Annotated in this window: 50 protein-coding genes; 26 read left to right on the forward strand and 24 right to left on the reverse strand. The window is 61.3% G+C overall.

Translation table 11 applies throughout. The annotated features are described in order from the left end of the window. Positions 1 to 324 (reverse strand): murein L,D-transpeptidase catalytic domain-containing protein (locus tag WA145_RS02305; RefSeq protein WP_422580014.1); only part of this gene is annotated, 324 nt, incomplete at its 3' end. 160 nt (positions 325 to 484) lie between these two features. Between WA145_RS02305 and WA145_RS02310 the strand changes: the two genes are divergently transcribed. The 4 genes from WA145_RS02310 to WA145_RS02325 all read left to right on the forward strand — a co-directional run bounded on the left by WA145_RS02310 (position 485) and on the right by WA145_RS02325 (position 4181). Beyond that, complete coding sequence (locus WA145_RS02310; protein ID WP_422580015.1) at positions 485 to 2071, forward strand: L,D-transpeptidase family protein; 1587 nt, start codon at positions 485 to 487, stop codon at positions 2069 to 2071. A 124-nt stretch (positions 2072 to 2195) separates the two neighbouring features. Beyond that, the gene (locus WA145_RS02315; RefSeq protein ID WP_422580016.1) at positions 2196 to 3116 is read left to right on the forward strand and encodes an SPFH domain-containing protein; all 921 of its coding nucleotides are present in this window, start codon (positions 2196 to 2198) and stop codon (positions 3114 to 3116) included. Positions 3117 to 3120: 4 nt separating this feature from the next. Beyond that, a complete protein-coding gene (locus tag WA145_RS02320; protein WP_422580017.1) occupies positions 3121 to 3570 on the forward strand; it encodes an NfeD family protein in 450 nt (149 codons plus the stop codon). After that, positions 3567 to 4181, forward strand: a complete 615-nt coding sequence (locus WA145_RS02325) for a GNAT family N-acetyltransferase (RefSeq protein WP_422580018.1) — start codon at positions 3567 to 3569, stop codon at positions 4179 to 4181. The genes WA145_RS02320 and WA145_RS02325 overlap by 4 nt, the downstream gene beginning before the upstream one ends. Before the next feature lie 52 nt (positions 4182 to 4233). On the opposite strand, the gene gcvH is transcribed toward WA145_RS02325, so the two are convergent. The 5 genes from gcvH to WA145_RS02350 all read right to left on the reverse strand — a co-directional run bounded on the left by gcvH (position 4234) and on the right by WA145_RS02350 (position 10578). After that, complete coding sequence (gcvH, locus tag WA145_RS02330; protein WP_422580019.1) at positions 4234 to 4623, reverse strand: glycine cleavage system protein GcvH; 390 nt, start codon at positions 4621 to 4623, stop codon at positions 4234 to 4236. A gap of 141 nt (positions 4624 to 4764) precedes the next feature. After that, positions 4765 to 5862 (reverse strand): glycine cleavage system aminomethyltransferase GcvT, encoded by a 1098-nt coding sequence (gcvT, locus tag WA145_RS02335; RefSeq protein ID WP_422580020.1) that lies wholly within the window; start codon positions 5860 to 5862, stop codon positions 4765 to 4767. A 170-nt stretch (positions 5863 to 6032) separates the two neighbouring features. Continuing rightward, positions 6033 to 7649, reverse strand: coding sequence for an ABC transporter permease (locus WA145_RS02340; protein ID WP_422580021.1), 1617 nt, complete (start codon positions 7647 to 7649; stop codon positions 6033 to 6035). A gap of 166 nt (positions 7650 to 7815) precedes the next feature. Further along, on the reverse strand, positions 7816 to 8817 hold the full coding sequence (locus WA145_RS02345) for an extracellular solute-binding protein (RefSeq protein ID WP_422580022.1): 1002 nt from the start codon (positions 8815 to 8817) through the stop codon (positions 7816 to 7818). A gap of 111 nt (positions 8818 to 8928) precedes the next feature. Next, entirely contained in the window at positions 8929 to 10578 is a 1650-nt protein-coding gene (locus WA145_RS02350) for an acyl-CoA synthetase (protein WP_422580023.1), read from the reverse strand. Positions 10579 to 10821: 243 nt separating this feature from the next. On the opposite strand from WA145_RS02350, the gene WA145_RS02355 reads away from it, so the two are divergent. After that, on the forward strand, positions 10822 to 12732 hold the full coding sequence (locus WA145_RS02355) for a beta-ketoacyl synthase (protein WP_422580024.1): 1911 nt from the start codon (positions 10822 to 10824) through the stop codon (positions 12730 to 12732). Between the two features lie 210 nt (positions 12733 to 12942). Here WA145_RS02355 and cysQ read toward each other — a convergent pair whose 3' ends face one another. Next, the gene (gene cysQ, locus WA145_RS02360) at positions 12943 to 13776 is read right to left on the reverse strand and encodes a 3'(2'),5'-bisphosphate nucleotidase CysQ (RefSeq protein WP_422580025.1); all 834 of its coding nucleotides are present in this window, start codon (positions 13774 to 13776) and stop codon (positions 12943 to 12945) included. A gap of 8 nt (positions 13777 to 13784) precedes the next feature. Continuing rightward, a complete protein-coding gene (nudE, locus tag WA145_RS02365; protein WP_422580026.1) occupies positions 13785 to 14351 on the reverse strand; it encodes an ADP compounds hydrolase NudE in 567 nt (188 codons plus the stop codon). A gap of 133 nt (positions 14352 to 14484) precedes the next feature. On the opposite strand from nudE, the gene yrfG reads away from it, so the two are divergent. From yrfG to WA145_RS02390, 5 genes are all read left to right on the forward strand, one after another. Beyond that, on the forward strand, positions 14485 to 15147 hold the full coding sequence (yrfG, locus tag WA145_RS02370) for a GMP/IMP nucleotidase (RefSeq protein ID WP_422580027.1): 663 nt from the start codon (positions 14485 to 14487) through the stop codon (positions 15145 to 15147). Positions 15148 to 15188: 41 nt separating this feature from the next. Beyond that, a complete protein-coding gene (locus WA145_RS02375) occupies positions 15189 to 16082 on the forward strand; it encodes a LysR family transcriptional regulator (protein ID WP_422580028.1) in 894 nt (297 codons plus the stop codon). 114 nt (positions 16083 to 16196) lie between these two features. Beyond that, positions 16197 to 17039, forward strand: coding sequence for a formate dehydrogenase accessory sulfurtransferase FdhD (fdhD, locus tag WA145_RS02380; protein WP_422580062.1), 843 nt, complete (start codon positions 16197 to 16199; stop codon positions 17037 to 17039). 2 nt (positions 17040 to 17041) lie between these two features. Continuing rightward, positions 17042 to 19363, forward strand: a complete 2322-nt coding sequence (locus tag WA145_RS02385) for an FdhF/YdeP family oxidoreductase (RefSeq protein ID WP_422580029.1) — start codon at positions 17042 to 17044, stop codon at positions 19361 to 19363. A 146-nt stretch (positions 19364 to 19509) separates the two neighbouring features. Continuing rightward, positions 19510 to 19944, forward strand: a complete 435-nt coding sequence (locus WA145_RS02390) for a glycine zipper domain-containing protein (protein WP_422580030.1) — start codon at positions 19510 to 19512, stop codon at positions 19942 to 19944. Between the two features lie 372 nt (positions 19945 to 20316). Here the strand turns inward: WA145_RS02390 and sutA are convergent, their stop codons facing one another. The 4 genes from sutA to glnK all read right to left on the reverse strand — a co-directional run bounded on the left by sutA (position 20317) and on the right by glnK (position 23867). Then, the gene (gene sutA / locus WA145_RS02395) at positions 20317 to 20646 is read right to left on the reverse strand and encodes a transcriptional regulator SutA (protein WP_090254597.1); all 330 of its coding nucleotides are present in this window, start codon (positions 20644 to 20646) and stop codon (positions 20317 to 20319) included. A gap of 202 nt (positions 20647 to 20848) precedes the next feature. Continuing rightward, positions 20849 to 22099, reverse strand: coding sequence for an ammonium transporter (locus WA145_RS02400; RefSeq protein ID WP_422580031.1), 1251 nt, complete (start codon positions 22097 to 22099; stop codon positions 20849 to 20851). A gap of 79 nt (positions 22100 to 22178) precedes the next feature. Then, entirely contained in the window at positions 22179 to 23492 is a 1314-nt protein-coding gene (locus WA145_RS02405) for an ammonium transporter (RefSeq protein ID WP_422580032.1), read from the reverse strand. Between the two features lie 36 nt (positions 23493 to 23528). After that, positions 23529 to 23867, reverse strand: coding sequence for a P-II family nitrogen regulator (gene glnK, locus WA145_RS02410; RefSeq protein ID WP_021700071.1), 339 nt, complete (start codon positions 23865 to 23867; stop codon positions 23529 to 23531). Positions 23868 to 24294: 427 nt separating this feature from the next. Between glnK and WA145_RS02415 the strand changes: the two genes are divergently transcribed. Further along, positions 24295 to 24564, forward strand: a complete 270-nt coding sequence (locus tag WA145_RS02415; protein ID WP_422580033.1) for an accessory factor UbiK family protein — start codon at positions 24295 to 24297, stop codon at positions 24562 to 24564. 39 nt (positions 24565 to 24603) lie between these two features. Continuing rightward, complete coding sequence (locus tag WA145_RS02420; RefSeq protein WP_422580034.1) at positions 24604 to 26103, forward strand: YifB family Mg chelatase-like AAA ATPase; 1500 nt, start codon at positions 24604 to 24606, stop codon at positions 26101 to 26103. 57 nt (positions 26104 to 26160) lie between these two features. Here the strand turns inward: WA145_RS02420 and WA145_RS02425 are convergent, their stop codons facing one another. Continuing rightward, entirely contained in the window at positions 26161 to 26952 is a 792-nt protein-coding gene (locus tag WA145_RS02425) for a gamma-glutamyl-gamma-aminobutyrate hydrolase family protein (protein ID WP_422580035.1), read from the reverse strand. 339 nt (positions 26953 to 27291) lie between these two features. Then, a complete protein-coding gene (locus WA145_RS02430; protein WP_422580036.1) occupies positions 27292 to 28221 on the reverse strand; it encodes a LysR substrate-binding domain-containing protein in 930 nt (309 codons plus the stop codon). Between the two features lie 137 nt (positions 28222 to 28358). Between WA145_RS02430 and WA145_RS02435 the strand changes: the two genes are divergently transcribed. After that, on the forward strand, positions 28359 to 29756 hold the full coding sequence (locus WA145_RS02435; RefSeq protein ID WP_422580037.1) for a NorM family multidrug efflux MATE transporter: 1398 nt from the start codon (positions 28359 to 28361) through the stop codon (positions 29754 to 29756). Here the strand turns inward: WA145_RS02435 and WA145_RS02440 are convergent. The 5 genes from WA145_RS02440 to WA145_RS02460 all read right to left on the reverse strand — a co-directional run bounded on the left by WA145_RS02440 (position 29737) and on the right by WA145_RS02460 (position 34574). After that, a complete protein-coding gene (locus tag WA145_RS02440; protein ID WP_422580038.1) occupies positions 29737 to 30657 on the reverse strand; it encodes an SdiA-regulated domain-containing protein in 921 nt (306 codons plus the stop codon). The genes WA145_RS02435 and WA145_RS02440 overlap by 20 nt on opposite strands. Before the next feature lie 88 nt (positions 30658 to 30745). Continuing rightward, positions 30746 to 31093, reverse strand: coding sequence for a YgiW/YdeI family stress tolerance OB fold protein (locus tag WA145_RS02445; protein WP_422580039.1), 348 nt, complete (start codon positions 31091 to 31093; stop codon positions 30746 to 30748). Positions 31094 to 31177: 84 nt separating this feature from the next. Beyond that, on the reverse strand, positions 31178 to 32113 hold the full coding sequence (locus WA145_RS02450; protein WP_422580040.1) for an SdiA-regulated domain-containing protein: 936 nt from the start codon (positions 32111 to 32113) through the stop codon (positions 31178 to 31180). A 123-nt stretch (positions 32114 to 32236) separates the two neighbouring features. Then, on the reverse strand, positions 32237 to 32902 hold the full coding sequence (locus WA145_RS02455; RefSeq protein ID WP_422580041.1) for a fumarylacetoacetate hydrolase family protein: 666 nt from the start codon (positions 32900 to 32902) through the stop codon (positions 32237 to 32239). Between the two features lie 277 nt (positions 32903 to 33179). Next, the gene (locus tag WA145_RS02460) at positions 33180 to 34574 is read right to left on the reverse strand and encodes an FAD-binding oxidoreductase (RefSeq protein ID WP_422580042.1); all 1395 of its coding nucleotides are present in this window, start codon (positions 34572 to 34574) and stop codon (positions 33180 to 33182) included. 185 nt (positions 34575 to 34759) lie between these two features. On the opposite strand from WA145_RS02460, the gene serA reads away from it, so the two are divergent. Further along, on the forward strand, positions 34760 to 35989 hold the full coding sequence (gene serA / locus WA145_RS02465) for a phosphoglycerate dehydrogenase (protein ID WP_422580043.1): 1230 nt from the start codon (positions 34760 to 34762) through the stop codon (positions 35987 to 35989). Between the two features lie 216 nt (positions 35990 to 36205). Here the strand turns inward: serA and WA145_RS02470 are convergent, their stop codons facing one another. Beyond that, positions 36206 to 36706, reverse strand: coding sequence for a DUF523 domain-containing protein (locus WA145_RS02470; RefSeq protein ID WP_422580044.1), 501 nt, complete (start codon positions 36704 to 36706; stop codon positions 36206 to 36208). A 404-nt stretch (positions 36707 to 37110) separates the two neighbouring features. On the opposite strand from WA145_RS02470, the gene WA145_RS02475 reads away from it, so the two are divergent. After that, positions 37111 to 37656 carry a DUF6160 family protein gene (locus tag WA145_RS02475; protein ID WP_422580045.1) on the forward strand — a complete coding sequence of 182 codons (546 nt, stop codon included), beginning with the start codon at positions 37111 to 37113 and terminating at the stop codon, positions 37654 to 37656. A 6-nt stretch (positions 37657 to 37662) separates the two neighbouring features. Here the strand turns inward: WA145_RS02475 and WA145_RS02480 are convergent, their stop codons facing one another. Further along, positions 37663 to 38286 (reverse strand): 2OG-Fe(II) oxygenase, encoded by a 624-nt coding sequence (locus WA145_RS02480; RefSeq protein WP_422580046.1) that lies wholly within the window; start codon positions 38284 to 38286, stop codon positions 37663 to 37665. Positions 38287 to 38390: 104 nt separating this feature from the next. Here WA145_RS02480 and WA145_RS02485 point away from each other — a divergent pair, with 104 nt between their 5' ends. Beyond that, positions 38391 to 39158, forward strand: a complete 768-nt coding sequence (locus tag WA145_RS02485; protein WP_422580047.1) for a hypothetical protein — start codon at positions 38391 to 38393, stop codon at positions 39156 to 39158. A 149-nt stretch (positions 39159 to 39307) separates the two neighbouring features. Here the strand turns inward: WA145_RS02485 and WA145_RS02490 are convergent, their stop codons facing one another. After that, the gene (locus WA145_RS02490; protein ID WP_422580048.1) at positions 39308 to 40240 is read right to left on the reverse strand and encodes an alpha/beta hydrolase; all 933 of its coding nucleotides are present in this window, start codon (positions 40238 to 40240) and stop codon (positions 39308 to 39310) included. 121 nt (positions 40241 to 40361) lie between these two features. On the opposite strand from WA145_RS02490, the gene WA145_RS02495 reads away from it, so the two are divergent. Both WA145_RS02495 and WA145_RS02500 read left to right on the forward strand, forming a co-directional pair. Next, positions 40362 to 40934 carry a DUF6436 domain-containing protein gene (locus tag WA145_RS02495; RefSeq protein WP_422580050.1) on the forward strand — a complete coding sequence of 191 codons (573 nt, stop codon included), beginning with the start codon at positions 40362 to 40364 and terminating at the stop codon, positions 40932 to 40934. A gap of 291 nt (positions 40935 to 41225) precedes the next feature. Beyond that, positions 41226 to 42725 (forward strand): methyl-accepting chemotaxis protein, encoded by a 1500-nt coding sequence (locus WA145_RS02500; RefSeq protein ID WP_422580051.1) that lies wholly within the window; start codon positions 41226 to 41228, stop codon positions 42723 to 42725. On the opposite strand, the gene WA145_RS02505 is transcribed toward WA145_RS02500, so the two are convergent. Then, entirely contained in the window at positions 42715 to 43746 is a 1032-nt protein-coding gene (locus tag WA145_RS02505; RefSeq protein ID WP_422580052.1) for an AraC family transcriptional regulator, read from the reverse strand. The two genes, WA145_RS02500 and WA145_RS02505, sit on opposite strands and share 11 nt — an antisense overlap. Positions 43747 to 44003: 257 nt before the next feature. Here WA145_RS02505 and WA145_RS02510 point away from each other — a divergent pair, with 257 nt between their 5' ends. Continuing rightward, entirely contained in the window at positions 44004 to 46388 is a 2385-nt protein-coding gene (locus WA145_RS02510; protein ID WP_422580053.1) for a penicillin acylase family protein, read from the forward strand. Between the two features lie 112 nt (positions 46389 to 46500). Here WA145_RS02510 and WA145_RS02515 read toward each other — a convergent pair whose 3' ends face one another. Then, on the reverse strand, positions 46501 to 47469 hold the full coding sequence (locus WA145_RS02515; protein WP_422580054.1) for an integron integrase: 969 nt from the start codon (positions 47467 to 47469) through the stop codon (positions 46501 to 46503). A 737-nt stretch (positions 47470 to 48206) separates the two neighbouring features. Here WA145_RS02515 and WA145_RS02520 point away from each other — a divergent pair. From WA145_RS02520 to WA145_RS02550, 7 genes are all read left to right on the forward strand, one after another. Then, positions 48207 to 48665 (forward strand): hypothetical protein, encoded by a 459-nt coding sequence (locus WA145_RS02520; protein ID WP_422580055.1) that lies wholly within the window; start codon positions 48207 to 48209, stop codon positions 48663 to 48665. Between the two features lie 536 nt (positions 48666 to 49201). After that, positions 49202 to 49525: a hypothetical protein gene (locus WA145_RS02525; RefSeq protein WP_422580056.1), complete on the forward strand. Its 324-nt coding sequence runs from the start codon at positions 49202 to 49204 to the stop codon at positions 49523 to 49525. 76 nt (positions 49526 to 49601) lie between these two features. After that, a complete protein-coding gene (locus tag WA145_RS02530) occupies positions 49602 to 50120 on the forward strand; it encodes a hypothetical protein (RefSeq protein ID WP_422580057.1) in 519 nt (172 codons plus the stop codon). Between the two features lie 100 nt (positions 50121 to 50220). Continuing rightward, positions 50221 to 50562, forward strand: coding sequence for a hypothetical protein (locus tag WA145_RS02535; RefSeq protein WP_422580058.1), 342 nt, complete (start codon positions 50221 to 50223; stop codon positions 50560 to 50562). A 361-nt stretch (positions 50563 to 50923) separates the two neighbouring features. Continuing rightward, entirely contained in the window at positions 50924 to 51352 is a 429-nt protein-coding gene (locus WA145_RS02540) for an LIC_13387 family protein (RefSeq protein WP_422580059.1), read from the forward strand. 1142 nt (positions 51353 to 52494) lie between these two features. Continuing rightward, a complete protein-coding gene (locus WA145_RS02545; RefSeq protein ID WP_422580060.1) occupies positions 52495 to 52908 on the forward strand; it encodes a hypothetical protein in 414 nt (137 codons plus the stop codon). A 73-nt stretch (positions 52909 to 52981) separates the two neighbouring features. After that, the gene (locus tag WA145_RS02550) at positions 52982 to 53455 is read left to right on the forward strand and encodes a hypothetical protein (protein ID WP_422580061.1); all 474 of its coding nucleotides are present in this window, start codon (positions 52982 to 52984) and stop codon (positions 53453 to 53455) included. Positions 53456 to 53458: the final 3 nt, after the last annotated feature.

Here is a 53458-nt window from a genome sequence, read left to right on the forward strand (position 1 = left end):
GAATAACCCCAGGCTAGTCTGATGGCTGCCCAGACGGTTGGAGAAGGCCTCGGCGAAGTTCTCCCCGGACTTGCGCCCATGGGCGACAAAATCGCGCAGCAGCAGACGCTTGCGCTGCAGATCGAAGATCCACAAACGCCGTTCGGTGGAAGGCCGCGAATAATCGATCACCGCCAGGCGCCGCGCCGGGTCGGCGCCATGATTGACCGCACACTGCATGGCCGCCAGGGCATGACGTAGCGCCTGTTGATTGAGCCCAGGCGCAATCCGCGCCAGATCCCTGAGCAGCCCATCCTGCTCCGCTGCGGCCACCGACAACGGCATCCACGAAAGCCATAAGCCAATCAGGCAGAACCTGCCAAGACGTCTAAACATTGCGCAAATACCTCTAGTATCGTCAGACGTCCTGTCACAAGATCCGAACATCGCCCGCCTATACTGGCTGCGGCTAATCCGCTGTTAGGCCAAGGACTGGAGCAGTAGGTTGTTCAAAAAACGCACACTCTACCTGAGCGCCGCCCTGCTCACCCTGCCATTGGTCGCCACTGCCGCCGATGCGTCCTTTGCCAGCCGCGCCGACCTGCGCCCATTGCTGACTCAACTGACGCAACACTGCAGCCCACTACCCATAAGCCTAGACGAGAATGCCCAGCGCCTGCTCCAGGCTTTCTACGCGCAACGCGACGGCCAACCCGCCTGGCAGAGCGCTGAACAACGTCTGCAATTGCGCGAGCAACTGGCGCTATTGGCCGATGACGGCCTGCAGCCCAGCGACTATCTGTTGCCCGGCCTGTTCGAGGGAGGCGTGGTCGCGCAGCCCGACTGCGCCGACCTGCTGACCAGCCATAGCTATCTGCAGGCGCTGCTGCACCTGCGCCGCGGCCGCGTGCTGCAACAGCGCCTGGAACCGCTGTGGCAGGCGCCCGGGCAGACCAACCCAGACCCGCAACTGGCGACCCTGTCGCTGGCCCTGCGGCATCTGCACACACCCGCCCTGGCCTTTGCCAGTGCACGGCCGACCATCGTGCAGTACCAGCGGCTGCGCAGCGCCTATGCGCAACAACGCCTGCTGCCGCTAGGGGAGTGGGCGACGCTGGCCAGCGGTTCACAACTCAAGCCCGGCGGCAAAGATGCGCGACTGCCAGAATTGCGCGCACGCCTGGTCGCCCAGGGCTACCTGGCTGCACCGTTGGAAGAACTGGGTAACACCTATGATCCAGCCACGCAAAGCGCCCTGGAGAATTTCCAGCGCGATCACGGCCTTAACCCCGACGGCATCCTCGGCCCCGCCAGCCTGAGCGAGCTGAACATCAGCGCCCCGCTGCGCCGCGAGCAGCTGCGCGCCAATCTCGAACGCCTGCGCTGGCTGGCCGACAACCTGGCCGAGGCCGAGGTGCTGATCAATGTCGCGGCCGCCGAAATCCAGGTGCGGCGCAACAACCAGCTGCTTTGGCGTACACGCATCCAGGTCGGCCGCGCCGAGCGGCAAACCCCGCTGCTCGCCTCACGCATCGTGCGCCTGACCCTCAATCCGACCTGGACCGTGCCGCCGACCATCCTGCGTGAAGACAAACTGCCGGCCATTCGCGACGACATCGGCTACCTGGAACGCAACCAGATGAGCGTGCTCGACCGTGACGGCAACCTGCTCGACCCGCACAGTATCGACTGGGACAACCCCGGCGCGATTCGCCTGCGCCAGTCGGCCGGCAGCCATAACCCGCTCGGCCGCGTCGCGCTGCGCTTCGATAATCCATTCGCGGTCTATCTGCACGACACCCCCAGCCAGCAGCTGTTCAGCAAGGCGCCACGCGCCTTCAGCTCCGGCTGCGTGCGGGTCGAGGCCGTCGACACCCTGCTCGCCTGGCTGCTCGGCCCGGATGAATTGAGCAACGTGCAAACACGCATCGCCAGCGGCGAGACCCAGCAATACCGCCTGCAACACCCGGCGCCTTTGCTGATTGCCTACTGGACGGTCGAGGCCAACAAGGACGGGGCCCTGCGCTACTACCCGGATATCTACGCGCGCGATGCCCGCCTGATCACAGCCCTGGGGCCAGGCGCGTACTGATCCGCAGGCGTGACCGTTGATCGGTGCACTCTGCAACGCCGTCGACAGCAGCACCGAGAGCAACTGTGCTTAGATACTTAAATCGCCAATCCGCAGACTTCAACTCGCCAAGGAGCTACACCACATGGAAATCGGCAGCGTCATTTTTCTGTTTGTCGGCCTCGCCGTCGCTATCGTCTTTATGGGCTTCAAAGTCGTGCCGCAGGGCTTCGAATGGACGGTGGAGCGCTTCGGCCGCTACACCAACACCCTCAAGCCGGGCCTGAACATCATCGTGCCAGTGATGGACAAGATCGGCCGCAAGCTCAATGTGATGGAAAACGTGCTGGACATTCCGCCGCAGGAAGTGATCACCGCCGATAACGCCACGGTACAGATCGACGCCATCTGCTTCTTCCAGATCATCAATTCGGCCCAGGCCGCCTACGAGGTCAATAACCTCGAACACGCCATCCGCAACCTGGTAATGACCAATATCCGCACCGTGCTCGGCTCCATGGAACTGGACGCCATGCTCGGCCAGCGCGATGCGATCAACGAGAAACTGCTGCGCACCGTCGATGAAGCCACCGCGCCCTGGGGCATCAAGATTACCCGTATCGAGATCAAGGACATCAGCCCGCCCGCCGACCTGATGGCCGCCATGTCCGGGCAGATGAAGGCCGAGCGCATCAAGCGCGCACAGATTCTCGAAGCCGAAGGCCTGCGCGCCGCCGCGATTCTGACTGCCGAAGGGCAGAAACAGGGCGACATCCTCAAGGCCGAAGGCCAGCGCCAGGCCGCCTTTCTCGAAGCCGAAGCGCGCGAGCGTGCCGCCCAGGCGGAAGCCGAAGCCACGCGCATGGTGTCCGAGGCTATCGCCCAGGGCAACGTGCAGGCGGTCAACTACTTCGTCGCGCAGAAATACATCGAAGCCCTCGGTCAGCTGGCCAGCGCCAACAACAGCAAGGTCATCCTTATGCCGTTGGAAGCCAGCCAGGTAATCGGCGCGGTCGGCGGCATCAGCGAAATTGTCAAAGCCACCTTCGGTGAGAACAAGGGTTAAACCAATGTGGGACTTTTTACAGCACCTGTCGTACTGGAACTGGCTGGCGTTCGGCACCCTGCTGCTGATTCTTGAAGTGTTCGGTGCCGGCGGCTACCTGCTATGGATCGGCCTGGCCGCCGCCAGCGTCGGCCTGCTGACCTTTATCTTCCCGGGCCTGCCATGGGCTGCGCAGTTTATCCTGTTCGGTGTGCTGTCGATCCTCACCGCAGTGCTCTGGTGGCAGCGCCAGCGCAGCGCGGCCAAACCGTCCGACCAACCGGGGCTAAACCAGCGCGGCAGCGAATTGCAAGGACGCCAGTTTGTCTTGCATGAGGCCATTCTCGATGGCCGCGGCAAGATCAAGGCCGGCGACTCGCTGTGGCTGGTCAGCGGCCCCGACTTGCCGGCAGGTAGTCAGGTGCGGGTGATCGGCCAGAGCGGCGTGGTTCTGCAGGTCGAAGCCTGCCAGTGACCCCACTCCGGATTGCGCCGCTGGCTGCGGCGCATGATGCGACAGCCCTGGAGCTGCTCGACCAGGCCTTCGCCACGGACCCGACACTCGCCTGGTACCTGTTCAGCGAACAGCCCGGCTACGCCCAGCGTCGGCGCGCCTACCTGCGGATTTACCAGGAGCTGCACCGCGCCAACCACCTGCCTATCCTGGCGGCCTGGCAGGCCGGACAATTGCTCGGAGTGAGCTATTACAACCTGGGCCAGCGGCCCATCAGCCCGGACAGCCTGCAGCAGGCCGGCCAGGCCATTCACGAGCAGTGCGGTGCGCCCAGCCTGCAACGCCTGGAACTGCTGATCGACAGTTTCGAACGGCATCTCGGCCCCGCAGACTTAGCCCTGATCGAATTTATTGGCGTAGCCCGCAGCCAGCAAGGCTGCGGCATAGGCGGCGCCTTGCTGGCACAGACCCTGGCCGACTGCCGGCAACAGGCTTGTCCCGGGGTGGCCCTGGAAACCGGCGAGGCGCGCAATCTTGCGCTGTATCGGCGCCACGGCTTTCAGCTAAGCGGCCAGCTGCAACTGCCCGGGCTGCAGCAGCACTACCTGCAACAGGGCTGGCCAAGCGCCTAAAAAACCAAGCCCCGACTAGGCGAGGCTTGGTTTACTGCTTAGGCGGCGGCTATCAGGCGTCGCTATCGGCCGTGGCCTTGTAAGCGGCCGCGTCGAGCAGCTTATCCAGCTCGCTAACATCGCTTGGCTTGAGCTTGAAGAACCAGCTGCCGTACGGATCGCTGTTGACGCTTTCCGGGCTATCGGCCAGGCCGTCGTTGATCGCGATCACTTCACCGGAAATCGGCGCATAGATGTCGGACGCGGCCTTGACCGATTCCACCACCCCGGCTTCCTGACCGGCACTCAGGGTCTTGCCGACGTCCGGCAACTCGATAAACACCACATCACCCAGGGCTTCCTGGGCGTGATCGGAGATGCCTACGGTCACGCTGCCATCGGCTTCCAGGCGCGCCCACTCGTGGCTGGCGGCGTAACGCAGATCGGCGGGGATAGTGCTCATGTGTCGTTCCTCATCTGGCATGACGGCGACCACGCCGTCATGGAAATTTAGCAGGCCTTGGCCATAGCGAAAGAAAGTCTTTGAAACCTAGTGAGCCGCTCCAATACGGGCGCGCTCGACCATCCATGGCCAACTCAACACTCAGATCAGGGCCTTGCCATTGCGTACAAACATCGGCTTGACCACCCGCACCGGGTACCACTTGCCGCGGATTTCCACCTCGGCACGTTCATGGGTGGCCGCCGGCACGCGGGCCAGGGCGATGGACTTACCCAGGGTCGGCGAGAAGCTGCCGCTGGTGATCTCGCCTTCGCCCACCCCTGCAACCCGCACCACCTGATGCGCACGCAGCACGCCACGCTCTTCCAGCACCAGGCCAACCAACTTGGATGCAACGCCTTCGGCCTTCTGCTTCTGCAGCGCGGCGCGGCCGACAAAGCCACGACTGGCTGGCTCCCAGGCGATGGTCCAGGCCATATTGGCGGCCAGCGGGGTAACGCTTTCGTCCATGTCCTGGCCGTACAGGTTCATCCCGGCTTCCAGGCGCAGGGTATCGCGCGCGCCCAGGCCAATCGGGGAGATACCGGCGCCGACCAGTTCATTGAGGAAGGCCACCACTTCGCTGGCCGGCAGCATGATTTCCAGGCCGTCTTCGCCGGTGTAACCGGTGCGGGCGATAAACCACTCGCCATCGGGCTGGCCTTCGAAGGGTTTGAGGCTCTGAATCAGGTTGGCGCGCGATTGGCTGACCAGTTCGGCGGTCTTGCTGCGCGCCTGCGGGCCTTGAATCGCCAACATCGCCAGCTCGCTGCGCTCATGCAGCTCGACGGCGAAGTCGACGCTTTGCAGGTGCATCCAGGCCAGGTCTTTGTCGCGGGTCGAGGCATTCACCACCATGCGGTAACCCTGCTCTTCATTAGTAGAGTAGGTGAGGTAGACGATCAAATCATCCACCACCCCGCCCTGCTCGTTGAGCATGCCGCTGTACAGGGCTTTGCCGACACTCTGCAAACGCTCGATGTCGTTGGCCAGCAGGTGTTGCAGATAGGCCTTGGCCTGGCTGCCGCGGACATCCACCACGCACATGTGCGACACATCGAACACCCCGCAGTCGCGACGCACCTGATGGTGCTCCTCGACCTGCGAGCCATAGTGCAACGGCATGTCCCAACCGCCGAAGTCGACCATCTTGGCACCCAAGGCGAGGTGCAGGTCATAGAGCGGTGTGCGCTGTCCCATAAGTGTCTCCTTGCGGGCTGGGCAGTGCAGCGGCAACCTGGCTGAGCCCACACAATCGGGCACTGGCACGGGCTATCGAGATGATCGGCCGCTGCGAATGGCGCGCATTGTAGCCGCAACACCGGGGGCGGTCATCCCAACGTGGCAGCCTGTCATGCAGGCCCGCTTGGCTATCCGTGACGGCGCGCCGAGCGGCGGATCAGCAGAATCACCGGCAGCAGGCCGACCAGCACCAGGGTCAGGGCTGGCAGTGCGGCGCGCGCCCACTCGCCTTCGCTGGTCATTTCAAACACCCGCACCGACAGCGTGTCCCAGCCGAAGGGACGCATCAGCAGGGTGGCGGGCATTTCCTTGAGCACATCGACAAACACCAGCAGCGCCGCCGACAGCGCGCCCGGCACCAGCAACGGCAGGTAGACCTTGAAGAACAAGCCGACACCGCCGACCCCCAGACTGCGCGAGGCTTCCGGCAAGGACGGACGAATGCGTGCCAGGCTGTTTTCCAGCGGCCCGTAGGCCACCGCCATAAAGCGGATCATATAGGCCAGCAGCAACGCCGAGAGGCTGCCGAGCAGCATCGGCTTGCCCGCGCCGCCCAGCCAGCTGGACAGCGGAATCACCAGTTCACGGTCCAGGTAACTGAACGCCAGCATGATCGCCACCGCCAGCATCGAACCCGGCAGGGCATAACCAAGGTTGGCCACGCCGACGGTCGAACGCATCAGCCGGGTCGGCGCCAGACGCCGGGCAAAGGCCAGCAGCAAGGCCACGCTGACGGTGATCAGCGCCGCCAGCGCACCCAGGTAGAGCGTGTGCAGAATCAGGGCGCTGTAGCGTTCATCCAGATCGAAACGGCCGCGCTGCCAGAACCAGACCATCAGCTGCAGCAGCGGAATCACAAAGCCGCAGGCGAACACCAGGCCGCACCAGGCGCTGGCCGCCAGGGCCTTGCCGCCCGTTAAGTGATACAGCGCCTTGCCCCGTGGTCGCTCGTTCACCGGGCGCACCGCACCGCGGGCGCGGCGTTCGCCGTAAAGCACCAGCATCACCGCCAGCAGCAGCAGGCTGGCCAGTTGGGCAGCGCTGGTCAGGCTGTAAAAGCTGTACCAGGTCTTGTAGATGGCGGTGGTGAAGGTGTCGAAGTTGAACACCGCCACCGCGCCGAAGTCCGCCAGGGTTTCCATGATCGCCAGCGCCAGGCCGGCGCCAATCGCCGGGCGCGCCATCGGCAAAGCGACGCGCCAGAACGCCCGCCAGGGGCTCAAACCAAGCACCCGCGCCGCCTCCATCAAGCCCTTGCCCTGGGCCAGGAAGGCGCCCCGCGCGAGCAGGTAGACATAGGGGTAGAACACCAGCACCAGCACGATGATCACCCCGCCGGTGGAGCGCACGCGGGGCAAGCGCACACCGCTGCCGAACCAGTCACGCAGCAGGGTCTGCAGCGGGCCGGAAAAATCCAGCAGGCCGACAAACACAAAGGCCAACACATAGGCGGGTATGGCAAACGGCAGCATCAGCGCCCAGTCCAGCCAGCGCCGGCCGGGAAATTCGCAGAGGCTGGTGAGCCAGGCCAGGCTGACGCCGAGCAGCGTCACACCCACACCGACGCCGAGAACCAACACCAGGGTATTGCCAATCAGCCGCGGCAGCTGGGTTTGCCACAGGTGCGCCCAGATCTGCTGATCGACCTCGTGCCAGCTGAACATCAGCACGCTCAGCGGCAGCAGCACCAGCAGGGCAACGGCAAAGGCGATGGGGTACCAGCGGCGCTGGGCAGGATGGGCCACGCAGAATCCTCAGGACAAAAACACAACGCCCCGGGCTAAGCCGGGGCGTCGAGTATAACGGCGTAGGATGGGTTGAGGCGCGTAGCGGCAATACCCATCGTGTTTGGATGCGATGGGTAGCGCTGCGCTCAACCCATCCTACGCACTAGCTGCTGACGATCTGCGCTTAGTTCCAGCCAGCGCGATCCATCAACATGGTGGCTTCAGCCTGACGCTTGCCGGCAACTTCCAGCGCAATAGCGTCGGCCTTGAAGCTGCCCCAGGCCGCTACTTCAGGGGAAGCTGGGACTTTCGGGTTGGCCGGGAACTCCTGATTGAGGCTGGCGAACAAACCCTGGGCTTCTTCGCTGGTCATCCACTCCAGTAGCTTCTGCGCGGCCTCGGCATGTGGCGCGTGCTTGGTCACACCGGCGCCGGACAGATTGACGTGCACACCACGATCACTCTGGTTCGGCCAGTACGGCTTCACTTTCAGGTCCGGCTGCTGCTTATGCAGGCGGCCATAGTAGTAGGTGTTAGTAATGCCGACGTCGCACTGACCGGCGTCGATGGCCTGCAGCAAGGCGGTGTCATCGGCAAACACGTCAGTGGCCAGGTTGTTGACCCAGCCCTTGATGATTTCTTCGGTCTTGGCCGCGCCATGAGTTTCGATCAGGGTAGCGGTCAGCGACTGGTTGTAGACCTTCTTGCTGGTGCGCAGGCACAGGCGACCTTCCCAGTTCTTGTCGGCCAGGGCCTCGTAGGTGCTCAACTCGCTCGGCGTCACCCGCTCGGTCGAGTAGAAGATGGTTCTCGCACGCAGTGACAGGCCGGTCCAGCTGCCGGTGCTGGAGCGATACTGGGCCGGAATGTTAGCGTCGATGACCTCGGACTTGAGTGGCTTGAGCACACCCTCCTGCTCGGCCTGCCAGAGATTGCCGGCATCCACGGTGATCAGCATGTCGGCGGGGGTGTTCTCGCCTTCGGCCTGCAGACGCGCCAGCAGTGGCGCTTCCTTGTCGGTGATGAACTTCACCTTGACCCCGGTCTTGGCGGTGTAGGCATCGAACACTGGTTTGATCAGCTCGTCGATACGCGCGGAGTAAACCACCACCTCATCGGCGGCCTGCACGGCACCAGCCAGCGCAGTGAGAGTGAGTGCGGCGAACAAACGCTTGCTTACCTGCATGGAGACAGCCTCTTGGTATAGACGAGTTAAGGTTTTAAATACTAGTAAATGCTATTTAGTTTCTCAACTCGTTATTAGGCCTAAAGCTGTAACAACTGCCTTCAGCCCGGGTTATGCCACCGCCTGCTGCGCCGCCAGCTGCTTGGCCTGCTCGCGCAGGACAAACTTCTGCACCTTGCCGGTACTGGTTTTCGGCAGGCTGGTAAACACCACGCAGCCCGGCACCTTGAAGCGCGCCATGCGCTGCTGACAGAAGGCGATCACCTCTTCAGCCGTTAGCTCGACACCCGGCTTGGGGGTGACAAAGGCGCAGGGCGTTTCACCCCACTTGGCGTGGGCCATGGCCACCACGGCGGCTTCGAGAATCTGCGGATGGCGATAGAGCACATCTTCCACCTCGATGGAGGAGATGTTCTCGCCGCCGGAAATGATGATGTCCTTGCTGCGATCCTTGATCTCCACATAACCGTCGGCGTGCCACACCGCCAGGTCGCCAGAGTGGAACCAGCCGCCGGCAAAGGCCTCGGCGGTGGCCGATGGGTTCTTCAGGTAGCCCTTCATCACCACGTTGCCGCGCATCATGATTTCGCCGATGGTCTGGCCGTCTTTTGGCACCGGTTGCAGGGTCTCCGGGTCGGCCACCATCAGGCCGTCGAGCAGCGGTGCACGCACGCCCTGGCGGGATTTCAGGCGGGCGCGCTGTTCCGGGCTCTCACTGTCCCACTCGCTTTTCCACTCGCAGGCCACGCTGGGGCCGTAGGTTTCGGTCAGGCCGTAAACGTGGGTCACGCGAAAATCCAGGGCTTCCATGGCCTCGATTACCGCAGCCGGTGGCGCGGCGCCGGCGGTGAGCACTTTTACCGGCTGAGTTTTCAGGGCTTTCAGCGCCTCATCGGCGTTGGCCAGCATATTCAGCACGATGGGCGCGCCGCAGAAATGGTCGACGCCATGCTCGGCGATGGCCGGGTAAATGGCCTCGGCGCGCACATGGCGCAGACACACGTTGACCCCGACATAGGCGGCCAGCGCCCAGGGGAAACACCAGCCGTTGCAGTGGAACATCGGCAGCGTCCACAGGTACACCGGGAAGCGGCTCATGTCCCAGCACATGGCGTTGGACAGCGCATTCAGGTGCGCGCCGCGATGGTGATAGACCACGCCCTTGGGGTTACCGGTGGTGCCGGAGGTGTAGTTGAGGGAGATCGCCTGCCACTCGTCCGCCGGCAACTGCCAGGCATAGTCCGGGTCGCCCTCGGCCAGCAGCGCCTCGTACTCCAGCTGACCGATCAGCTGGCCGTCCTGGTATTCCGGGTCGTCGATGCCAATCAGTAGCGGCGGCTGCGGCAAATGGCCAACCACACGCTGGGCCAGCTCGCCGAATTCCTTGTCCACCAGCAGCACCTTGGCCTCGCCGTGCTGCAGGATAAAAGCGATAGCCTCGGCATCCAGGCGAGTATTGATGGCATTCAGCACCGCGCCGCACATCGGCACGCCAAAGTGCGCCTCGAACATCGCCGGGCCGTTGGGCGCGATCACCGCCACCGTGTCACCCAGGCCGATGCCGCGCTGGGCCAGGGCCGAAGCCAGACGAATACTGCGGCTGTAGGTTTCGCCCCAGGTCTGGCGCAGGCGGCCATTGACCAGCGCCAGACGCTGTGGGTAGACGCTGGCGGCGCGCTCCAGAAAGCTCAGCGGGCTGAGCGCCTGAAAATTTGCCGCATCACGGGGCATGCCGTATTCGTAGGGATTGACGCTATGCATGGTGGTTCTCCAGCTGGGCCTTTATACGAAGAAACCATAACAGCCGTAGGGTTTTAGCGATGCACTACCTTGGTCGAAACCGTGACTTGCAAGTCAGCAATCACGTCAGCATAGGCATCCGAACAGCCATGCTGGGCGCTTGATCGCGGCGTAATAACCGCCGCAGAGCGCTTTAGCCTGCATGACAAGCTTCCATAGCCTTATCTCGGCTTGTCTGGCGTTATCTTTTCAAGGAGTTATCGAGTGACCTCACGCTTACCTGTGATCGTTGGTTTTGGTGGCTATAACGCGGCCGGGCGCAGCTCCTTCCACCATGGTTTCCGCCGTACCGTGCTCGAATCCCTGGACAGCGTCGCGCGCCAGCAGACCCTGGCGGGCCTGGCGGTGATGATGAAGCTGGTCAAGGTGGTCGATGGCCGCTATCAGGACAATGCAGGCAACGGCCTGAGCCTGGCCGAAATCGACAGCCGCTTCGCCGAGCAGATTCTCGCCTCGACCCTGGTACGGCGCATCGAGAAGCAGCACCTGGATGTCGACGCGGCGCACTGGCAGAAGACCATCGACATCAGCGCCACCGCCGGCCAGCCGCTGAGCTTTATCACCCTGCGCAAGCACCTGCCCGAGCCGCTGCCGAGCGATTGGACGGTGGACGAACTGAATGCCAGCGAAGTGCTGGTAACCCTGCACGACAACTGTGAATTCAAGGTCGACAGCTACCGTGCCCTGCCGGTGAAATCCGCCGGCCAGCTGCCCAGCGGCTTCGAACCGAGCGAGCTGTACAACGCACGCTTCCACCCACGCGGCCTGGCCATGACCATAGTCGGCGTCACCGACGCGCTGCGCGCCACCGGCATCGACTGGCAGACCATCATGCAGCACGTGGCCCCCGACGAAGTCGCGGTGTTTGCCGGCAGCATCATGAGCCAGCTGGATGAAAACGGCTTCGGCGGCCTGATGCAGTCACGCCTGAAAGGCGGCCGGGTCACCGCCAAACAGCTGGCCCTGGGCCTCAACACCATGCCGGCGGACTTTATCAACGCCTACGTGCTGGGCAGCGTCGGCACCACCGGCAGCGTCACCGGTGCCTGCGCCACCTTCCTCTATAACCTGCAGAAAGGCATCGAGCTGATCAGTTCGGGCAAGGCGCGGGTGGCCATCGTCGGTAACAGCGAGGCACCGATCACCCAGGAGTGCATCGAGGGCTACGGCGCCATGGGCGCCCTGGCCACCGAAGACGGCCTGCGCCAGATCGAAGGCAACGAGACCGTCGATTTCCGCCGCGCCAGCCGCCCGTTTGGCGAGAACTGCGGCTTTACCCTGGCCGAGGCCTGCCAGTTTGTGGTGCTGATGGACGACGCCCTGGCCCTGGAGCTGGGCGCCGATATCCACGGCGCGGTGCCGGATGTGTTTATCAACGCCGACGGCTTCAAGAAATCCATTTCCGCCCCCGGCCCCGGCAACTACCTGACCGTGGCCAAGGCCGTGGCCAGCGCCGTGCAACTGCTGGGCATCGACGCGGTGCGCGAACGCAGCTTTGTGCATGCACACGGCTCCAGCACCCCGGCCAACCGAGTGACCGAATCGGCAATCCTCGACCGTATCGCCAGCGCCTTCGCCATCGAGCAGTGGCCGGTCACGGCAGTCAAGGCCTTTGTCGGCCACTCCCTGGCTACCGCCAGCGGCGACCAAGTGATCTCGGCGCTGGGCAGTTTCAAGTACGGCATCATTCCGGGAATCAAGACCATCGATGCGGTGGCCGAAGACGTGCACCAGCAGCACCTCAGCTTCGCCACCCAGGATCGCACCCGCGCGCCCGAGCAGCTGGACCTGTGCGTAATCAACTCCAAGGGTTTTGGCGGCAACAACGCCAGCGCCCTGCTGCTGGCCCCGCATGTGGCCGAGCGCATGCTGCGCAAGCGCCACGGCGAAGCAGCCTTTGCCGCCTACCTGCAACGCCGCGAAACCACGCGCAACAAGGCCCAGGCCTACGACGCGCAGGCGCTGCTGGGCGATCTGGGAATTATCTACAACTTCGGCAATGACCTGATCGACGACCAGCAGATCGAGATCAGCGCCGAGCAGATCAAGGTGCCAGGCTTCACCCAGCCGCTGCGGTTCAAGAAGGACGAACGCTACGGCGATATGCTCGAGTAAGCCAAGCCGGAGCTGCATCCGTAGGATGGGTTGAGCAATGCGATACCCATCAACATGCTGCGATGGGTAACGCCGCTATGCGGCTAGCCCATCCTAAGGTTCTACACCCCTGGTTCAATCCAGCCCATCGCGGCCAAGGCCGCTCCTACAGACCGCAGAGTCACGTAGGATGGGTGGAGTGCAGCGATACCCATCATCCAAGCCGAGCGCTTAATCCAGCGCGCGGGCCAGTTCGATCAGCTCGGCGCGCCAGGCAGCGGCCGCCGGCAGGGCGAGAAAAGACGGATTAAGCAGCGACTCGCGCGCCTCATAGGTCAGCGCCACGCCCTTGAGCGTCAGCACTTCACCGCCCGCCCCTTCCAATACGCCCTGCGCCGCCGCCGTATCCCACTGCGAGGTTGGCGCCAGGCGTGGGTAGCAATCGGCATTGCCTTCGGCCAACTGACAGAACTTTAGCGAGCTGCCGACATTGGCCAGTTGCAGGTCACCAAAGCGCTCGCTCAAGCCAGCCAGCAAGGCTTCCTGCGCCGGGCTGGAGTGACGCTTGCTGGCCACCAGGGTAAAGGCCTCCTGCGGGGCCAGGCGCACGCTGATCGGCTCAGCATGGCCCGTCGCATCGGCGCGCCAGGCACCCAGACCGGCACCGCCGTAATAACACTGGCCGGTGGCCGGAATGCCAACCACGCCAAACACCACCCGGCCTTGCTCGATCAACGCGACATTGACGGTGAATTCTTCGCTGCCGGCAATAAATTCCTTGGTGCCGTCCAGCGGGTCGACCAGCCACCAGCGGCTCCATTGCGCGCGGGTGCTCAGGGCAATATCTGCGGCTTCCTCGGAGAGCACCGGAATATCAGCAGCCAAAGCCAGCAGGCCGTCATTAAGAATATGGTGCGCGGCCATATCCGCAGCGGTCACCGGCGACGCATCAGCTTTTTCATTCACTGTCACATCGGCGCGCCAATGCGGCAGCGTCGCCGCGCCGGCCTGGCGTACCAACTCAATCACAGCGGGGATCAGTGGATGGCTTATGGCTTGGTTCATGGCTTGGCTCATAGTTTGAAGACGCCACGCTGAGTCAGTACATCACGGGCCAGGTACAGCGCGGCCAGGGCGCGGCCTTCGGTGAACTGCGGATGCTGGATCAGGCTCGACAGCTCGCGCAGGCTGGTTTGGTCGACACGCATGGGTTCCGGCTCATCGCCCGGCAGGCGTTCTTCATACAGACCCGAAGCCAGCACCACCTGGATTTTCTGGCTCATATAGCCCGGCGACAGGCTCAGCTCGGCCAGCAGTTCCAGGTGCTGCGCGCCAAAGCCGGCTTCTTCCTTGAGTTCGCGGTTGGCCGCCTCCAGCACGTCCTCGCCCGGTTCGATCAGCCCCTTGGGCAGGGACAGCTGATAGTCATCGGTGCCGCCGCAATATTCCTCGACCAGCAGGGCGTGCTCGTCATCGACCATCGCCACCACCATCACCGCGCCATAGCCTGCGCCCTTGCCCACCAGTCGCTCATAGGTGCGCTCCACGCCGTTGCTGAAGCGCAGTTGCAGCTCCTCAACACGGAACAGGCGGCTGCTGGCGACGATCTCGCGAGCGAGTACGGTGGGTTTCTGACGCATGGGGCGGCTCCTGGGCAGGACATAGCGGGTTATCATAACGCGGCTTTTCCTATTATCTGCGTAGGAGATTGCGCGATCACGACGCCCACGGCGCAAATCGCGACGCCCTGCACATCAGCCCGAAGAACTGCGCATGCCCTTGTTGCCCTGGAACGCCATCGACACCGTCCTGCTGGATATGGACGGTACCCTGCTCGACCTGCACTTCGACAACCACTTCTGGTTGCAGCACCTGCCGCAGCGCTATGCCGAGCACCACGGCGTTAGCCGCGCGCTGGCCGAAGCCGAACTGCTGCCGCTGTTTCGCCAGCACGCCGGCACGCTCAACTGGTACTGCACGGATTTCTGGAGTCGCGAGCTGAAGCTGTCGATCCGCGAGCTCAAGCGCGAAGTGGCGCACCTGATCGCCCTGCGCCCGGACGCCGACACCTTTATTCAGGCCTTGCGCCACGCCGGCAAACAGGTGGTGCTGATCACCAATGCGCACCGCGACTCGCTGTCGCTGAAGCTGGAGCGTATCGAACTGGCACCTTACTTCGACCGGCTGATCAGCTCCCACGACTATGGTTTCCCCAAGGAAGACCAGCAGTTCTGGCACGCCCTGCAACAGGACTGCCCGTTTAACCCGGCGCGCAGCCTGTTTATCGATGACAGCCTGCCGATCCTGCGCAGCGCCGGGCGTTTTGGCGTCGCCCAGCTGCTCGCCGTGCGCCAGCCGGATAGCCAGGCGGGGCCGAAAGACACCGAAGAGTTTGCCGCCGTCGAAGACTACCGCGAGCTGTTGCAGGGGCTTTAATCTCCCATCAGTTGGCCGCCCCAGGACGTTGAGGACGCATCATGGATATCAAACAGCTGAAGTTCCTGATCGCCCTGGATGAAACTCGTCATTTCGGCCAGGCCGCCGCGCGTTGCCATATCACTCAGCCGACGCTGTCGATGCGCCTGCGTCAGCTGGAAGACGAGCTGGGCCTGGAGCTGGTGCATCGCGGCCAGCGTTTCGAGGGTTTCAGCGCCGAGGGCGAGCGCATTCTGGCCTGGGCGCGCAGCCTGATGGCCGCCCACGATGGCCTGTACGCCGAAGCGGCGGCCTGCCGTGGCCAGCTGGTCGGCACCTTGCGCCTGGGGGTGGTGCCGCTGGCCGGTTTCGATCCGATGCGCCTGGTGCAGTCTTTCGCCGAGCAACATGCCGGGCTGCGCTTTCAGCTGTTCGCCCTGAGCAGCGAGGAGATTCTCGAACGCCTGGGGCGCAATCAGCTCGACCTTGGCCTGTCCTACCTCGACCGCCTCAACCCTGAGCATTTCGACAGCCTGGAGTTGGCCGAAACGCGCATGGGCCTGCTGTATGACCGCCGGCATTACCCGTTCACCCGCCCGGCGCTGCGCTGGGAAAGCCTGATCGACCTGCCGCTGGGGCTGCTCTCGGCCGGCATGCATTTTCGCCAATCGATCGACCATAGCTTCCGCTCCCGTGGCCTGACGCCCAACCCACGGCTGGAAACCGATGCCGTGCATCAACTGCTGCAAGCGGTCAGCGCCGGGCTGTGCTGCGCGATCATGCCGCTCAACAGCGGCCTGGCCGAGTTCACCGAGCACCTGGCGCTGACGCCCATCGAGGACGCCCACACCCTCGCCCCGCTGGGCCTGATCCTGCGCCGTAGCGCGCCGCGTTCGGCCCTGGCCGAGGCCTGCTTTGCCGAAGCGCACAGGCTGTTAGCCGCAGCTGCGGGCTGAAAGGTGCGGACTTGAAGCTTTGATAGACAGCGTCGATCACAAGATCAGTAACAGCGATTAGACGCATCCGGCACGGCGGCCTAGGCTGACCAAATAACTCCGTCGCCGGGAAGCCTGCCCATGCCACGCCACGTCCCGTCTATCGCCCAAGATGCCGCTCCGGTGCTGTTGCCAGCCCCCACCTACAGCTATGTCGAACTGGCGGACGCGCAGCAGGATGGCACCGCCGCCCTGGCCTGCGAAACCGCCCTGGCGATCAGCTACAACGGCATCAGCCACAGCGTGATGATGGTCTCGCCCAGCGACCTTGAAGACTTTATCTACGGTTTCAGCCTGAGTGCCGGCCTGATCGATAGCTTCGATGATATCTACGATATCCGCCTTCAGCAGCATGCCAGCGCCATCAGCGCCGAGGTGCAGGTCAGTAACCGCGCGTTCTGGGCGCTGAAACAGCAGCGCCGCAGTTTGGCCGGCAATAGCGGCTGCGGCCTGTGCGGGGTCGAAGCGCTGGAACAAGCCCTGCCGCAGCTGCAAAGCCTCACGCCCAGCCCGCTGCCAGCGGCGGCTCATCTGCAGGGTTTACGTCAGCGGATTCAGACCGTCCAGACCCTGGCCCGGCATAGCGGCGCGGTGCATGCCGCGCTGTTTGTCGATGCGCACGGGGCCATCCAGCTCTGCCGCGAAGACATCGGCCGGCATAACGCCCTCGATAAGCTGCTCGGCGCCCTGCACCGCGAAGGTGCAGACCTGCGCCAGGGTTTTGCCGTGGTCACCAGTCGCTGCAGCCTGGAGCTGATTCACAAGGCCCTGCGCGCCGGCATCGGCACCCTGGTCAGCCTGTCCGCACCGACCACCCTGAGCGTGCAGTGGGCGCGCCAGCACAACCTCAACCTGATCCATATTCCCCAGCAGAGCGCACCACGGGTGTACAGCCCGGCCGCGCCCGGAGCGAACTAATCATGAGCCTGCAAGAGATCAAGCCACGCTATCAACCCTACAAAGGCGCCGCCGCCGGCTGGGGCGCGCTGCGCAGCGTCACCCACTTCTGGCTGGACAGTAAGCAACCGTTCAAGAACCTGCGCGCGCTGCTCAAGACCAACCAGCACGGCGGCTTCGACTGTCCGGGCTGCGCCTGGGGCGACTCGCCGGAAGACGGCCACATCAAGTTCTGTGAAAACGGCGCCAAGGCGGTCAACTGGGAAGCCACCAAGCGCCGTGTGGATGCCGCTTTCTTCGCCCGCTACAGCGTCAGCCAGCTGCGTGAACAGAGCGATTACTGGCTCGAATACCAGGGCCGCCTGACCGAACCGATGCGCTATGACGCCGCCAGCGATCACTACCGGCCGATCAGTTGGGATGCCGCCTTCGCCCTGATCGCCGATCACCTCAAGGGCCTCGAAAGCCCCAATCAGGCCGAGTTTTACACCTCCGGCCGCGCCAGCAACGAGGCGGCTTATCTGTATCAGCTGTTCGTCCGTGCCTTCGGCAGCAACAACTTCCCCGACTGCTCGAACATGTGCCACGAGGCCAGCGGCGTGGCCCTCGGCCAGAGCGTGGGCGTCGGCAAGGGTAGCGTGACCTTTGCCGACTTCGAGCACAGCGACGCGATCTTCGTGCTCGGACAGAACCCCGGCACCAACCACCCGCGCATGCTCGAACCGCTGCGCGAGGCGGTGAAACGCGGCGCGCAAGTGGTGTGCTTTAACCCGCTGAAGGAGCGTGGCCTGGAACGCTTCCAGCATCCGCAACATGCCCTGGAGATGCTGACTAACGGCTCCGAGCCGCTCAACACCGCGTTCTTCCGCCCGGCCCTGGGCGGCGATCTGGCCGCCCTGCGCGGCATCGCCAAGTTCCTCCTGCAGTGGCACCGCGAGGCGCTGGCCCAGGGCGAGCCGGCGGTCTTCGACCTGGCGTTTATTGCCGAGCACACCGCGGGCGTGGACGACTACCTGGCGCTGCTGGATGCCAGCAGTTGGGCATCCCTGATCGAGCAGTCCGGCCTGAGCCTGGACGAACTGCAGCACGCCGCCCTGCTCTACCGCCGCGCCGAGCGGGTGATCATCTGTTGGGCCATGGGCATCACCCAGCACCACAATTCGGTGGCGACCATTCAGGAAATCGTCAACCTGCAGCTGCTGCGCGGCAACCTCGGCCGCCCCGGTGCCGGCCTGTGCCCGGTGCGCGGCCACAGCAACGTGCAGGGCGACCGCACCATGGGCATCAATGAGCGTCCGACCGCGGCCTTTCTCGATGCCCTGGAGCAACGCTTTCAGTTCCAGGTGCCACGCGCCCAGGGCCACAACACCGTCGAGGCGATCAACGCCATGCTCGACGGTCAGGCCCAGGTGTTTATCGGCCTGGGCGGCAACTTTGCCCAAGCCACCCCGGACAGCCCGCGCAGCCACACCGCACTGAGCCGCTGCGCGCTGACCGTGCAGATCAGCACCAAGCTCAACCGCAGCCACCTGACCACCGGCACGGATGCGCTGATTCTGCCGTGTCTGGGCCGCACCGATATCGACCACCAGGCCGGCGGCCCGCAGGCGGTGACCGTGGAGGACTCGTTCAGCATGATCCACGCCTCCTACGGCCAGCTCGAACCGCTGTCGCCGCAGATGCGTTCGGAGCCGGCAATCGTCGCCGGTATCGCCAAGGCCACCCTGGGTAATCATCCGGTGGACTGGGATGCGCTGATTGCCGATTACCGGCGCATCCGCGAGCTGATTGCCGAGACCATTCCCGGTTTCAACGACTTCAACCAGCGCCTGCAACACCCTGGTGGCTTCTACCTGGGCAACGCCGCTGCCGAACGGCGCTGGCTCACCGCCAGCCACAAGGCCAACTTCAAGGCCAATCCGCTGCCCGCCGATCTGCTGCCGCCCCAGGTGCGCAGCACCGGGCAAACGCCGGATCTGATCCTGCAGACGCTGCGTTCTCACGATCAGTACAACACCACCATCTATGGTCTGGATGACCGCTACCGGGGGGTCAAGGGCCAGCGCCAGGTGCTGTTTGCCAATGAAGCCGACATCCTGCGCCTGGGCTTTCAGCCGGGGCAGCAGGTCGACATCCAGTCCATCTGGGATGACGGCATCGAGCGCAAGGTGACCGGCTTTACCCTGCTGGCCTTCGACATTCCCGCCGGCCAGGCCGCCGCCTATTACCCGGAAGCCAACCCCCTGGTGCCGCTGCAGAGCGTTGGCAAGGGCAGCTTTACCCCGACCTCGAAGTACGTGGCGATCCGCTTACTGGCCCACCAGGCCGCAGCGCGCATCCTGTAACCGCCTGTGGTGTGGCAGTGATCACATCCGCGACCAGTGGCAGGGAATTTTTCGGCAAACCGCCCTCTAAGACTGTGCGTGGATACTTAGCCTTTTAAACCAACGGCTTAAGTCCACCTGCCCATTTAGTCGAGAAGGTCTGCCCTATGCGTACATTATTTTCTGCGCTGCTGTTCAGCGCCCTGACTGCCCCCCTCGCCCTGGCGGGCGATACCGGCAAAGTCGCCATTGGTAGCGGCGTGGGCGGCGCCCTGGGCAATGTGATCGGCCAACAGGTTGGCGGCAGTAGCGGCGCGGCAATTGGCGCTGGCCTGGGCGGTGCAGCGGGCGGCGTGATTACCGCCCGCGACGGCAACAAGACCGAAGCAGCGCTGGGTGGCGGCCTGGGCGCAGCCGGCGGCTCGGTCCTGGGGAATCAGGTCGGCGGCAGCACCGGGTCGACCATCGGCGCTGGCCTGGGCGGCGCAGCCGGTGGCGCGTTGGCCAATGAATACGCTGGCGGCAACGCGCGTGATGGCGGCCATTATCACGGCAAGAAACACCACAAACACAAGAAGCATAAAAAGCACAAACATCACTGAGTGCCGATGTGCTGACAGCCTCACTGCCTACAAGCTGGCGGTGAACAGCTCAACAAGGTGATGCTTGCAACAAGGCGTGTGCCAAATACCTGCTGCCGTGCGCTGTTGTAGGCTGGGTTAGCGGCGCTAGGGTGGGCCTGCCTTGCCTGGCACCGAGTCGCGCCCCATGCAGCGGACCCGGCCGAACCCAGCTTGCACAGCAGTGCGCCCAGGCTGCGCCTAACCGTCGCGCACAACTCAACACCCACCTCCGCCAGCGCCAACAAAAATGCCTGTATCTCTCGATACAGGCATTTTCTGTCTGCAACAGCCCGATCGCGGGGCTTCCCCTCAGCCTGACCTACACGGCATATGCCTTAGGTAGGTGCTTAGTTAGATAGGGCGGCTGCCGTATTTGCTGTCCGGCTTCTTGGGCGGGTCGGAGACCACATTCGGCTCGACCTCCTGCACCTTGCCACCGCGCGAGAGAAACTCTTCCATGGCGCGGGCCAGGGCGTCGCGCTCTTTCTGCTTGGCTTCGATGCTCGGCAGTTCTTCTACGTCGACGGCGGCCTTGGCTTTTTTGCTTTTGCTGGCGGGTACGACTTCGTCGTCACCGTCGCCATCGTCACTGCTATCGCCATCATCGGCGGCAGCCAGCTCTTCGCCTTCGTCTTCGTCAGCGCCTTCTAATTCGTCGTGTTCCAGATCTTCGTCGCTCATGTTCCAACCTCATGACTTGCGAAAAGCAGTGTAGTTATAGCCCAGCTGCGTCAGCTTTCTAACGTCGCTGATGAAAATTCCAGTGGCCTTACCTTAGCTGAGCCCTGCGCATCGGCGAACGGTGCTCAACGGCGCGCATTCTAGCGTGCTGACAGAAAAAACAAAGGGCGCCATCAGGCGCCCTCGTCGAAACTCCGAAAAATCAGTTTTTGGTGAATTCCGGATAGGCTTCCATACCGCATTCGGCGATGTCCACGCCTTCGTATTCTTCTTCCTCGGATACCCGCAGGCCGATCACCAGCTTGAGGATGGACCAGACGATCAGGCTGGCGACAAACACCCAGGCGAAGATCGCCCCGATACCCAGCAACTGGGCGCCAAGAGTGGCGTCGCTGTTGGTCAGGCAGACCGCCAGCAGGCCCCAGATACCGACCACACCGTGCACGGAAATGGCACCGACCGGATCGTCGAGCTTGAGCTTGTCCAGACCGAGGATCGAGAACACCACCAGCACGCCTCCCACACCACCGATCAGGGTGGCTTGCAGGGCAGTTGGGGTCAGCGGCTCGGCGGTGATGGCCACCAGGCCAGCCAGGGCACCGTTGAGGGCCATGGTCAGGTCAGCCTTGCCAAACAGGATGCGTGCCACGATCAGCGCCGCGATCAGGCCACCGGCAGCCGCCATGTTGGTGTTCACAAACACGTTGGCCACGGCGTTGGCGTCTTCGATGGTGCTCATCTTCAGCTGCGAGCCACCGTTGAAGCCGAACCAGCCCATCCACAGGATAAAGGTACCCAGCGCGGCCATCGGCAGGTTGGCACCCGGAATGGCGTTGACCTGACCGTTAGCGCCGTACTTGCCTTTACGTGCGCCGAGCAGCAGTACGCCAGCCAGGGCAGCAGAAGCACCGGCCATGTGCACCACACCGGAACCGGCGAAGTCGAGGAAGCCAGCTTCGTTAAGGAAGCCCGAACCCCATTTCCAGAAGCCCTGTACCGGGTAGATAAAACCGGTCATGACCACGGCGAAGGCGAGGAAGGCCCACAGCTTCATGCGCTCAGCCACGGCACCGGAAACAATCGACATACAGGTCGCGGCGAACACCACCTGGAAGAAGAAGTCCGAACGGGCCGAGTAGTAAGGCGCGTCGTCACCGCCGGCCAGCACCGACTCAACGCTGTTCTCGTCACCCAGCAGGAAACCCAGGCTTGGCAGGATGCCGCCTTCCGGGCTGGAGTACATGATGTGGTAGCCGATCACCAGGTACATGATGCTCGCCACTGCATACAGGGCGATGTTCTTGGTGAGAATTTCAGTGGTGTTCTTGGCTCGCACCAGACCGGATTCGAGCATGGCAAAACCCGCTGCCATCCACATTACCAGGGCGCCGCAAACCAAAAAGTAGAAGGTATCAAAACCGTACTGCAGTGCAGTCAATGCTGTGTTGTCCATGGTTCACCTCTTGCCGTTGCGCTTTTTAGCGCTATTCGGTTAAGACGTCCGGGGTTGGCTCCGGACGCGCTCCGTGTGCTTACAGGTTGTAGCCGCGCTCGTTATGCAGGGCGAGATCGAGACCGATGGTCTCTTCCTCTTCGCTGACACGCAGGCCCATTACTAGGTCGATCACTTTCAGAATCACGAAGGTCACCACCGCGGTGTACACCACCGTGAAGGCCACCCCCTCGAACTGGATCCACAACTGCGCCGGAATATCTTCCACCGTGCCGAAGCCGCCCAACGCCGGTGCGGCGAACGCCCCGGTGAGAATGGCGCCGACAATGCCGCCCACGGCGTGCACGCCGAACACGTCGAGGGAATCGTCATAACCCAGCTTACGTTTCAGGCTGGTGGCGCAGAAGAAGCAGATCGCCCCACTGGCCAGACCAATCGCCAGAGCGCCCATCGGCCCCGCCGTACCGGACGCTGGCGTGATCGCCACCAGACCCGCCACAGCGCCCGAGGCAATGCCCAGAACGCTGGGTTTGCGGTGCGTGATCCACTCGGCGAACATCCAGCTCAGCGCCGCGGTAGCGGTGGCAATCTGGGTGACCAGCATGGCCATACCGGCGCTGCCGTTGGCTGCCAGCGCAGAACCTGCGTTGAAGCCGAACCAGCCGACCCAGAGCATGCTGGCGCCGATCAGGGTGTAGCCGAGGTTGTGCGGCGGCATGGCGGTGGTTGGAAAACCCTTGCGCTTGCCCAGCACCAGACAGGCCACCAGACCGGCGATACCGGCGTTGATGTGCACCACGGTGCCGCCCGCAAAGTCGAGCACGCCCCAGTCCCACATCAGTGCCCCGTTGCCGCCCCAGACCATGTGCGCGATAGGCGCATAGACCAGGGTGAACCACACCGCCATAAAGATCAGCATGGCCGAGAACTTCATGCGCTCGGCAAAGGCACCGACGATCAGCGCCGGGGTGATGATGGCGAAGGTCATCTGGAAGGTGATAAAGACCGTCTCCGGAATCCCAGCCACCAGGCTGTCCAGGGTCAAACCAGAAAGGAAGGCTTTGCCAAAACCGCCGACGAAGGAGTTGAGGTTGACCACACCCTGCTCCATGCCGGTGCTGTCAAAGGCCAGGCTGTAGCCGTAAACGACCCACAGAATGCTGATCAATCCGGTCACGGCAAAACACTGCATCAACACCGACAGCACGTTCTTCGAACGCACCATGCCGGCGTAGAACAGCGCCAGACCGGGGATGGTCATAAACAGCACCAGTACAGTGGCGACCAACATCCAAGCGGTGTCGCCGCTGTTCAGGCTTGCCTCTTCGGCCATGGCAACGCCAGGAACGAGAGACAAAAGGGCTCCTAGCCCTGCGATTTTTCGCAGAGTCATGGTTTAACTCCTGGGGCGTGGGGTTCGTTCGGAGGCTTAAACTGCGTCGGTGCCGGTTTCGCCGGTACGGATGCGGATCGCCTGTTCCAGGTTTACAACGAAAATCTTGCCGTCACCGATCTTGCCGGTGTTAGCAGCCTTGGTGATGGCCTCGATCACGCGATCGAGTTGATCGTCAGCGATGGCCACGTCGATTTTCACTTTTGGCAAGAAATCGACCACGTATTCAGCGCCGCGGTACAGCTCGGTATGGCCCTTCTGGCGACCGAAGCCTTTAACTTCAGTGACAGTGATGCCCTGCACGCCGATCTCCGACAGTGACTCACGGACGTCGTCCAGCTTGAACGGCTTGATGATGGCAGTGACTAGCTTCATGTAACTCTCTCCCGTGTATGGTGGACTTGCCCCAGGAATTACGAACCCGGTCCAAGTCTAAGCGCAGTGCCTGGCTTTTGTAATGCATCGCGGCCCTGACCGAGCGGCACCGATGCTCACCAACCGCTCCCGACGAAACACTTCCCCGCTTCGCCTGACGCACCGGAACTGCATCGGTGCATGCGTCGTAAGAGACAAAGCAGAAAGCTTGCCAGATCAGGCAAAACCGATTTATTTCATGCAGTTACCAGTTAAACAGGTGTTTTAGCCCGGTACTAGCCAACTGCCAACGCACAACAACGGTGCAGCGACCGACCCGGCAGCGCGCGAAAACTGTGCAGGCCGCGCCAATCCTGCGCTGAGCACACCCGGCAAGGCGGCTAAAGCTGCGTGCTACACTGCCGCCACCTGCCAACGGAACCTCACCATGCTGCCACCTAAAGCCCTGCTAGACGCCCTGACCTCCCACGCTTCGCGCCTGTTCAACGGTGACGCGCCCTTGCCGCGCAGTGAATTCGAAGCGCAGTTCAAGGTGCTGCTGCAAAGCGCCTTCAGCAAACTCGACCTGGTCAGCCGCGACGAGTTCGACAGCCAGATGGTTGTCCTGGCGCGCACCCGTGCCCGCCTGGAGGCCCTCGAAGCCAAAGTGGCGGAGATGGAAGCGCGCAGCGCAGTCGTCCCAGTCACCAGCGAGTAACGCCCACTGCGGATGCATCAGCCGATCAAGGAGTGATCGATGTCCCTGGCCATAGTCCACAGCCGCGCCCAGGTGGGGGTTGAAGCCCCCGCCGTCACCGTCGAAGCCCACCTGGCCAACGGCCTGCCCTCACTGGCGCTGGTCGGCCTGCCGGAAACTGCGGTCAAGGAAAGCAAGGACCGCGTGCGCAGCGCCATCCTCAACTGCGCCTTCGAGTTCCCGCCTAGGCGCATTACCTTGAACCTGGCACCGGCAGATTTACCCAAAGACGGCGGGCGCTTCGACCTGGCGATTGCCCTGGGTATTCTCGCCGCCAGCGGTCAGGTGCCGGCCAGTGCGCTGGAACACCTCGAATGCCTGGGTGAACTGGCACTGTCCGGGGCGATTCGCCCGGTACAGGGCGTATTGCCCGCCGCACTGGCCGCCCGCGCCGCCGGACGCACCTTAGTGGTGCCCAAGGCTAACGCCGAAGAAGCCAGCCTGGCGTCCGGGCTGACGGTGATTGCCGTCGAGCACCTATTGGAAGTCGCCGCCCACCTCAACGGCCAGACGCCGATTGCGCCCTATCAGGCTCTGGGCTTGCTGCGCCAGGTGTTGCCCTACCCGGATCTGGCCGAAGTGCAGGGACAGATCGCCGCCAAACGCGCGCTGCTGGTGGCGGCGGCCGGTTCGCATAATTTGCTGTTTACCGGGCCCCCCGGCACCGGCAAGACCCTGCTGGCCAGCCGCTTGCCGGGCCTGTTGCCACCACTGGATGAGGCGGAAGCACTGGAAGTGGCGGCGATTCATTCGGTGGCCAGCCACACACCGCTCAGTGCCTGGCCGCAACGGCCCTTTAGAACGCCTCATCACAGCGCATCCGGCCCGGCGCTGGTCGGCGGTGGCAGCCGCCCACAACCGGGCGAAATAACCTTGGCTCATCACGGCATTTTATTCCTCGATGAGCTCCCCGAGTTTGATCGCAAGGTTCTGGAAGTACTGCGCGAGCCCCTGGAAAGTGGGCAAATCGTGATAGCCCGTGCCCGCGACAAGGTGCGCTTTCCCGCGCGCTTTCAGCTGGTGGCGGCGATGAACCCCTGCCCCTGTGGGCACCTGGGCGACCCGTCCGGGCGCTGCCGCTGCTCCGCCGAGCAGATCCAGCGCTACCGCGGCAAACTCTCCGGCCCACTGCTCGACCGCATCGACCTGCACCTCAGCGTGCCACGGGAAACCACCCGGCTTGACGCCAGCGCCGAACCCGGCCCAAGCAGCGCCGAACTGGCCGCCCAGGTGGTGCGGGCACGCCAGCAGCAACTGGCGCGCCAGGGCTGCGCCAATGCCCATCTGGATCTCAACGGCGTGCAACAGCATTGCAGCCTGCCGGGCGAAGACCGCCAGTGGCTGGAAAATGCCTGCGAGCGCCTGGGGCTGAGCCTGCGTGCGGCACACCGGGTGTTGAAAGTGGCGCGCACCCTGGCCGACCTGGACAGTGCCGCACATATCAGCCGCAGCCACCTGGGTGAAGCCTTGCAGTACCGACCCAGCAACAGCGGCGCCTGAATCGCGCCCATAAAGAAGCCCCGCATGCGGGGCTTCTTTTACATGTAGGCGTAAGCGTTATTGCGAGTCGCGACGGGCGGCCTGCTCACGGCAGGCATCACCGAACGCCTGGAAGATTTTCACCGAATGCGGGTTCTGCGCCGCCTGCCACTCCGGGTGCCATTGCACCGCCAAGGTGAACTGCTCGGCGCCCGGCAGGTGAATCGCTTCGATCAGCCCGTCTTCGGCGTGAGCCAGGGCTTCGACACCATCGCCCAGTTGATCAACGGCCTGACCGTGCAGCGAGTTGACCGGAAAATCTGCATGCCCCATCAGTTCGGCAAACCAGCTGCCCGGCAGCGCACGCACGCTGTGGCTGTCGGCATATTGCACCGCCACCGGCGCGCTGGTGTCTTCGCGGTGGTCATGCATACCCGCTACTTCGTAGACCTTCTGGTGGATATTGCCGCCCAGGGCCACGTTGATTTCCTGCATGCCGCGGCAGATGCCGAACAGCGGCAGGCCACGGGCCAGGGCGCCGCGAATCAGCGAGATATCGAACAGATCGCGGTCCTGATCCTGGCCCTTGCTCGGGGTCAGGTTTTCCTGGCCGTAGAGCGCCGGATCGATATTGCTGCCCGCACCGGTCAGGTACACGCCGTCAACCATCGACAGGTACTGCTCGATGTCGTCGACGCCGCAGCAGCTGGGTGCCAGCAGCGGCACACAGCCCGACAGTTCGACCAGGGGAGTTATGTATTTGTGGGTCATGACTTGATAGGCATGCCCTTTGCGCTCTTGAGCGCCCATGGACATCAGGACAACCGGTTTACGCGCGCCTGGGCGCTGTTTCGTATTGTTGTTGGACATACATCACCTTGGGGCAGCCGGGATTGGCTGCCGTTGTTGTGCAGAAGGGCCGACGGTTGTCGCACACCTTCTGTTTACGGCTGATTGCGCCTGTCTAGATGCCTGCCGCAGCGGCATCAGATGCGCGAGAAACGCTCATCTGGCAGTCGCAATCCTGAAGCCAGTCTGCCAAAGCCGTAAAATATGTCAAACAAATACGCGCAGAATGTTAAGAAATCAGACCGTAAGCAGCGGGCAACTCAGCCACAGCAACGAAGCAAACCACTGTTTTAAAAGCATTAATCTGGAGAAGCCGCGAAATGATAGTCCAATATTTTTTACGCCTTAGGCGACACCCTGCTAACGTGCCCGATTGCCCACCCGCTCGACCACGGGCAGCTGCATCGCTGCCACATCGGCCACCAAATAATCGCGCAAACGGCGAAAACGCTCCTGACCTCGGCGCGCCCTGGGCCATACCAAGTAATAGCTGCAACCGCTGGGCACCGCGCTGGGCCAGGGCAGGCCAAGTCGGCCTTGGGCGACATCCTCGGCGACCATCAGCAGATCGCCGATCGACACGCCATAGCCACGCGCCGCCGCCACCATGCCCAGCTCCAGGGTATCGAAGACCTGGCCGCCCCTGAGCGGCACCTGATCGGCCAGGCCCATGGCCTGCAGCCACTGCCGCCAGTCGCGGCGATCCGGGGTCGGGTGCAGCAATTCGGCGGCCTGCAAACGCGACAGATCCCAGGGTTGCTCACTCAAGGCTTCAGGCGCGCACACCGGAATCAGCCACTCGGCGAACAGCTCGGTGCTCTCCCATTCCTCCGGGAAGTCGCCCTGGCTCAGCAGCACCGCGCAGTCGAAGGGCTCATGCAGAAAGTCCACCTTGTCCACGTCCATCCAGGCGCTGGTCAGTTGCACTTCACTGGCGCTGAGCAGGCGATAACGTGACAGGCGCGCCAGCAACCAGCGCATGGTCAGGGTCGACGGGGCTTTCAGGCGCAGCACCGTGTCGTCGACGCGCAGGGTGTTGCAGGCCCGCTCCAGCGCCTCGAAACCATCGCGCAACCCCGGCAGCAGCATGCGCGCGGTTTCGCTGAGTTGCAGGCTGCGGCCACGGCGCTCGAACAGGCGGCAGGCGAAGTGTTCCTCCAGAGTGCGCACATGCCGGCTGACCGCACTCTGGGTGATCGCCAGCTCTTCGGCCGCGCGGGTAAAGGAGCTGTGCCGCGCCGCCGCCTCGAAGGCGCGCAGGGCATAGAGCGGCGGCAGGCGCTGGCTCATGGCGGCAATGCATGAGTAATAGTCATGCCTGTCATCGCTATTATCCTTTTGTGCTATCGCAGTTGGCTTATGAGAATAGGCGCATTCTCTGCCTGCGCGGATCACCCGGCAAGCCTTCTGACTGAGTAGAACTCATCATGCTGCAACCCCTGCGCGACGAACTGCGCGCCATCCTGAAACTCGCCGGGCCGCTGATTGCCGCGCAACTGGCGCATGTGCTGATGGTGTTTACCGACACCGTGATGATGGGCCTGCTCGGCCCCGCGACCCTGGCGGCTGGCGGCCTGGGTGCGGCCAGCTACTCCTTTGTGTCGATCTTCTGCGTCGGGGTGATTGCCTCGGTCGGCAATCTGGTGGCCATCCGTCACGGCGCCCAGGACGCCGCCGGCGTCACCCGGCTGACGCAAAATGGCCTGTGGCTCGGCTGGGGCCTGGCGCTGCTGGCCGGCCTGGCCCTGTGGAACCTGGGCCCGGCGCTGCTGTATTTCGGCCAGCAGCCGGAGAACGTCAGCGGCGCCATGCAGTTTCTCTCCACCCTGGTGTTTGCCCTGCCCGGCTATATGAGTTTTATGGCGCTGCGCGGCTTTACCAGCGCCATCGGCCGCCCCGGCCCGGTGATGGCCATCAGCATTGGCGGGGCGCTGGCCAACTTCGTCCTCAACTATGCCTTGATCCAGGGCTGGTTCGGCCTGCCGCCACTGGGCCTGGCCGGGATCGGCCTGGTCACCGCCGTGGTGATGAATATCATGGCGCTGCTACTGGCCTGGCATGTGCTGCAGCACAGCGTCTACAGCCCTTATCCGCTGTGGCGCGGGCTGCTGCGACCGCTGTGGGCCGAGCTGAAAGAGCTGCTGCGCCTGGGCCTGCCGATTGGCGGTACCTATGCGGTGGAGTCCGGGCTGTTTGCCTTTGCCGCGCTGTGCATGGGTGCGCTGGGCAGCACCGAGCTGGCGGCGCACCAGATCGCGATCATGTCGGTGTACGTGGCCTTTATGGTGCCGGTGGGGATTTCCTACGCGGTGACCTTCCGTATCGGCCAGCACTTCGGTGCCGGCCGGCTATTGCAGGCACGGCAAGCCGGTCGTCTGGGCCTGGGGCTCGGTGCGCTGTGCATGCTGGGATTCGCCTGTTTGTTCTGGCTGGCGCCGCACTGGGTGGTGGGGTTGTTTCTCGATAACAGCGACAGCGCCTATAGCGAGGTGGTGAGCCTGGCCGTGGCGCTGCTGGCGATTGCCGCCTGGTTCGAGTTTTTCGACGGTATCCAGACCATCGCCATGGGCGCAATTCGTGGCCTCAAGGACGCCAAAACTACCTTCTGGGTCGGCCTTGGCTGCTATTGGGCAGTCGGCGCACCACTGGCCTGGGCGCTGGCCTTCCCCCTGGGCTGGGGCGCCGAAGGCGTGTGGTGGGGGCTGGCCGGCGGCCTGGCCTGTGCGGCCATCGGCCTGACCCTGGGTTTTGAATGGAAAACCGCGCGCCTGCTGCAACCGACGGCCGCAGCGTTTACGTCACGGGCTAAGCGTCTGGTTTCTTGAAGCGATAGAACAGATTGGGCTCGCTGACCAGATAGAGCACGCCCTGATTATCCATGGCGATGCCCTCGCCCTGGGGTACGCTGCGGGTCAGGCCATTACGCCCGCCCAGTAGCGACAGGCTGCTGATCGGCTTGCCCTCGACATTCAACTCCAGCACCAGGCGCGACTCATCGGACAGCGCCAGCAAGTGCCCGCTGCGCTCATCGAACTGCAGGCTGGACAGATCGCGCACAAACAACCCGGCATCACGCTGCTGATCATCCACCACGTGCACGGCGAAGGGCCGCTGCGGATCGCGCTGAGGAAAGCCGTGAATCTCGTAGATACGTATCGGGTCGCGCTCCTTGGCGACAAACAGGCGCTGGCCGACCGAGTCGTAGGCCAACCCTTCGAAGCCCTTATTGCCATTCAGGCCGATGCCCAGGGAGAACTGCTGCGCCTGATCGGCATGCAGTTCGCGGGTGGCCTCGTCGACCCGCACCTTGATCAGCCGCTGCTGGCGCTCATCGGTGATCACATACAGGCCCTGGCTGATGTACTCGACCGCCTCGGCATCGCCAAAACCGTGCAGGTCGATACGCCGCAGCAACTCGCCCTCCAGCGACAACTCAAGCAGCTGCGGCTTCTGGTTGGTCACGGTAAACAGGCTGTTGCGGTCCGGGTCGTAGGTCAGCGCCGAGACATCGTCATCCAACCCCTCGATCACCCTGGCCTCGATATCCACCTGGTAATCCGACAGCCGCAAGGAGTCCTGCGGTCCATCGCCGGCCTGCTGCCACTGCTGCACATTGAACCAGGCCCGCTCAAACAGGCGGTACTCCTGCGCGAACAGGCCCAGCAGCAGCAACGCCAGCACGGCCAGGCTGAGCAACAGGCGCTTCAGGGTGAAATGATCTCGCATGGTGCTTCACTCTCAACAGTCACGGGTGGCACAACGGCGTCAGCCCGAAGCAGGGCTTCGGGCTGACATGGGCACATGATGGGGCGAGTTACTTGACCAGCTCGAGGTACTCGACATCGATTTCACGGCTGGTCAGATCACGATCCACTTCACCGCTGATCTTCACCACGGCCGTTTCGGAGATGGCCTGGGCTGGCCAATGCTCATCGTCGATCTCGACATTGATGGTGCCGCTGGCATCCTTGAACTCATACAACTCACCCTGCAGACGCTTGACGATCTGCCCTTGCAGCACCACCGGGGTGTCATCGGCGGCGTCCAGCGCGGCGGCCACGCTGGTGACCTGAGTGGTGGCGCCTGGGCCGGTGTAACCGGTGGCCAGCGCGGCGGTGGAGAACAGTGGAACCAGCAGCAGAACCAAGGTGGAACGCTTCATGGGGTAAGCCTCTAATCAGTTAGGTGATGGGGCCAGAGTAGAGGGCCTAGCTGAAGCCAGGCTTAATCGGCGCTTAAGCCAAACTTAATCCGCCTCAGCCGCCGGCGCGGTCGCCGGCTCCTTGTGCAAGACGTAGAACAGATTGGGCTCACTGACGATATAGATAGTGCCGGCCGCATCCATGGTCACCCCTTCGGCCTGACCGATGCCCTGGCGCAGGCCATTCATGCCGCCCGCCAAACTGATAAAGCTGACCGGCTCACCCTGCTCGTCCACTTCCAGCAGCAGGCGCGACTCATCGGAGAGCACCAGGGCGTGGCCGGTACGCGCGTCGTAGGTCAGTGAGGAAATATCGCGCACAAACAGATGCCCGGAACTCAGCGGCTGGAGGGCGCCAGTGGCACCGTCTTCGCCCGGGAACGGCAGGCTGAACAGGCCCAGCGGACCACGTTCTTTGCCCAACAGCACACGCTCGTTGCGCGAGTCCCAGGCAATGCCCTCGAAGCCCTTGTTGCCGGCATCGATAAAGCCCAGATCGAAGGACGCCAGATCGGCAAACTCCAGGCTGCGGGTCAAGGCGCCCAGCTTGAAGGTGGTCAGGGTGCGCCTGCGTTCATCGATAATCGCCAGGCGACCGTCGGACAGCATCTCGACCCCTTCGGGATTGGCAAAGCCATGCAGATCGATACGCCGCAGCACCTGACCATCCAGGGTCAGCTCGATCAGCTGCGAGTGTTTACCGGTGACGGTGAATAGCGTGTCGCTCGCCGGGCTATAGGTCAGCCCGGACAGCTCGTCATCCTCAAGCCCCTGCAGTGGCTTGCCTTGCAGAACCGCACGGTAGCCCGGCAGCCAGATACTCTGCGCCTGCTCGGCAGCGCTTACCTGCTGCTCCTGCACCCAGAAAGACAGACGATCGTCCCAGTGACGGTAATGCGCCACCAGCAAGGCGATCAGCAGCAGGCACAACAGCACAAGTAGCCAGCGCAGACGCACCAGCCGAGCAATCCAGATCGACATCGCACACAACTCATCAGAACGATGGCTATCAGACTAGAGAGCAACCCTTAAGTTTCTGTTACGCCGCCAGGCCAGCGGGCACCTCCAGGTGCCTTTTACCGAGTGGCGACTCTGGGGTTGCGATTAGAGCGCGCAGCTCTCGAAGCGGCTATGGCCCACCAGCTCCAGCACCAGCTTATCGCCCTTGCGCAGCGGGCCGACACCGACTGGCGTACCGGTGAGGATCACATCGCCCGGCTGCAGGCTGAAGTGGCCGCAGATGTGCTGGATCATCGGCAGAATCGGGTTGAGCATGTCGCGGCTGTTGCCGTCCTGCCGCACGTCGCCGTTGATCGCCAGGCGAATACCGATATCGGTGAAGTCTTCGATTGCGTCACCCGGCACAAAGGGCGCCAGCACGCAGGCACCGTCGAAGGATTTGGCGGTTTCCCAGGGGTAACCCTTGGCCTTGAGCGTGGCCTGCAGATCACGCAGGGTCAGGTCCAACGCCGGGGCGAAGCCGGAAATCGCATCGCGCACTTCCTCGGCATTCGGCGTGCGCGACAGCGGCTTGCCGATCAGCACGGCGATTTCCGCCTCGTAATGCACATCACCCTTACCCTCAACCAGGGTAAAGCCGTCATCCAGCGGCACCACACAGCTGCCGGGCTTGATAAACAGCAGCGGCTCGCTCGGCACCGGGTTGTTCAGTTCCTTGGCATGCTCGGCGTAGTTGCGGCCGATACATACCACCTTGCCCATGGGGAAGTGGATATGGGTGCCATCGACATACTGATGCTGGTAGCTCATGGGCGACTCCTTATGGGAATGCGGGGCGCTGCTCTTTATGGGAGCGTGCTGTGTAGCCATACAAGGCGGATAAAACCCGCCGCTTTCAACCGGTTGATAGTGCCCGATTCAGCGGCCGGCCGTCGTTGCGACCAAAGACTTAATCAGCTCGCTGAGAGCGTTACGAACGAAGGTCAGGCCAGGCGGCGAAGCCGGAAAAAAGCGCAGTTGGCTGGTGCCAATGAGCATTTTTCCGGCTGCACCAACGCAGCATGGGGCGCGAAGCCCGCAGTAGCTATCAGAGCGGGAAAATTTTGCCTGGGTTCATAATCCCGTTGGGGTCAAACACCGCCTTGATCGCCTGCATATAGCCAATCTCGGCTTCCGAGCGGCTGTAGGTCAGGTAATCGCGCTTGGTCATGCCCACGCCGTGTTCGGCGCTGATCGAGCCGTTGTACTTCTGCACGGTCTCGAACACCCACTTGTTGACCGTGGCGCACTTGGCGAAGAACTCGTCCTTGGACAGGTTCTCGGGTTTCAAGATGTTCAGGTGCAGGTTGCCGTCGCCGATATGGCCGAACCAGACAATTTCGAAGTCCGGGTAGTGTTCGCCGACGATGGCGTCGATGTCATGCAGGAAGGCCGGCACGTTCGACACGGTGACCGAGATGTCGTTCTTGTACGGCGTCCAGTGGCTGATGGTCTCGGAGATGTATTCGCGCAGCTTCCACAGGTTCTGCAGCTGCTGCTCGCTCTGACTCATCACGCCATCCAGCACCCAGCCCTGCTCGACGCAATGCTCGAAGGTGGCCAGAGCCGCCTCGGCGACTTCCTCGGTGGTGGCTTCGAATTCCAGCAGGGCGTAGAACGGGCAGTCGGTCTCGAAGGCCGCCGGCACATCGCCACGGGCCATGATCTTGGCCAGGGCCTTGTCCGAGAAGAACTCAAACGCCGTCAGGTCCAGCTTGTTCTGGAAGGCGTGCAGCACCGGCATGATCGAGTCGAAGTCCGGGGTGCCGAGGACCATGGCGGTGAGGTTCTTCGGCGCACGGTCCAGGCGCATGGTGGCCTCGACGACAAAACCCAGGGTGCCTTCGGCGCCGATAAACAGCTGACGCATGTCATAGCCGGTGGCGTTCTTGATCAGGTCCTTGTTCAGCTCCAGCAGCTCGCCGGTACCGGTCACCACCTTCAAACCAGCCACCCAGTTACGGGTCATGCCGTAGCGAATCACCTTGATGCCGCCGGCATTGGTGCCGATATTGCCGCCGATCTGGCTGGAGCCGGCCGAGGCGAAGTCCACCGGGTAGTACAGGCCCTTGTCCTCGGCGAACATCTGCAGCTGCTTGGTTACCACGCCCGGCTGGCACACGGCGGTGCGGTCGAATTCGTTGAACTCAAGAATCTGGTTCATATAGTCGAAGGCCACCACCACTTCGCCATTGGCCGCCACGGCGCCGGCGGACAGGCCGGTACGGCCACCGGACGGCACCAGTGCGACCTTGTGCTGATTGGCCCAACGGACGATGGCCTGCACCTGCGGGATGCTCTTGGGGAAGGCAATCGCCAGCGGCGCTGGGGCGAAATGCTTGGTCCAGTCCTTGCCGTAGGTATTGAGGGAATCGGCATCGGTCAGCACCTTGCCGGGCTCAACCAGGGTCTTCAGCTCTTCGATCAGCGCAGGGTTGGTCATCTACGGAACTCTCAAACGATTCATGGTCACCCTGAGCACGCTTCATCTGCCAGGGTAGGTGTTTCGCGGGGCTCGTATGCTAGCATACGCCCCCCGTGAATCGTGCCCCCGCGCCGATCTGCGGGTGCGGTCAGCACCGTCGCTGACCCTTCCCTGACACTATTTGTGGGACAACAGGTACTCCGATGAGCAAGACCTCTCTCGACAAGAGCAAGATCAAGTTCCTTCTTCTTGAAGGCGTCCACCAGAATGCAGTGGACACCCTGAAGGCCGCTGGTTACACCAACATCGAGTACCTCAAGGGCGCACTCTCCGACGACGAGCTGAAAGAAAAGATCGCCGACGCGCACTTTATCGGTATCCGCTCGCGCACCCAGCTGACTGCCGAGGTGTTCGACTGCGCGAACAAGCTGGTGGCCGTCGGTTGCTTCTGCATCGGCACCAACCAGGTTGATCTGGACGCCGCCCGCGAGCGCGGTATCGCCGTGTTCAACGCCCCCTACTCGAACACCCGCTCGGTGGCCGAACTGGTGCTGGCTCAAGCCATCCTGCTGCTGCGCGGCATCCCCGAGAAGAACGCTTCCTGCCACCGTGGTGGCTGGATCAAGTCGGCGGCCAACTCCTTCGAAATCCGCGGCAAGAAGCTGGGTATCGTCGGTTACGGCTCCATCGGCACCCAGCTCTCGGTACTCGCCGAAGCCATGGGCATGCAGGTGTTCTTCTACGACACCGTGACCAAGCTGCCGCTGGGCAACGCCACCCAGATCGCCAAGCTGCACGACCTGCTGGGTCTGTGCGACATCGTCTCGCTGCACGTGCCCGAGCTGCCATCAACCCAGTGGATGATCGGCGAGAAGGAAATCCGCGCGATGAAGAAAGGCGGCATCCTGATCAACGCCGCCCGCGGCACCGTGGTCGAGCTGGAGCACCTGGCTCAGGCGATCAAGGACGAGCACCTGATCGGCGCGGCCATCGACGTGTTCCCGGTCGAGCCCAAATCCAACGACGAAGAGTTCGAAAGCCCGCTGCGTGGCCTGGATCGGGTGATCCTGACCCCGCATATCGGTGGTTCGACTGCCGAAGCCCAGGCCAATATCGGTCTGGAAGTGGCCGAGAAGCTGGTCAAGTACAGCGACAACGGCACCTCGGTGTCTTCGGTCAACTTCCCCGAAGTGGCCCTGCCGGCGCACCCGGGCAAGCACCGTCTGCTGCACATCCACGCCAACATCCCGGGCGTGATGAGCGAGATCAACAACGTGTTCGCCGAAAACGGCATCAACATCTCCGGCCAGTTCCTGCAGACCAACGACAAGGTCGGCTACGTGGTCATCGACGTCGACGCCGACTACTCCGACCTGGCGCTGGAGAAGCTGCAGCACGTTAAGGGCACCATCCGTAGCCGCGTACTGTTCTAAGCGCTGCCGCGATAGGCAAAAGGGAAGCTTCGGCTTCCCTTTTTTATGGCTCGCCATCCATGGCGGCCACCCTTCGGGCCGTCGCTATGCGACGTTAAAAATGACTCCCGGTCATTTTTTATGCTCGGATATCGGGCGCAATCGTAGGATGGGTTAGACGCGTAGCGGCGTAACCCATCGCATGGACAGCATGGGTATCGCTACGCTCAACCCATCCTACGCAAGCGGTCGCTTTTCCAGCTCCCGCAACGCCGCCTCCGCCGCCGGCAGTTCTTCCTCGCTAAATACCTGCACCCCGGCGCGGCGCAAAGCCGCGGCGGTCACGCCTTCGCCGGCGACCTTGCTGCCGCTAAAACTGCCGTCGTAATTTTCCCGGTTACCGCACGAAGGGCTGCGCGCCTTAAGCAGCGCCAGGCGGATACCATGCTGCGCCACCAGCGCCAGGGCCTGCTGTGCGCCATTAATAAAAGCCGCCGTGACATCCTCGCCATCCACGGTCAGCACCGGCAAATGCCCATCGAGTACCTGCGCGCCCTGACCTCCGGCAATTTCCGCTGGAGCACGCGGGGTTGGCAGACCGCCGGCAACTTCCGGGCACAACGGCACAATCCGCCCCTCCTGCTGCCAGCGCTCAAGCACCGTAAACGGGCCATGGGCGCCGCCGTCATAGCGTACGCGCTGGCCCAGCAGGCAACGGCTCACCAGAATCTTCTGCATCGCTCACTCTCATTAGTCACCCGCCGTAACACCGCCAGGTTACTGCGCATGCTGGCCGCCGATCAAAGGGACGGGCTGCCGGGCAGATTGCCAAGCGCCTCACCCAGACCACCCCATCCACAGGCAGCGCCGGCCTATCCTTTGGCGGGAAGCGCCCTGGCCGAATGGCGCCCACGCCAGGCCAGGCACAGACTCTCGGCACTCTAGCAGGCCGTCGAAAAACCTAGGCGAGGCAGGCAAGACAAGGCACTACGTAGTAACAGCCGAAGGCTGGTCAAAGCGCCGAGGAAGCGGAGTTTATAACTGTAAATAAGCCTTCCGAGACGCCGCGTCCCGGACCGGTTTTAACGCAGCATTGCCAACGCAGGTAGTTTTTCAACGGCCTGCTCGTCGAGGACACCCCCATGCATCGCATCATTCGCACCCTTGCCCTATCACTTGCGGCCTATGCCCTGCCAAGCCAGGCGGTCCTGCTACCGCTGGATAACCAGAGCCTCAGCGAGGTCAGTGGACAGGCGGGCATCAGCATCCGCGCCGATGTGCTGGCGACCATCGGCCAGGTGCGCTGGAGTGATGACGGCGGCCACGCCTCGCTGCGCAATGTGAAGATCGACAATGGCTGTACCACCCCGACCAGTTGCCCGAACGGCTCCGGTGGCAGTTTTGCCTTCGGCGCCGCGCAGCTGGGCCTGACCTTGCCGATATTCGGCGTCAACTTGCCCACCCTGAAGATCGATATCGTCAGCAACGCCAGCGGCCAGCAGCAGTTGCAACTGACCCTGCCGGATCTGACCACCATCAATGAGCAGCTGCTGGCCAGCGGCATCCCGGCGCAGCGCATTCGCGTGCGCGTCGCGGCCGATATGTACGTCGGCGAAAGCCGCCTGGGCAGCATCGAGATGCGCGACATCACTGATCTGCGCGGCACCTTCAAAGTCTGGGGCCACTAAGCACAGCTACAGCGGGCCATTGCCCCGCCGGCGAAACCAGCCGGTCAGTGACAGCCGATCACGGGTGGCCGGCAGCACCTCGTGGGGCATATCGGCGGAGAGAAACAGCAGCAGACTACCCGCCTGCGGCAATACATCGCGGGTCTCACCGTTCGGCAGGTACAAGCGCAGCGCACCGCCCTGCTCGGCCTGCCAATCTTCGTTGAGGTAGAACACCGCCGACACCGCGCGGCGGTCGTCATCACGAAAGCGATCCACATGCTTCTGGTAGAACGCCCCGGGTGGATACAGGGCGAAGTGCCCCTCGAAGTCCTCCAGCCCCAGGTACAAGCCCTGATTCAGCGCCATCCGCAGCTGATCAAACGCCTGCAAATATTGATCACAAGCCTCAGCCTGACCGGCTTCCAGCCACTGGATATGATCACCACGCAGCCCTTCGCGAATCTGCTGCTGCGCGCCACGGCCGACACCGGCGGGCGCCAATACACCTTGCGCGGCACGTTTACGGCACTCTTCGGCCAGTTCGAGGGTCAGAGCTTGTGGCATGAACTGCGGTTGCAGCGACCAGCCCTGTTCGGCCAGGTCGTCAACGGTGCGGGTCAGGCAGGCGGTGTGGGTATCAATCGTCATGCCGGCGATTCTACCAGCCTGTCGGCGTTTGATTCACAACCACGCCGAGCCTCGACAAGCATCAGCATGCCGCCGAAAATAGCGGCCCCCCCTATGGAGTCCCTATGCGCGCCCTTTCCGTTGTTTTGACCCTGCTACTCAGCCTGCCCGCCCTGGCCGACGATTATCTGCAGCTGTATCAGGCGGCCGGCTGGCCGCAGCAGCGCATGCATTTCAGCGATGCCCTGCAGGCCGCTCAGGAACGCTACCGCAGCAGCCTACCGCCGGCGGTGCACCAGGCGCTGGTGCACAACAGCAATCAGCGCTTTGCCGCCGCCGCGGTGGATCAACGCGCCCAGCAGGGCCTGCGCGACAACCTCGACGAGCCGGGTAGCGCACTGCACTTCTTTCAATCGCCATTGGGCCGCAAGATTGTCGACGCCGAACTGCTGGCTACCCGCAGCGATCAACTGGCGCGCTATGCCAACGGCCTGCCGCGCAGTGAAGCCAGCGCCACCCGTCGCCTGCTGATTCGCCACCTGGCCCAGGCCCTGCCCGCCAAGGAAGCCGGCGCCGAGGTCAGCCTGGCCCTGGCCGGGGTAGCCGCCGACAGCCTGAGTCAGATGCTCCCCGGCCTGCTCGGCGGCGACAGCGCCCAGGCCCTGCTCAATGGCCAGCGCCAGCGCCTGATGGAACAAATTGGCGCAGACCTCGACAACACCCTGCTGCACGTCTACCGCGAGCTGAGCGATCCGGAGCTGGAAGAATTTGTCAGCTTTGCCCAGTCAGAAAGTGGCAAGCGCTACTACCAGGCCGCGTTGGCCGCGATCCGCAGCGGCCTGGCGGTTGGCCAGAGCAGCGCCAGCCTGGCTCCGGCACCGCAAGGCATCTAAAAGTTCTCAGAACCTGTTTCGGAGCTCGCGAGCTAGAGCGATACAAGGCAAAAGCAGCCGAGGGAGCGGAGTTTACGGGCTGTAAATGAGCATCCCGAGGCTGTTTTTAACGCAGTATCGCCGACGCGCAGCAGATCCGAGACAGGTTCTTAGCTCAAGCGCTGACTGAGAAACTCTAGATAGCGCTGGCGCAAGGCCGGCGCTTCGTTGGCCAGATGATGCCGTGCCTCGGCCAGGCGCAGGATCTGCGGCGCGGCGAACTTGTCCTGCAACACCTCAAGGTTGTGCTGCCAGGCCACGGTCATATCCGCCTCGCCCTGAATGATCAACGGGCTGCGCGCACTGCGCGGCGCCGCCTCGATGCGCGGCACCCACTGGCTGAGCGCACCGACCCAGGCGGTCGGCAGGCTGCGTGGCTGCAACGGATCCTGGTGATGGACGAAGTCGATAAACGCCGCATCGCTGGAGTTGTCGCTGAAGCGCCGGGGAATCTCGTGAACAAAGCGCTTCATGATCCGGTAACTGAACTGCGACCAACCCCAGGCGCGTGGGCGCACCAGCGGCGCCAGCAGAATGGTTTCGCCAATCTGCGCCAGCGGCTCGCCGGTCAGCAGGTAGTCGATCAGGATCGCCCCGCCGGTACTCTGCCCGCACAGGTGCCAGGGCTGCGGCAGCTCTAGCGCCGCGGCTGCAGCCAGCACCGCCTGCAGCACCGTCTGGTACTCGGCAAAATCGCCAATGCTGGCGCGCGCGCCGCTGGACAGGCCATGCCCCGGCAGATCAAAACTCAGCACGGCAAAGCCCATGCCCAGCGCCCACTCGATCACATGGCGATACAGGCCAACGTGGTCGTAGTAACCATGCAACAGCACCAGGGTGGCGCGCGGCTGCTCAGGCCACCAGGCCTGCAGGGCGATCTGATAACCCGCTGCCTGAATCGTGCCCATACGGCTGTGCACCGAGCACGCTGCGCTGAAACCGTAGAACTGCCGATAGGCCTGCTCGGCCAGCGACAGCGGTTCAGCTGCGGCCAAGGGTCGCAGACCGGCAATCAGGTTCTCTGGCTGAAACGGCTCTGGCATAAGGCTTCCATCATTCAAGCGAGGTGGTCACAGACCATCCAGGCCCATGCAATCAGGTTGCGGATATTCAGCTGTCGCGCCAGTCGTGGCAAGCTGCGCGCCTGTTTGCCGAAGGCTGCCCATGACTCGACCCACGCGCAAGACCCTCCTCGCCAGCCTGCTGATTCTGCTCTGGGCCGCCGCCATGCTCGCCGCCTACTGGTGGTACGAGGCGCGCTACCTGCGCAGTTTCAGCGCGCAGACCGCGCTGTTCTACGGCGAGCAGCTGCGCCTGCCAGATGAGTTGGCCGGCCCGGGGCCGATCCGTCTGGTGCACTTCTGGGACCCCGCCTGCCCGTGCAATGTCGGCAATCAGCAGCACCTGGCCGAACTGATCGAACGCTCCGGCCCCCAGGGCGTGAGCTTTTATGCCGTGCAAAAGCCCGGCAGCAACGGCCAACTGCCCAGCACCCTGAGTGCCCTGCAACCGCTGACTGAACTGCCTGGCAGCAGACAGATTCCGGCCAGCCCGGCGGTGGCGATCTGGGACCGCAGCGGCCAATTGGCCTACTTCGGCCCCTACAGCGAAGGCGCCACCTGCACCTCGAGCAACAGCTTTATCGAGCCGATTCTCGATGCGCTGGTCGCCGAGCGCCCGGTGAATGCCAGCAACACCTTGGCGCTGGGCTGTTTCTGCGACTGGCCGAGCCACTAACCTGTCCAAGCCAGCCGCTCGCCGGCCCTGCAGTACCCGCACCGGCGCGGCCTCTGCATAGCGCCACACCCTGTCAACCCGACAACTACGCTGTATAGGCGGCTAAATCAGCCGGGCCAGCACTCCAGCCACCGACTGTCGGCGCGCCTGCGCAAGCGTTGTAATTTATTGAGATAAAATTGTACAAGAAGCATATCATGTACAACTTATCGACAAGAAAGTACCCTCTACATCCACGGATGACTGCCTTACCCAACAGGGATTACCACGTCATTACCCGGACCTGCCGCCATGCCTAGTCGTCTTTCGCCCCTTGAACAGCACTACCGCAACGCGGATCGGATCATGCTGGGTGTGCTCTGGCTGATGGTCCTCTACTCGCTCGGGCTTGCCGCCTGGCATGGCACCTGGGGGCAGGCGCTACTGGTAGGCGGCGGCACAGCCGTGGTGATGAGTGTGTTGCAGCAGCTGATCGCCGGCCGTCGCCTGCTGCGTTGTGCAATTGCTGCGGCTTTTATGGTGATGTCGGCGCTGCATATCAACCAGGCGGGCGGCATGCTGGAAATGCACTTCGGCATCTTCGTGCTGCTGGCGTTTCTGGTGTATTACCGTGACTGGCTGCCGATTGTGGTGGCGGCGGCGGTGATTGCGGCGCACCACCTGGGTTTCTATGCCCTGCAAACCCAAGGTTTCAGCGTCACGGTGGTGGCCCATGGCAGCTGGCCGATCATCTTTCTGCATGCCTTTTATGTGGTGCTGGAAAGCGCGATCCTGATCTACCTGGCCCTGCAGACCCATGCCGAAGCCGTTGAAGGCTCGGCGCTGATGCAAACCGCCGAACAGCTCACCGAGCACGAAGAGCGCATCGACCTGAGTTACCGCAGCAGCGCCGCAGGCAAGGTCAGCAAACGCCTCAACCGCTTCCTCGGCACCCTCGATGAGCTGGTCGGCGAGGTGATCAACGACACCCGGGGCCTGCAAAAGATGGGGGCAAACCTGGCCCAGGCCACCGGCCAACTGCGCAGCGGTGCCGACCGCCAGCAGGGCGAGATCGTCTATATGAGCACTGCCATGCAGCAGATGAGCAGCGCCATTGATGAAGTTGCCGGGCACGCCGACGGTGCCGCCAGTGCCGCGCAAACCGCCAACCAGCAGGCCGCTGCGGGCAGCCGCTCGGTCAATCATGTGCGCAGCGAGATCGGCAAACTGGCCACGCAGATCGATGTCACCGACAGCGAAGTGCAGGCCCTGGCCGACCAGTCCGAACAAATCGGCAAGGTGCTGGAAGTGATCCGCTCGATTGCCGAACAGACCAACCTGCTGGCGCTTAACGCGGCCATTGAAGCTGCCCGCGCAGGTGATCAGGGCCGCGGCTTTGCCGTGGTAGCTGATGAGGTGCGTAACCTGGCGCAGAAGACCGCCAAGTCCACCGCCGAGATTCAGCAAATCATCAGCCGTTTGCAGCAGGGCAGTCGCCAGGCGGCCGCGGCCATGCAGGAAAGCCGCAACAGCGTGCGCAGCTGCGTTGCGGACAGCCAGGCCACCGCCGACCTACTCGGCGCCGTGGCGCAGGACATCAGTGCCATCACCCAGATGAATGAGCTGATTGCCGCCGCTACCCACCAGCAGGCCGCGGTCAGCGCAGAAGTCAGCCAGCACCTCATCAGCGTGCAGCAAGTGGCCGAGCAAAACCTCAGCGACGCTCAGGAACTCAGTAGCGAAGGCCAACAACTCAGCCAGCTGGCCGAGCGCTTGAGCCGTCTGAGCCAGCGCTTCCGCGTCAGCAACTAGTGCGGTAACCCAGTGGCGTCGATCCCTGCCAGCGTTTGAAGGCACGGTAGAACGGCGACAACTCGGCAAAGCCGCAAGCACGGGCCACTTCGCGGATCGCCAGGCCGCTGTCGAGCAAGGCCTGGGCGCGCAGGCGGCGCACTTCATCGTGCAACTGGCGAAAGCTCTGCTGCTGTTCGGCCAACGCCCGCTGCAGTCCGTTTACGCTATAGCCGAGCGCCGTGGCGCAACGGGGCAAGTCGCACAGCTGCACCCCTAGGTTGACCTCCAGCCAGTAGCGCACGCGGTTGAGCAGCTGGTTCTCTTCCAGCTCCGCCAGCTCCACCTCCGCCTGTGCCCAGAGCACCGCGAACAGCCGGGGGTTGGCGCTGCGCGATGGCCGGCTAAGCCAGGCGCGCGGGAAGATCAGCGCGTCATGCGCCTGGGCAAAGCGCGGTAGCAGGCCGAATAGGCGGCGATGCTCACTCAGCCGGCGCGGCGCGGCATGACGAAAATCCAGCCCGGCCAGGCGGAAGCGGCCATCGTTGTTGATGCTTGCGAGCATCTTCGGCAGCAGCAGCGCCAAACACTCCATCTGCTGGCGCAACGAGCCGACGCCACGGTAATTGAGGTCGAAGATCAGCCGCGCCTGCTCGCCGTCCAGCTCCAGGCGCGCGGCAAAACCGCCGGAGAGGATGTGCTGAAAACGCAGAAAACCCTCCAGCGCCTGGCCCAGGTCGCGGCTGGCCAGCAGCAGGTAACCGACCACATCCAGCGGCCGGGGCTGCATGGTTTCACCCAGGTGCAGGCCGATATCCACATCGCCGCTGATGCCCGCCAGCGCCTGCCAGAAGCGCGGTGCGTTGTCGTGGTCCTCGCGGGCATTAAGCAGCGGCGGGGCCAGCACGGCGCCCTGATAGGCCTGACGATAGGTATCGGTCGGGTCTAGCCCTAGTTCAGCCAGTGCCTCGTAGAGCAGGCGGCGCAGGGTCGAGGAATGGGTCAGCGCACTGGCGATACTGTTATGCGGGTCGTGATTCATACACCTCCTGTAACAGGCCGTTGAAAAATGTAGGCGAGGCAGGCAAGACAAGGCAAAAACGGGCGAGGAAGCGGAGTTTACGAGCTGTAAATGAGCATTCAGAGGCCGTTTTTAACGCTGGATTGCCAACGTAGGTAGTTTTTCAACGGCCTGTTGATTGACCAGAGATTTTCACTCCAGCTGTATTTGGTCAATGCCTGCACGGTAACCAGCCCGCACAATGATGGTGCTGATACAACCTATAACAAGGAACACCCATGAAACGCAGCCTGACCGCCCTGGCCCTGATCGTCGCCGCCACTGCCGCCGGCGCTTACTGGTATATCGACAGCAAGCAGCCGCAACGCGCGGGCGAGCTGAGCCTGAGTTCTTTGCAGGCGCCGGTCACGGTGGATTACGACGAGCGCGGCGTGCCGCATATCCAGGCGCAGAACGAGGCCGATCTGTACCGCGCGCTGGGTTATGTGCACGCCCAGGACCGCCTGTTCCAGATGGAAATTCTGCGTCGCCTGGCCCGTGGCGAGCTGGCGCAAGTGCTCGGCAGCACGCTGGTCGACACCGACCGCCTGTTCCGCACCCTGGGCATCCGCGAGCACGCCGACCGCTACGCGGCGCAGATGGACATGACCACCCCGGCGAGCCAGGCGCTGCAGGCCTACCTCGACGGCATCAACCAGTACCAGGCCAACCACCCGGCGCCCATCGAATTCGACGTGCTGGGCATCGACAAATGCCCCTTTACCGCCGCCGACACCCTCAGCGTTGCCGGCTATATGGCTTACAGCTTCGCTGCCGCGTTTCGCACCGAACCGGTGCTGACGCATATCCGCGATCAACTGGGCGCGGACTATTTAAAGGCCTTTGACCTCGACTGGCACCCGCAGGGCGTGGTTGGGCAAAACCTCGCCGCCGGCGACTGGCAGGACCTTAACGCCATTGCCGAACTAAGCCACGCCGCGCTGCTGAATGCCGGCCTACCGCAGTTCGAGGGCAGTAACGCCTGGGCGGTGTCCGGCAGCCGCACCGCCAGCGGCAAACCGCTGCTGGCCGGCGACCCGCATATTCGCTTCGCGGTGCCGTCGGTATGGTACGAGGCCAACCTGAGTTACCCCGGCTTCAGCCTGTACGGTCATCACCAGGCGCTCAACCCGGTGGCATCGCTGGGCCATAACCCAGCGTTCGCCTGGAGCCTGACCATGTTGCAGAACGACGATCTGGACCTGATCGCCGAGAAAACCAACCCGGCCAACGCCAATCAGGTCTGGTATCGCGGCCAGTGGGTCGAGCTGCAAAGCCGCGTTGAACAAATCAGCGTCAAGAACGCCGCGCCGGTCAGCCTGACCATCCGCCGCTCGCCCCACGGCCCGCTGATCAACGGCGCCCTGGGCGAAACCGCCGGCAGCACGCCGATTGCCATGTGGTGGGCGTTCCTCGAAACCGAGAATCCGCTCCTCGACGGTTTCTACCAGCTCAACCGCGCCGCCAGCCTGGAGCAGGCCCGCGCCGCCGTCGAACATATCGAGGCACCCGGCCTGAATATCGTCTGGGCCAACGCCAGCGGCGATATCGGCTGGTGGGCGGCGGCGAAACTGCCGCGCCGCCCGGCCGGAGTCAACCCGAGCTTTATCCTCGACGGGGCCAGCGGCGAGGCGGAAAAAGACGGCTACTTCCCGTTCAGCGCCAACCCGCAGGAAGAAAACCCGGCGCGCGGCTATATCCTCTCCGCCAACTACCAACCCGTGTCGCCGACCGGCATGGCGATTCCCGGCTACTACAACCTGGCCGATCGCGGCCAGCGCCTGGATGATCGCCTGAGCGACAACCGCGTGAAATGGGATTTGCACAACAGCCAGGCGCTGCAACTCGACCCTGGCACCGACTACCCGCAACGCCTGCTCGCGCCGCTGGCCGCCGACCTGCGCAGCGCAACGGCTGGTGCCGAGGAGCAGGCGCTGGTCGAGCAACTGCTGAGCTGGGATGGCCAACACAGCCTCGACGCCACCGCCGCCACGCTGTTCAACCAGTTGGTTTATCAGCTGACATTTGCGGCCATGGCCGACGAGCTGGGCGACGCCTTCTTCAGCAACCTGCTGCAAACCCGTGTACTCGACAGCGCCCTACCGCGCCTGGCCGCCGATGCCGATTCGCCCTGGTGGGACAAGCGCGGCAGCGACGCCGTGGAAAGCCGCGCCGACACCGTTAAAAACGCCTGGCAAGCCAGCCTCGCCCACCTGCGTAGCACCTTGGGTGACGACGCCACTCAATGGACCTGGGGCAGCGCGCACACCCTCACCCACAGCCACCCACTGGGCCAGCGCAAGCCACTGGATAAACTGTTCAACGTCGGCCCCTTCGCCGCACCGGGCGGCCATGAAACGCCGAACAATCTCTCACACCGGGTCGGCCCGGCGCCCTGGTCAGTGGCCTACGGCCCCTCGACCCGCCGCCTGATCGACCTGGCCGACGCCAGTACCGCACTGGGCATCAACCCGGTCGGCCAGAGCGGCGTGCTGTTCGATAAGCATTACCAGGACCAGGCAGAGCGCTATATGCGCGGCGAGTATGTGCCGATGCACCTGGATGCCAAGGCGATCAAGGCCAATAGCCGCAGCCAGTTGCTCCTGCTGCCCAGCCCGAACTAAGCCCTGCCGAGACACGCGGCGCGAAACCACCAGGCTTCTCGCCGCCATTCAACTAGCGCGGATACACAGACCAGCGAACCGCCAGGGCATCGTGCACCGTCCTAGCCTGGCGCTAGGTGCGGTCCAGCGGGCTCAGCACAGCAAAGCCGCCGCGATTGAGCACATGGGTATAGATCATGGTGGTCTTTACATCCGAGTGGCCAAGCAACTCCTGCACTGTACGAATATCCTGACCGCTCTCCAGCAAATGCGTGGCAAAGGAATGGCGCAGCGTATGCGGCGTGGCGTGCTTGATCAGCCCTGCCCGCCGAGTCGCCTCGCGCACCGCTCGCTGGATGGTTTTCTCATGTAAATGATGGCGAAAAATGCCTTTTGAGCGCGGATCGACCGAACGATTAACTGACGGAAAGACAAACTGCCAACCCCACTCTGCCGCCGCATTGGAATACTTACGCGCCAACGCAAAAGGCAGATTAGCCAAGCCGAAACCTTCGGCTAAATCCTTTTGGTGCAACAACTTTGCATGACGCAAATGCTGCTGAAGCGGCAGCACCAAGCGTTGCGGCAGCATGGTGACCCGATCCTTCTGCCCTTTGCCATCACGTACCAGCACCTCGCCACGAGCAAAGTCCACATCCTTGACCCGCAAGCGCAAGGCTTCCAACAGCCGCAAACCAGAGCCATACAACAGGCTGGCCACAATCCAACGCACGCCATCCAACTGCCCGAGCACCGCACTCACCTCCTCGCGCGTCAGTACAACCGGCAAATGCTTGGGCTTCTTGGCCCGCACTATCCCCGCCAACCAAGGCAACTCCAGCTTCAGCACCTCCTTGTAGAGAAACAACAACGCCGCCAATGCCTGATTCTGCGTAGAAGCCGACACATTGCGCGCCGTCGCCAAATGGGTAAGAAACGCCTCGATTTCTGCCGCCCCCATCTCCGCCGGATGACGATAACGGTGGAAACGAATAAAGCGCTTTACCCACTCGGCGTAGACAGTTTCTGTACGGATAGAATAGTTTCTGACTCTAATTTGCTGACGTACCTGATCCAGCAGCTTGGGCTTGCCGTCATCCATGTCGCGTTTCTCCCTGAATGCAGTCGCGCTTGCCGCGACCACCTTCAAGCTAGACAAGGACTTGGCAGACGACAAGGAAGCTTATGCGACACACCCCGCGACCGACCGCGGCACGCGTGTCGTCTAATTAATAGTTAGGCATAGGTACATCCGGGAAAGGGTTTGAACATGGAAGTTCCGCACGAAAATCACATTGCGTTTGATCAACCCGCTAATTTTCGTCGCCTGAACAAATCCGGCCCGCAACATTTGCTTGGCTCTCGCTCCAACACCGCGTGCACCACATTCGCCAGAATAATCGGCACGCGCATGTTCCAAGCGTCAGGCTCCGCAGCTTTGGGTCATCAAGTATTTACGCCTGGCGTGCCATCGGTGGCGCGGCCTAACATGTGGTTCAAGATCGTTCGCTTCGCTCACTCTGGACGGGCTAAAGCCCGCCCCTTAACCAAACGTTAGGCAGCTCCGGGAACATTTCCTAGTTTGGTTTTTACCTGCAACATCGCGGCGCCAGTAAGTCGCATAGTCAGTGGCATTATTAAAAGGAATTGGTTTATGCCGGACACCGTAACAATTAACTTACCGCGTTCACCCTCCCGCTTGGCGGCGTCAGCCTTTTCTTTCTGCATTGCGGCGGCTACCGTGTCGGGCAGGCCAGGCCTAACAACTGCTTCAAATCGTTCGCTGCGCTCACTGGGACGGGCTAAAGCCCGCCCCTTAACCAAACGTTAGGTGCAGTCGTGGATGTCATTGGCTTCGTAGAAAATACGTATAAATTATTCGAGACCTTTGAAAAGCCTGAATTCGCCACGGACATTAATCATTGCGAAGAATGCAGAGATCACAACGACGAAATTAACAATTCAGACAGACAAGATTTGTCGCCTGAGCAAATTGGTACTGTATGCTGGGGTATTTCCTCTTTTCTTACACCTCAAGCTATGGGCTATTACATACCAAGATTCATCGAATTAGCAGTTACGGGGCAGAATGACAAAGACGGCAAGCCTTACATGTGCCTATTTATTAATCAAATAGGTTTACACTCGGAGTCTTTGCAATTTTCAAAGTTTTCTATTGAACAACGGCAGGCAGTATACAAAAGCTTAATTATTTTAAAAACCGAACACATAAACACACTAATTGAGCACTGCTGGGAACACGACATTGGTACGGCAATAAATCAGTGGGGCACCTAACTAGTGGTTCAAACCGTTCGCTTCGCTCACTGGGACGGGCTAAAGCCCGCCCCTTAACCAAACGTTAGGCAAATAATATGACAAACGCCGACGAAGACTGTATTTCCTACTTCATCGTCGTGGATGGAATAGAGGAAGAGACAAAAAGTCTTATACGAGAGTATTTTCCAAATGTACGGGGCGGAGTAAGACCTGACACTTTAATATCCTATCGCTCCATACCTTGCGAGATAAACGAAATTGAAAACACCTTAGTGTGGATCACCAAGAATCTAACGAATAGTCACTCGGAAACCTGTCTTATTATTAGTATTCAATCACTACGAAACTGGGCAAATTTCTACGTACCACACCAATTAATAGGGCTAGTTCAAAAATACCAAATCGATCTTAAAATTTCGTTTCTTTCGCCAGCCCGAAAGAGAAACAGCGATAGTCCGGGCGAGGCCTAACAAGTGGTTCAAATCGTTCGCTTCGCTCACTGGGACGGGCTAAAGCCCGCCCCTTAACCAAACGTTGTGTTCCAAGGAGCCACAATGGCTGCTAACAATACCGACGCTTATGAAGCAAACACGCTAAAGTGCTTCATAGACAGTTTGGAGTCTGAAGCAGTAGCGAAACGCTGCAAATTTTGCCGCGCCATATGGTTAAGCATTGCAATTGCTTGCGGGCTTTTTATTTACATCGCTTATAACTATACAAACATTGAAGTGCCATTTCTCTTAATCGCATCAATGGCTGGCGGGGCCTTCGCAACATTTTCAGGAATTAGCTCTGGCAATGCCAGAAACACAGAAATACTGAAGCCTTACGTGAACATCGAGGCTATGAAAGAGCGGATGCGCGAGCTTGAAACATAACAATTGGTTCAAATCGCTCGCTTCGCTCGCTGGGACCGGCTAAAGCCGGCCCCTTAACCAAACGTTAGGAAAAACCATGCGTATTGCCTTGATTTTGTTATCCACCCTTATAGGCGGCTGTTCATTATTCGATAGAATAGGAAACAAACCTTATATATTTCCAGTTGACGGCGAACCATATTCTGAAGTTGTCGTAAATTATGATACAGGCTCATGGTTTAACATTTTCAACATGGATATAAATGGGTGCTTTGCCGGGAGCTCGGTACTTGGATCATCTGGAGAAACGGTAAAGGTTCATTCTGACAAAGATATCTTTTTGGCTTTAGAAAAACATTCTGGAAACTCTTTTTGCAGAATAATCTATTCATTTACTCCAGAGCGAGACGTTAAATATATATTCACTCAGGGAAGTCACATTGAAGAAAAAACCGGGATCTCTGGGTTTCTTTCAGGCCCCGATGTTTATTGCAGTGTTAGCGGGCAAAAGATTCTTACTTCAGGGGTAAGAGAGCCTTTAGAACTTAAGAAAATGGATCTTCGTCCTTCTGGTCTAGCTTGCCTAAGGATGAGAGAAACCAAGCGCCTTAAGTAGAAATGTTTGTTTGGTTTCCTAACAAGTGGTTGAAATCGTTCGCTTCGCTCACTGGGACGGGCTAAAGCCCGCCCCTTAACCAAACGTTAGGCCTTAAACAATGACCGATTTCGTCATTACGACCCTTGCGCTTACAAATCTAGCTCTTCCAGCATTGCTGTTTCTCGTAGTTAATTCATTCCAGAACACTTGGATTATACTTTTCCGCGCAGTCGTAGCCATTGGATGCGGTTGGGCATTTACCATCTCGTATGCATTTGCTGCTAATGCCATTAATTTTTCACTTTCACATACCCAGGTTGAGCTTGAATCAATGTACGCCGGTGACGGCGCGCCACTGGCCTTTGCGATGGTACTTGGCTGGTTTCCTCCTGCTATCGTAGTGCTCACCACATGGGGAGTTCACCTTGTCATTACCAAGCGAATGAAGGCAAAGGCCTAACAAGTGGTTCAAATCGTTCGCTGCACTCACTGGGACGGGCTAAAGCCCGCCCCTTAACCAAACGTTAGGCAGCTCCGGGGAAATTCCCTGGTTTAGTTTTCACCTACAACATCGCGTCGCCAGCATATCGCATAGTTAGTGGCATTACTCAAAGGAGTTGGTTTATGCCGGGCACTGTAACAATTAACTTACCGCGCTCACCCTCTCGCTTGGCGGCGTTAGCCTTTTCTTTCAGCGTTGCGGCGGCTACCGTGTCGGGCAGGCCAGGCCTAACAACTGGCTTAAATCGTTCGCTGCGCTCACTGGGACGGGCTAAAGCCCGCCCCTTAGCCAACCGTTATGCACATACAAGGAGTTCCGCGTGCTCACAAAATACTTATACATTGCAGGCTGCATACCATTCCTTGCACTTGGCATCCTGCATACGGTCTACACAATCACAGACACGTACAACCCTAAAAAGCTAATACCATATAAATCTGGTGTTATGGGGCTCATGAAAGAGTCAACCTTAGCCATAACAAAAGAAACAGATATGTGGCGCGCCTGGGTTGGCTTTAACATCAGTCACGGCATCGGCATACTATTTTTCTCCGCCACTTATTTATATTTATCAATCTCCTATATATCCTTCCTGGAAAGCTCTCTGTTTTTCATGAGCGCTGCGCCAATCATTTCATTAACATATTTCGTACTGTCTAAAAAATATTGGTTTAGCATTCCCACCATAGGGTCAGCTATCGGTCTACTGTGTTTCGTTGCAGGGGCATTGGCGCAGGTATATGCATAACATGTGGTTCAAGCCGTTCGCTTCGCTCACTCGGGACGGGCTAAAGCCCGCCCCTTAACCAAACGTTAGGCAGCCTCCGGAAACACGACCCAGATTGGTTTGCCCGCAACACCGCGTCGTCAGTAAGTCGCATAGTTAGTGGCATTATTCAAAGGAGTTGGTTTATGCCGGACACCGTAACAATTAACTTACCGCGCTCGCGTTCCAGCTCGGCGGCGTCCGCCTTTTCTTTCTGCATTACGGCAGCTATCGTGTCAGGCCCGACAGGCCTAACAAATGGCTCAAATCGTTCGCTGCGCTCACTGGGACGGGCTAAAGCCCGCCCCTTAGCCAAACGTTAGGCCCCCTATGACAATCCATCATCAATCGCAGAAAGAACGGATAGAGGCAGGGCTTGGGTTTGAGTGGGACTTGCTGCCTGCGACAATTACCCGCACTTCAGACATCCCAACTAAGACATCACATCTCAACTTCAAGCGGGTCGGTGATTCACATAAAGGGATCGGTAGCTGTGACGGCTTGCACACCTTATGGGCTACGTCCGTTAATCAGGATTTCTTAGAGGAAATTTGCTTAATAAAAACGCTTGATACTCTTTACCTTTCAGGTGTTACGGCGCAAGATCTTTACGCCGTAAATACGCTGCCTAAACTTAGGCGCCTATTAGTAGTTGGAGCTTCGAAGCTTAAAGACCTGGCATGGCTTCCTACTCAGCGATCATTGAAGTATTTGGCGATTGAAAATTTAAAGCTGGTTCATGACCTTTCACCATTGTCACAGCTCGTTCAACTCCAATCTCTTGCTGTCGAAGGCAGCATGTGGACTCCAATGCGCGTTTCATGTCTAAAGCCCCTGTCCAATCTAACCCTACTGAAGGCTCTGTTCATAACAAATCTTCGGGTGGAGGACCATTCGCTTCAACCGCTCCACACTCTTGACCAACTCGAGCTCTTACAGTGTGCGCGCTTCTTCCCACGCGCTGAGTTTATGCGACTGTCGGCTGCGCAGCCCAAACTTCGCTGTAGTTGGTTTGAAGCTGAGAATTGGAAGGTAAAATGAGGTCTAACAATTGGTTCAAATCGTTCGCTGCGCTCACTGGGACGGGCTAAAGCCCGCCCCTTAACCAAACGTTAGGGTTTAATATGCATCGACTGAAAATGCTCCCCTTAATCGTGTTACTGCTTTTATCAACCGGATGTGTCGGTTATTGGAAGTCAGAAAACTCACCAATACAAACAAAAGAACTGTCCGGCGGAGAGCTTTCTTATTTTGGCGTTGAGCGCGCAAGAGAAAACCATCCAATCAACGGCTCTCAAATATACAATGAAAAAATTAGTTGGTGCGGCCTGACTATTTTGGCGGTAATCCCCATCCCGCTTATGCTTCCTACCTGCCGCTCATTCACCGAACTGACCTTCAAAGACAATGTCCCAATTAGAACTTCAACACAATTTGTTAAAACTACAGGTGCTTTCTGCGGACCTTTTGTACCTTTTCTTAACATGTGGGCCGGCTCATTTAGTCCCTGCGCAGTGCACAACCCGCACCCTAACTAGTGGTTCAAACCGTTCGCTGCGCTCACTGGGACGGGCTAAAGCCCGCCCCTTAACCAAACGTTAGCGGTAAAAAATGAAATTTACTGTATCTGAAAAATATAAGAACCAAGGAAGGCGAAAGACTATATACGCCGCAATTCTTGTCGTCGCCTTAATAGCAGGCTTTATATTCATGTTCGTTAATAGCAGCGATTTATCAAAAAAGGTAATCGCTGCAATCGGCATATTCCTTCTTGCTAAATATCTACCGCATGCGTATCGAAGCATCAAGAACCATGACACCTCATACCCTGAGGTAGAAATTCTTGAACCCCAAGAGAAAATCGACATATCGCATAAAGGCGCTGTCGTGAGCATGCCGTTATCGGATATAGAAAGCCTAAGAATCCAGAGTATTAAAGGCAATGTTAAATCTCTACTACTAACCACAAAATCTTTCAGAAACCTACGTTTTGAAGGCTATGAAAATTTAGCAGAAATGGCTGAGCTTCTTAAGAAATATACGCCAGCAGGAAAAACCAAAAATGCCGCGTGGTTTCACCGCTAACAA

Origin of the sequence: Pseudomonas sp. (genome assembly GCF_049301935.1) — a bacterium.
Lineage (GTDB): Bacteria > Pseudomonadota > Gammaproteobacteria > Pseudomonadales > Pseudomonadaceae > Aquipseudomonas.

Bases quoted from the DNA above. Each gene is read 5' to 3' on its own strand.
- WA145_RS02385 (WP_422580029.1), top strand. From the start codon at position 17,042: ATGAGCCTGCAAGAGATCAAGCCACGCTATCAACCCTACAAAGGCGCC.
- serA (WP_422580043.1), top strand. From the start codon at position 34,760: ATGAGCAAGACCTCTCTCGACAAGAGCAAGATCAAGTTCCTTCTTCTT.
- WA145_RS02490 (WP_422580048.1), bottom strand. From the start codon at position 40,240: ATGCCAGAGCCGTTTCAGCCAGAGAACCTGATTGCCGGTCTGCGACCC.
- WA145_RS02480 (WP_422580046.1), bottom strand. From the start codon at position 38,286: ATGACGATTGATACCCACACCGCCTGCCTGACCCGCACCGTTGACGAC.
- sutA (WP_090254597.1), bottom strand. From the start codon at position 20,646: ATGAGCGACGAAGATCTGGAACACGACGAATTAGAAGGCGCTGACGAA.
- WA145_RS02440 (WP_422580038.1), bottom strand. From the start codon at position 30,657: ATGCGAGATCATTTCACCCTGAAGCGCCTGTTGCTCAGCCTGGCCGTG.
- WA145_RS02550 (WP_422580061.1), top strand. From the start codon at position 52,982: ATGAAATTTACTGTATCTGAAAAATATAAGAACCAAGGAAGGCGAAAG.
- WA145_RS02460 (WP_422580042.1), bottom strand. From the start codon at position 34,574: ATGACCAACCCTGCGCTGATCGAAGAGCTGAAGACCCTGGTTGAGCCC.
- WA145_RS02345 (WP_422580022.1), bottom strand. From the start codon at position 8,817: ATGCAGGTAAGCAAGCGTTTGTTCGCCGCACTCACTCTCACTGCGCTG.
- cysQ (WP_422580025.1), bottom strand. From the start codon at position 13,776: ATGAACCAAGCCATAAGCCATCCACTGATCCCCGCTGTGATTGAGTTG.
- WA145_RS02400 (WP_422580031.1), bottom strand. From the start codon at position 22,099: ATGGACAACACAGCATTGACTGCACTGCAGTACGGTTTTGATACCTTC.
- WA145_RS02420 (WP_422580034.1), top strand. From the start codon at position 24,604: ATGTCCCTGGCCATAGTCCACAGCCGCGCCCAGGTGGGGGTTGAAGCC.
- WA145_RS02495 (WP_422580050.1), top strand. From the start codon at position 40,362: ATGACTCGACCCACGCGCAAGACCCTCCTCGCCAGCCTGCTGATTCTG.
- WA145_RS02405 (WP_422580032.1), bottom strand. From the start codon at position 23,492: ATGACTCTGCGAAAAATCGCAGGGCTAGGAGCCCTTTTGTCTCTCGTT.
- gcvH (WP_422580019.1), bottom strand. From the start codon at position 4,623: ATGAGCACTATCCCCGCCGATCTGCGTTACGCCGCCAGCCACGAGTGG.
- gcvT (WP_422580020.1), bottom strand. From the start codon at position 5,862: ATGGGACAGCGCACACCGCTCTATGACCTGCACCTCGCCTTGGGTGCC.
- WA145_RS02455 (WP_422580041.1), bottom strand. From the start codon at position 32,902: ATGAGCTACCAGCATCAGTATGTCGATGGCACCCATATCCACTTCCCC.
- WA145_RS02535 (WP_422580058.1), top strand. From the start codon at position 50,221: ATGACCGATTTCGTCATTACGACCCTTGCGCTTACAAATCTAGCTCTT.
- WA145_RS02450 (WP_422580040.1), bottom strand. From the start codon at position 32,113: ATGTCGATCTGGATTGCTCGGCTGGTGCGTCTGCGCTGGCTACTTGTG.
- WA145_RS02375 (WP_422580028.1), top strand. From the start codon at position 15,189: ATGGATATCAAACAGCTGAAGTTCCTGATCGCCCTGGATGAAACTCGT.
- WA145_RS02500 (WP_422580051.1), top strand. From the start codon at position 41,226: ATGCCTAGTCGTCTTTCGCCCCTTGAACAGCACTACCGCAACGCGGAT.
- WA145_RS02475 (WP_422580045.1), top strand. From the start codon at position 37,111: ATGCATCGCATCATTCGCACCCTTGCCCTATCACTTGCGGCCTATGCC.
- WA145_RS02430 (WP_422580036.1), bottom strand. From the start codon at position 28,221: ATGAGCCAGCGCCTGCCGCCGCTCTATGCCCTGCGCGCCTTCGAGGCG.
- WA145_RS02530 (WP_422580057.1), top strand. From the start codon at position 49,602: ATGCGTATTGCCTTGATTTTGTTATCCACCCTTATAGGCGGCTGTTCA.
- WA145_RS02470 (WP_422580044.1), bottom strand. From the start codon at position 36,706: ATGCAGAAGATTCTGGTGAGCCGTTGCCTGCTGGGCCAGCGCGTACGC.
- WA145_RS02315 (WP_422580016.1), top strand. From the start codon at position 2,196: ATGGAAATCGGCAGCGTCATTTTTCTGTTTGTCGGCCTCGCCGTCGCT.
- yrfG (WP_422580027.1), top strand. From the start codon at position 14,485: ATGCCCTTGTTGCCCTGGAACGCCATCGACACCGTCCTGCTGGATATG.
- WA145_RS02435 (WP_422580037.1), top strand. From the start codon at position 28,359: ATGCTGCAACCCCTGCGCGACGAACTGCGCGCCATCCTGAAACTCGCC.
- WA145_RS02415 (WP_422580033.1), top strand. From the start codon at position 24,295: ATGCTGCCACCTAAAGCCCTGCTAGACGCCCTGACCTCCCACGCTTCG.
- nudE (WP_422580026.1), bottom strand. From the start codon at position 14,351: ATGCGTCAGAAACCCACCGTACTCGCTCGCGAGATCGTCGCCAGCAGC.
- WA145_RS02545 (WP_422580060.1), top strand. From the start codon at position 52,495: ATGCATCGACTGAAAATGCTCCCCTTAATCGTGTTACTGCTTTTATCA.
- WA145_RS02525 (WP_422580056.1), top strand. From the start codon at position 49,202: ATGGCTGCTAACAATACCGACGCTTATGAAGCAAACACGCTAAAGTGC.
- WA145_RS02485 (WP_422580047.1), top strand. From the start codon at position 38,391: ATGCGCGCCCTTTCCGTTGTTTTGACCCTGCTACTCAGCCTGCCCGCC.
- WA145_RS02320 (WP_422580017.1), top strand. From the start codon at position 3,121: ATGTGGGACTTTTTACAGCACCTGTCGTACTGGAACTGGCTGGCGTTC.
- WA145_RS02445 (WP_422580039.1), bottom strand. From the start codon at position 31,093: ATGAAGCGTTCCACCTTGGTTCTGCTGCTGGTTCCACTGTTCTCCACC.
- glnK (WP_021700071.1), bottom strand. From the start codon at position 23,867: ATGAAGCTAGTCACTGCCATCATCAAGCCGTTCAAGCTGGACGACGTC.
- WA145_RS02510 (WP_422580053.1), top strand. From the start codon at position 44,004: ATGAAACGCAGCCTGACCGCCCTGGCCCTGATCGTCGCCGCCACTGCC.
- WA145_RS02350 (WP_422580023.1), bottom strand. From the start codon at position 10,578: ATGCATAGCGTCAATCCCTACGAATACGGCATGCCCCGTGATGCGGCA.
- WA145_RS02515 (WP_422580054.1), bottom strand. From the start codon at position 47,469: ATGGATGACGGCAAGCCCAAGCTGCTGGATCAGGTACGTCAGCAAATT.
- WA145_RS02425 (WP_422580035.1), bottom strand. From the start codon at position 26,952: ATGTCCAACAACAATACGAAACAGCGCCCAGGCGCGCGTAAACCGGTT.
- WA145_RS02390 (WP_422580030.1), top strand. From the start codon at position 19,510: ATGCGTACATTATTTTCTGCGCTGCTGTTCAGCGCCCTGACTGCCCCC.
- WA145_RS02505 (WP_422580052.1), bottom strand. From the start codon at position 43,746: ATGAATCACGACCCGCATAACAGTATCGCCAGTGCGCTGACCCATTCC.